52 protein-coding genes and 2 pseudogenes are annotated in these 52,230 nt (G+C 66.5%); 26 read left to right on the top strand and 28 right to left on the bottom strand.

The genetic code is table 11. The annotated features are described in order from the left end of the window. From A5736_RS26550 to A5736_RS07480, 4 genes are all read left to right on the top strand, one after another. The coding region (locus A5736_RS26550; RefSeq protein WP_217695740.1) for a hypothetical protein at positions 1-192 on the top strand (192 nt) is incomplete at its 5' end. A 76-nt stretch (positions 193-268) separates the two neighbouring features. Then, entirely contained in the window at positions 269-718 is a 450-nt protein-coding gene (locus A5736_RS07490) for an oxidoreductase (protein ID WP_139333189.1), read from the top strand. Positions 719-726: 8 nt separating this feature from the next. Continuing rightward, entirely contained in the window at positions 727-2,223 is a 1,497-nt protein-coding gene (locus A5736_RS07485; RefSeq protein ID WP_076245395.1) for a molybdopterin-dependent oxidoreductase, read from the top strand. Between the two features lies 1 nt (position 2,224). Further along, positions 2,225-2,566, top strand: coding sequence for a hypothetical protein (locus A5736_RS07480; protein WP_076245393.1), 342 nt, complete (start codon positions 2,225-2,227; stop codon positions 2,564-2,566). On the opposite strand, the gene A5736_RS07475 is transcribed toward A5736_RS07480, so the two are convergent. Together A5736_RS07475 and A5736_RS07470 are read right to left on the bottom strand one after the other, a co-directional pair. After that, positions 2,514-2,876 carry a hypothetical protein gene (locus A5736_RS07475; RefSeq protein WP_076124126.1) on the bottom strand — a complete coding sequence of 121 codons (363 nt, stop codon included), beginning with the start codon at positions 2,874-2,876 and terminating at the stop codon, positions 2,514-2,516. The two genes, A5736_RS07480 and A5736_RS07475, sit on opposite strands and share 53 nt — an antisense overlap. 23 nt (positions 2,877-2,899) lie before the next feature. Continuing rightward, the gene (locus tag A5736_RS07470; protein WP_076245391.1) at positions 2,900-3,946 is read right to left on the bottom strand and encodes a hypothetical protein; all 1,047 of its coding nucleotides are present in this window, start codon (positions 3,944-3,946) and stop codon (positions 2,900-2,902) included. Positions 3,947-4,101: 155 nt separating this feature from the next. Between A5736_RS07470 and A5736_RS07465 the strand changes: the two genes are divergently transcribed. Both A5736_RS07465 and A5736_RS07460 read left to right on the top strand, forming a co-directional pair. Next, on the top strand, positions 4,102-4,662 hold the full coding sequence (locus A5736_RS07465) for a hemerythrin domain-containing protein (RefSeq protein WP_076124121.1): 561 nt from the start codon (positions 4,102-4,104) through the stop codon (positions 4,660-4,662). 115 nt (positions 4,663-4,777) lie between these two features. After that, positions 4,778-5,452 carry a UdgX family uracil-DNA binding protein gene (locus A5736_RS07460; protein WP_076124119.1) on the top strand — a complete coding sequence of 225 codons (675 nt, stop codon included), beginning with the start codon at positions 4,778-4,780 and terminating at the stop codon, positions 5,450-5,452. On the opposite strand, the gene A5736_RS07455 is transcribed toward A5736_RS07460, so the two are convergent. The 6 genes from A5736_RS07455 to A5736_RS07430 all read right to left on the bottom strand — a co-directional run bounded on the left by A5736_RS07455 (position 5,402) and on the right by A5736_RS07430 (position 14,124). Next, a complete protein-coding gene (locus tag A5736_RS07455) occupies positions 5,402-8,356 on the bottom strand; it encodes an FAD-binding and (Fe-S)-binding domain-containing protein (RefSeq protein ID WP_076245390.1) in 2,955 nt (984 codons plus the stop codon). The two genes, A5736_RS07460 and A5736_RS07455, sit on opposite strands and share 51 nt — an antisense overlap. Before the next feature lie 3 nt (positions 8,357-8,359). Then, positions 8,360-10,153, bottom strand: coding sequence for a thiamine pyrophosphate-requiring protein (locus tag A5736_RS07450; RefSeq protein WP_076124114.1), 1,794 nt, complete (start codon positions 10,151-10,153; stop codon positions 8,360-8,362). A 60-nt stretch (positions 10,154-10,213) separates the two neighbouring features. Further along, positions 10,214-11,266, bottom strand: a complete 1,053-nt coding sequence (locus tag A5736_RS07445) for an SDR family oxidoreductase (RefSeq protein ID WP_076124111.1) — start codon at positions 11,264-11,266, stop codon at positions 10,214-10,216. A 92-nt stretch (positions 11,267-11,358) separates the two neighbouring features. Beyond that, positions 11,359-12,414 carry a DNA topoisomerase IB gene (locus tag A5736_RS07440; protein WP_076124109.1) on the bottom strand — a complete coding sequence of 352 codons (1,056 nt, stop codon included), beginning with the start codon at positions 12,412-12,414 and terminating at the stop codon, positions 11,359-11,361. A gap of 137 nt (positions 12,415-12,551) precedes the next feature. Then, on the bottom strand, positions 12,552-12,998 hold the full coding sequence (locus tag A5736_RS07435) for a heme-binding protein (protein WP_076124107.1): 447 nt from the start codon (positions 12,996-12,998) through the stop codon (positions 12,552-12,554). A gap of 322 nt (positions 12,999-13,320) precedes the next feature. After that, complete coding sequence (locus tag A5736_RS07430) at positions 13,321-14,124, bottom strand: SDR family oxidoreductase (protein WP_076124105.1); 804 nt, start codon at positions 14,122-14,124, stop codon at positions 13,321-13,323. 328 nt (positions 14,125-14,452) lie between these two features. Between A5736_RS07430 and A5736_RS07425 the strand changes: the two genes are divergently transcribed. Continuing rightward, positions 14,453-14,689 carry a CsbD family protein gene (locus A5736_RS07425; RefSeq protein ID WP_076124102.1) on the top strand — a complete coding sequence of 79 codons (237 nt, stop codon included), beginning with the start codon at positions 14,453-14,455 and terminating at the stop codon, positions 14,687-14,689. A 128-nt stretch (positions 14,690-14,817) separates the two neighbouring features. Further along, entirely contained in the window at positions 14,818-15,099 is a 282-nt protein-coding gene (locus A5736_RS07420) for a DUF3349 domain-containing protein (RefSeq protein WP_076245402.1), read from the top strand. On the opposite strand, the gene A5736_RS07415 is transcribed toward A5736_RS07420, so the two are convergent. From A5736_RS07415 to A5736_RS07405, 3 genes are all read right to left on the bottom strand, one after another. Then, the gene (locus A5736_RS07415) at positions 15,086-15,850 is read right to left on the bottom strand and encodes an endonuclease/exonuclease/phosphatase family protein (protein ID WP_076245388.1); all 765 of its coding nucleotides are present in this window, start codon (positions 15,848-15,850) and stop codon (positions 15,086-15,088) included. The genes A5736_RS07420 and A5736_RS07415 overlap by 14 nt on opposite strands. Before the next feature lie 61 nt (positions 15,851-15,911). Continuing rightward, entirely contained in the window at positions 15,912-16,685 is a 774-nt protein-coding gene (locus A5736_RS07410; RefSeq protein ID WP_076245386.1) for a PIG-L deacetylase family protein, read from the bottom strand. 8 nt (positions 16,686-16,693) lie between these two features. Further along, a complete protein-coding gene (locus A5736_RS07405; protein WP_076124094.1) occupies positions 16,694-17,671 on the bottom strand; it encodes an acyl-CoA dehydrogenase in 978 nt (325 codons plus the stop codon). A 131-nt stretch (positions 17,672-17,802) separates the two neighbouring features. Between A5736_RS07405 and A5736_RS07400 the strand changes: the two genes are divergently transcribed. Beyond that, the gene (locus tag A5736_RS07400; RefSeq protein ID WP_076124092.1) at positions 17,803-18,393 is read left to right on the top strand and encodes a nucleotidyltransferase; all 591 of its coding nucleotides are present in this window, start codon (positions 17,803-17,805) and stop codon (positions 18,391-18,393) included. Positions 18,394-18,426: 33 nt separating this feature from the next. Here the strand turns inward: A5736_RS07400 and A5736_RS07395 are convergent, their stop codons facing one another. Continuing rightward, the gene (locus tag A5736_RS07395; RefSeq protein ID WP_076124089.1) at positions 18,427-18,684 is read right to left on the bottom strand and encodes a Rho termination factor; all 258 of its coding nucleotides are present in this window, start codon (positions 18,682-18,684) and stop codon (positions 18,427-18,429) included. 15 nt (positions 18,685-18,699) lie between these two features. Beyond that, positions 18,700-20,823 carry a catalase gene (locus A5736_RS07390; protein WP_076245385.1) on the bottom strand — a complete coding sequence of 708 codons (2,124 nt, stop codon included), beginning with the start codon at positions 20,821-20,823 and terminating at the stop codon, positions 18,700-18,702. 151 nt (positions 20,824-20,974) lie between these two features. Here A5736_RS07390 and A5736_RS07385 point away from each other — a divergent pair, with 151 nt between their 5' ends. Genes A5736_RS07385 through A5736_RS07375 form a run of 3 tightly spaced genes read left to right on the top strand, consistent with a single transcriptional unit; the run spans position 20,975 to position 24,660 of the window. Beyond that, positions 20,975-22,012: a chemotaxis protein CheB gene (locus A5736_RS07385; protein ID WP_076124083.1), complete on the top strand. Its 1,038-nt coding sequence runs from the start codon at positions 20,975-20,977 to the stop codon at positions 22,010-22,012. Further along, positions 21,996-22,763 (top strand): STAS domain-containing protein, encoded by a 768-nt coding sequence (locus A5736_RS07380; RefSeq protein WP_369805059.1) that lies wholly within the window; start codon positions 21,996-21,998, stop codon positions 22,761-22,763. The genes A5736_RS07385 and A5736_RS07380 overlap by 17 nt, the downstream gene beginning before the upstream one ends. A gap of 55 nt (positions 22,764-22,818) precedes the next feature. After that, the gene (locus A5736_RS07375) at positions 22,819-24,660 is read left to right on the top strand and encodes a CheR family methyltransferase (protein WP_076245383.1); all 1,842 of its coding nucleotides are present in this window, start codon (positions 22,819-22,821) and stop codon (positions 24,658-24,660) included. Between the two features lie 25 nt (positions 24,661-24,685). Here the strand turns inward: A5736_RS07375 and A5736_RS07370 are convergent, their stop codons facing one another. After that, positions 24,686-25,564: a chemotaxis protein CheB gene (locus A5736_RS07370; protein WP_076245381.1), complete on the bottom strand. Its 879-nt coding sequence runs from the start codon at positions 25,562-25,564 to the stop codon at positions 24,686-24,688. Between the two features lie 231 nt (positions 25,565-25,795). On the opposite strand from A5736_RS07370, the gene A5736_RS07365 reads away from it, so the two are divergent. From A5736_RS07365 to A5736_RS07350, 4 genes are all read left to right on the top strand, one after another. Then, a complete protein-coding gene (locus tag A5736_RS07365) occupies positions 25,796-26,989 on the top strand; it encodes a glycosyltransferase (RefSeq protein WP_076245380.1) in 1,194 nt (397 codons plus the stop codon). A gap of 54 nt (positions 26,990-27,043) precedes the next feature. Further along, positions 27,044-28,192 carry a helix-turn-helix transcriptional regulator gene (locus A5736_RS07360; protein ID WP_076245378.1) on the top strand — a complete coding sequence of 383 codons (1,149 nt, stop codon included), beginning with the start codon at positions 27,044-27,046 and terminating at the stop codon, positions 28,190-28,192. A gap of 187 nt (positions 28,193-28,379) precedes the next feature. Then, positions 28,380-28,784: an STAS domain-containing protein gene (locus A5736_RS07355; RefSeq protein ID WP_076124066.1), complete on the top strand. Its 405-nt coding sequence runs from the start codon at positions 28,380-28,382 to the stop codon at positions 28,782-28,784. Between the two features lie 77 nt (positions 28,785-28,861). Further along, positions 28,862-29,320 carry an SRPBCC family protein gene (locus tag A5736_RS07350; protein ID WP_076124212.1) on the top strand — a complete coding sequence of 153 codons (459 nt, stop codon included), beginning with the start codon at positions 28,862-28,864 and terminating at the stop codon, positions 29,318-29,320. Positions 29,321-29,357: 37 nt separating this feature from the next. Here A5736_RS07350 and A5736_RS07345 read toward each other — a convergent pair whose 3' ends face one another. Then, entirely contained in the window at positions 29,358-29,699 is a 342-nt protein-coding gene (locus tag A5736_RS07345; protein ID WP_076245376.1) for a hypothetical protein, read from the bottom strand. Positions 29,700-29,709: 10 nt separating this feature from the next. Next, positions 29,710-31,059 (bottom strand): NAD(P)/FAD-dependent oxidoreductase, encoded by a 1,350-nt coding sequence (locus A5736_RS07340; protein ID WP_083667241.1) that lies wholly within the window; start codon positions 31,057-31,059, stop codon positions 29,710-29,712. A gap of 178 nt (positions 31,060-31,237) precedes the next feature. On the opposite strand from A5736_RS07340, the gene A5736_RS07335 reads away from it, so the two are divergent. After that, positions 31,238-32,227 carry an alpha/beta fold hydrolase gene (locus tag A5736_RS07335; protein WP_076245375.1) on the top strand — a complete coding sequence of 330 codons (990 nt, stop codon included), beginning with the start codon at positions 31,238-31,240 and terminating at the stop codon, positions 32,225-32,227. Here A5736_RS07335 and A5736_RS07330 read toward each other — a convergent pair. Then, a complete protein-coding gene (locus A5736_RS07330; RefSeq protein WP_076245373.1) occupies positions 32,222-33,571 on the bottom strand; it encodes a flavin monoamine oxidase family protein in 1,350 nt (449 codons plus the stop codon). The genes A5736_RS07335 and A5736_RS07330 overlap by 6 nt on opposite strands. Before the next feature lie 122 nt (positions 33,572-33,693). On the opposite strand from A5736_RS07330, the gene A5736_RS07325 reads away from it, so the two are divergent. Beyond that, positions 33,694-34,266 (top strand): hypothetical protein, encoded by a 573-nt coding sequence (locus tag A5736_RS07325; protein WP_175611220.1) that lies wholly within the window; start codon positions 33,694-33,696, stop codon positions 34,264-34,266. Positions 34,267-34,324: 58 nt separating this feature from the next. On the opposite strand, the gene A5736_RS07320 is transcribed toward A5736_RS07325, so the two are convergent. Continuing rightward, positions 34,325-35,440 (bottom strand): hypothetical protein, encoded by a 1,116-nt coding sequence (locus A5736_RS07320; RefSeq protein WP_076245370.1) that lies wholly within the window; start codon positions 35,438-35,440, stop codon positions 34,325-34,327. Further along, complete coding sequence (locus A5736_RS07315) at positions 35,440-36,600, bottom strand: phosphotransferase family protein (protein ID WP_076124208.1); 1,161 nt, start codon at positions 36,598-36,600, stop codon at positions 35,440-35,442. Before A5736_RS07315 ends, A5736_RS07320 begins: the two co-directional genes overlap by 1 nt. A 62-nt stretch (positions 36,601-36,662) precedes the next feature. On the opposite strand from A5736_RS07315, the gene A5736_RS07310 reads away from it, so the two are divergent. Next, on the top strand, positions 36,663-37,265 hold the full coding sequence (locus A5736_RS07310; protein WP_076116884.1) for a TetR/AcrR family transcriptional regulator: 603 nt from the start codon (positions 36,663-36,665) through the stop codon (positions 37,263-37,265). Next, the gene (locus A5736_RS07305) at positions 37,262-38,140 is read left to right on the top strand and encodes an SDR family NAD(P)-dependent oxidoreductase (protein WP_076245369.1); all 879 of its coding nucleotides are present in this window, start codon (positions 37,262-37,264) and stop codon (positions 38,138-38,140) included. Before A5736_RS07310 ends, A5736_RS07305 begins: the two co-directional genes overlap by 4 nt. Here A5736_RS07305 and A5736_RS07300 read toward each other — a convergent pair. Continuing rightward, positions 38,137-39,546 (bottom strand): 13E12 repeat family protein, encoded by a 1,410-nt coding sequence (locus tag A5736_RS07300; protein WP_076245367.1) that lies wholly within the window; start codon positions 39,544-39,546, stop codon positions 38,137-38,139. The genes A5736_RS07305 and A5736_RS07300 overlap by 4 nt on opposite strands. A 152-nt stretch (positions 39,547-39,698) precedes the next feature. Between A5736_RS07300 and A5736_RS07295 the strand changes: the two genes are divergently transcribed. The 5 genes from A5736_RS07295 to A5736_RS07275 are packed head-to-tail and all read left to right on the top strand — an operon-like array spanning position 39,699 to position 43,897. Beyond that, positions 39,699-40,649 (top strand): DUF4129 domain-containing protein, encoded by a 951-nt coding sequence (locus A5736_RS07295; RefSeq protein WP_254848310.1) that lies wholly within the window; start codon positions 39,699-39,701, stop codon positions 40,647-40,649. Beyond that, the gene (locus A5736_RS07290; RefSeq protein ID WP_076245364.1) at positions 40,646-41,128 is read left to right on the top strand and encodes a hypothetical protein; all 483 of its coding nucleotides are present in this window, start codon (positions 40,646-40,648) and stop codon (positions 41,126-41,128) included. The genes A5736_RS07295 and A5736_RS07290 overlap by 4 nt, the downstream gene beginning before the upstream one ends. A gap of 30 nt (positions 41,129-41,158) precedes the next feature. Continuing rightward, a complete protein-coding gene (locus A5736_RS07285; protein ID WP_076245362.1) occupies positions 41,159-42,130 on the top strand; it encodes a MoxR family ATPase in 972 nt (323 codons plus the stop codon). Positions 42,131-42,176: 46 nt separating this feature from the next. After that, positions 42,177-43,439: a DUF58 domain-containing protein gene (locus A5736_RS07280; protein ID WP_076245360.1), complete on the top strand. Its 1,263-nt coding sequence runs from the start codon at positions 42,177-42,179 to the stop codon at positions 43,437-43,439. Positions 43,440-43,492: 53 nt separating this feature from the next. Then, on the top strand, positions 43,493-43,897 hold the full coding sequence (locus A5736_RS07275) for a hypothetical protein (RefSeq protein WP_076245359.1): 405 nt from the start codon (positions 43,493-43,495) through the stop codon (positions 43,895-43,897). Here A5736_RS07275 and nuoN read toward each other — a convergent pair. From nuoN to A5736_RS07235, 8 genes and pseudogenes are all read right to left on the bottom strand, one after another. Then, positions 43,894-45,513 (bottom strand): NADH-quinone oxidoreductase subunit NuoN, encoded by a 1,620-nt coding sequence (gene nuoN / locus A5736_RS07270; RefSeq protein WP_076245357.1) that lies wholly within the window; start codon positions 45,511-45,513, stop codon positions 43,894-43,896. The genes A5736_RS07275 and nuoN overlap by 4 nt on opposite strands. After that, positions 45,510-47,096: an NADH-quinone oxidoreductase subunit M gene (locus tag A5736_RS07265; RefSeq protein WP_076245399.1), complete on the bottom strand. Its 1,587-nt coding sequence runs from the start codon at positions 47,094-47,096 to the stop codon at positions 45,510-45,512. The genes nuoN and A5736_RS07265 overlap by 4 nt, the downstream gene beginning before the upstream one ends. Further along, a complete protein-coding gene (gene nuoL / locus A5736_RS07260; protein ID WP_076245356.1) occupies positions 47,093-48,994 on the bottom strand; it encodes an NADH-quinone oxidoreductase subunit L in 1,902 nt (633 codons plus the stop codon). Before nuoL ends, A5736_RS07265 begins: the two co-directional genes overlap by 4 nt. 10 nt (positions 48,995-49,004) lie before the next feature. Continuing rightward, the gene (gene nuoK / locus A5736_RS07255) at positions 49,005-49,304 is read right to left on the bottom strand and encodes an NADH-quinone oxidoreductase subunit NuoK (RefSeq protein WP_076245354.1); all 300 of its coding nucleotides are present in this window, start codon (positions 49,302-49,304) and stop codon (positions 49,005-49,007) included. Continuing rightward, positions 49,301-50,089, bottom strand: a complete 789-nt coding sequence (locus tag A5736_RS07250; RefSeq protein ID WP_139333186.1) for an NADH-quinone oxidoreductase subunit J — start codon at positions 50,087-50,089, stop codon at positions 49,301-49,303. Before A5736_RS07250 ends, nuoK begins: the two co-directional genes overlap by 4 nt. A 44-nt stretch (positions 50,090-50,133) precedes the next feature. Then, positions 50,134-50,805, bottom strand: a complete 672-nt coding sequence (gene nuoI, locus A5736_RS07245; RefSeq protein ID WP_371328367.1) for an NADH-quinone oxidoreductase subunit NuoI — start codon at positions 50,803-50,805, stop codon at positions 50,134-50,136. Next, positions 50,687-51,928, bottom strand: coding sequence for an NADH-quinone oxidoreductase subunit NuoH (gene nuoH, locus A5736_RS07240; RefSeq protein WP_076245353.1), 1,242 nt, complete (start codon positions 51,926-51,928; stop codon positions 50,687-50,689). The genes nuoI and nuoH overlap by 119 nt, the downstream gene beginning before the upstream one ends. After that, a pseudogene (locus tag A5736_RS07235) lies at positions 51,925-52,104 on the bottom strand (hypothetical protein); the annotation flags it as partial. The pseudogene A5736_RS07235 and the gene nuoH, both read right to left, overlap by 4 nt. Between A5736_RS07235 and A5736_RS26710 the strand changes: the two are divergent. Beyond that, positions 52,100-52,230, top strand: a pseudogene (locus tag A5736_RS26710) (hypothetical protein); the annotation flags it as partial. The pseudogenes A5736_RS07235 and A5736_RS26710 sit on opposite strands and share 5 nt — an antisense overlap.

The following is a 52,230-nucleotide window of genomic DNA, read 5'->3' as shown; positions in this document are numbered from 1 at the left end:
CAGCTGTCTGGCCATGTCTCGACAAGAAGGCCCACGATTCGCGCATACCCCGCCGCCGCCTTCCCCCTGTCGGTGAAATGCCCACCGTCGCAACGGCTCTCCGTGTCAGTGCGCAACCATGCCACCGCAACCCGGATCCTGTCACTTTCCAAGCAGCCCAGCGCGTTTCGCCGGCTGCGCGGCGCTGTTTGAGCCGGCGGCGGCGGGGTATGCGCGAATCGTGGGCCTTCTTGTCGAGACATGGCCAGAAAGTTGGCATCAAAGCCGGATGTTTCGAGTGCTCAGCCTGGGCGGATATGTCGCGTTTGATTTGCCCAGGGCCGTAACGGGCTTGGGCGCGTTGTTGCTGGTTGGCATCGCTGCGACGCACATCTATGTGTGGACCAGCCAAGACGCGCTGCCGCCTTATTTTCAGGCATACGCCGCCATGGTGATCGTGCTGTGCCTGATGTTTGCCGGCAGCCTCGGGTACGCGCGGAATCCTCGTGTGGCACAGGCAGGTTGGTATTTGGGCAGCTTGCTCGCGTTCGCGGTTCTCGCCGTCGACGTCGGCACTCGGATGGCAAGCCTGCCCGGTCTGGTTGCCGTCACCGGAAGGTGGGACTTCGCGCCGGCGACGCTTACGCTCGCCTTCGCGGGCGCCTTCATCGCATTGCACGGATCGGTGCTGCTGGGCATCAACGTCGCCTATCCGCGACGGCAGCACTGGGAGGACTGAGCGGGCACATGACCGACACCGTGCTCGACTACCCGGCGTGGCTACGCATCGATCATTGGCTCAACGTCCTGTTTCTGACGTTACTGCTGCGCAGCGGCATCGAGATCCTGTCCACCCATCCCAAGCTGTACTGGCGCGACGACAGCAAGCCCGGGACCGAATGGGCGCGCTTCACCACCAAGCAAATGCCGACCGACAAGCTCTACGACACCCTCGACGAGGAGGAGGACTACAGCTCGCTGATCGCGCTGCCCGGCCATAAAAAGCTCGGGATGGGCCGCCATTGGCACTTCGTCTCGGTGATCGGGTGGATTTTGGTGGGGCTTTCGTACTACATCCTGCTGTTCGCCACCGGCCAATGGCACCGGTACTGGCCGTACTCGTGGTCGATCTTCGGGGAGGCGTGGAACGACGTCGTCGCCTATGTGACGTTCAACCTGCCGTCGTTGCTGCCCGGCGAACCCCTGGACGCCATCCAGAAACTCACCTACGCCGGTGTCATCTTCCTGCTGGCGCCGTTCCAGATCCTCACCGGCGCGGCGCAATCGCCGGCCATCGAGGCTCGATTCCCCTGGTTCGTGCGGCTCCTCGGCGGACGGCAATGGGCGCGCAGTCTGCACTTCATCGGATTGGTCGCGTTCCTGATCTTCATCGCGGTCCACCTGTCGATGATCTTTTTCTGGGGCTGGGGTCAACTCAACGCCGCGATGATCTTCGGCTCGGTACGCAATCTCACGTTGGCGGTCGTGTTGTCGTTCGTGATCATCGGCGTGATCGTCGCCATCCACATCGCGGCGACGGTCTGGAGTCTGCGTAACCCCGTCCAGGTTCGCCGGATCCTCGGTGCGGTGGTGACGCGCGCTCGGCTCATCCTGTTGCGCCCGCTGGACTCGCGACAGAACTACCCGGAACGGATGCTCTCGGAGGAGCACCGAGTCAACGGCAAGCCGCCGTGTTCACCCGCCTACAAGGTGATGGCGGTGCACAACTTCGTGGACTGGCGGCTGCGGGTCGGCGGCCTCGTCGAACGGCCGGTGACGTTGGACCTGGCCGCGTTGCGCGCGCTTGCCGAGCCGGAAGGTCAACGCGTGCTGCACAACTGCGTGCAGGGCTGGTCGAGTATCGGTGAGTGGAAGGGGATTTCGCTGGCCTCGGTCGCCGATCTGGTGCGGCCGCTTCCGCAGGCGCGATACGTGTGTTGTCTGACGATGCAGGACACCGGCCGCGACGAGCCAAGCGCCGAGGGGGAGGGGCAGTTCTACGAGGTGATAGACCTGGAGCTGGCCTACAAGCCGCAAACCATCCTGGCGTATGAGATGAACGGAAAGCCGTTGCCCATCAAGCACGGTGCGCCCTTGCGGTTACGGGTGGAGACCCAGGTGGGCTTCAAGATGGCGAAATGGATCTACCAGATTGAGTTCATCGACGATCATCGCGGCATCGGCTACGGTTTGGGCGGCTGGCGCGAAGACAACGTCCATTACGACAAGGACGTGGAGATCTGACATGAGCGCGCCTACGGAAAACGCGGCCGACGACGTTCCACCCAATAACGTGCGCCCCGAGCTGTTCGCGCTGGATCCCGCTTCTCGCGAGCGAGTGCTCGAACAAGTAGCGGCCAAGGGCGGTTACTGCGAATCCTGCGGCGAGAAGAACTTCGACGTCGGCCACGCCTTCTATCTCGGCTTCCTATTTCTCGATGAGGACTCCGATGCCTATATGGTCGCGCTGACCTGTCAGAACCCCGGTTGCGCCAAACCGCGGACCGGAATTGTCTTGCCCGAGAAGGACTTTCTCAGCGAGAGCGACGACGGAAGCGCTTGGCCGTTGCGGGCGCGGCCTCGGTGAAATTGGGCTGAGCGAGGCGGAATCGATCGATCAGATGCGATAGCGCTCGCAGCTCGTCGCACAAGGCCCGGAATCTGCGCTCGTCGGCGTCGTCGAGCCGGCCCAGCGAGCTATAGTGCACCAGCCGACGCAGCCGGCCCGCCAGCACTGTGCCCCACCTGATGCTGAAGTCGTAGCGCTGTCCTTCGCTTATCGCCGCTTCGTCGTCCTTTTTGCCGAGTTCCTTGAGCGCCTTGATCTGTCCGCTGATCAATTCGACGTCATCGTCGATCTCGACCGCCGTGCGAGTGGGGTTTTGTGTTGCGCTCATCGGTATCTCCTCTACTCACCTACTCACAGATGCGGTTTGGCGACGCTGACCACATACGGCGCATCGGCCAGTGTGAGGTATACGCGGTGGGGCCCGATCGCCATGCCCGAGAGGCGCGCCGACTGGACCGCGCCGCTGGGCAGATGGGCCCGGTAGTCGATGACGCGGATCACGTGAATCTTCCCGTCCGGGAAACCGGTGAAGCTCGCCGTCTCGAGAACCACCACCTCGTGGTCGGTGGCGGCATAGATCCGGCTGTCGTCGGTGCCGAGTTCGCGGATCGTCGACGGCAGCTTGGCACTGGCGAGCACATCCAGCCCATTCTCGCCGTGGCGCGCGTCGATCGCATAAAGCGTGCTGTCGTTGCTACCTGCGACATAGGTGCGTTCGGCGTTGGCACCGTCGCCCGCCGAGACCGTGGCGTCCATGTGCAGCGAACCCTGCTCCTCGGGGGGTGACGAGGGGCCCTCGTAGTAGCGGATTCCCGAAGGGCCATAGAGGTGGTAGTCGATCTCGCGCCCACGGTTGGCGCCGTCGATGGTGTCCGCGGGATCGCCGGTGACGCCGGCAGTCGCTAGCTTGCGGAAGCCATACTGCTCCACCGGCGTCACCGACTTCCCGTCTGCCGACAGGGCAAGCAACACCCGCATGCCCGCGTCTTCGGCGAGGTAGGCCGGGGCCGGTCCGGCGTCGAAATCGTTGACTTGGCGCAGACTTTCAAGATCGACCTCGGCGACCCGGCCGCGCTCCGGTTGCGGCACGAATACCATGCGGTCGTCTTTCTGACTGATCTGGAGATTGCGCCCCACCGCCATCGGCATGGACAACCGCGTCTTGGCGTCGTGGTCGTGGGCGCCCCCCGTGACCTCGGCGACCCGGTTGTCGTCGGTGAGCGCGACCATGGCGTGCGTCCGATACGACCACACCGGCTGGTGCAGCATGGCGCCCACCGACCACAGCAGGACCTCGGGAGCGCTCTCCAGTGTTGTTCCCGGGGCCGCACAACCGGTCGCGACCAGCGCCGCGCCGCCGACGGCCAAGCGTCGGAGCAGGCACCTGCGATCGCCCATGTCGATGAAATACCCCGCCTCCGCGCCCCTACACCCGATGACCTGGGAAACGTTTGGTGCAAGTGCTGCCGGGTAGCCGCTGAAAAGCGCGCAAACAGCCCGCGCGCCCAACACAGCGCGACATGACGCGACAAGACAATCAAGGGGAGGACATCATGGCTCCGAACGCCATTACGTCGCCCACCGATGTGGTCGACTTTCTCATCAGCCAGCACGAGCAGATCACGTCGCTCTTCGCCAAAACCCTTGCGGCGTCCGGCGAGGCGCGGGAAAAGGCGTTCGTCGAACTCCGGCAACTGCTCGCCGTCCACGAAACCGCCGAGGAGGAAATCGTTCACCCCCGGGCGAAACGAAAGATCGCCGATGGGGAGTCGGTGGTTGGCGAGCGGCTGGAGGAAGAGCACGAAGCCAAGACGGTGCTGCAGAAGCTGGAAAAGCTCGACGTGGACAGCGAGGAATTCACCCGCGAGCTCACCGAGCTCCGCGACGCCGTCCTCGATCACGCGCACCATGAGGAGAACGACGAGTTCGCCAAGCTGGGCGAGGAATTGAGCAGTCGCGAGCTCGAAAGCATGGGCCGCGCCGCCAAGCTCGCCGAGGCGATCGCACCCACCCGGCCGCACGCCGGGGTCGAGTCGCAGGCGGCCAACTTGGTAGCGGGTCCGTTCGCGGCAATGCTGGACCGGGCCCGCGACGCCATCGTCGGTAAGGGCTAGTCGGTAAGGGCTAGTCGGCAAGGGCTAGCGGGGAGTTTTCGGGCGGTACCGCAGGGGTATGCCCAGGGGCATGACGTCCCTGGGCTACTCCCGCTGAGGCGCTTGAGGCCACCCCATGACCACCACGAAGCGCACGACGAAGACGACGAGCGCGGCGCGCTATTTGCCCGAGGACCGTCGCCTCGACTCGTTGAAGTCGGCGGCCGAACATTGCCGAGGCTGCACGCTTTTTCAGGACGCGACCCAAACGGTCTTCGGTCACGGGCCCCCCGGAGCGCCGATCATGTTGGTCGGTGAGCAACCGGGCGACCAGGAGGACCGCGCGGGTTTGCCGTTCGTCGGTCCGGCGGGGCGATTGCTCGCCCGGGCGCTCGACGAGGCCGACATCGATGCGGGGATGACCTACCAGACCAACGCGGTGAAACATTTCAAGTTCACCCGCAAGGACGGCAAGCGGCGGATACACCAGAAACCCAGTCGCACCGAGGTTGTCGCGTGCCGACCGTGGCTTATCGCGGAGATAGAGGCGCTGGGTCCCCAGATAATCCTGTGTCTCGGGGCGACCGCCGCGCAGGCACTGATGGGACCGTCGTTTCGAGTCTCCACCGAGCGCGGCCACGTGGTGGCACTCCCATCGGAGGGTGACCTGGAGTTCGACCCCGAACCGAGCGTGGTTGCGACCGTGCACCCGTCGGCGGTGCTGCGTGATCGCAGCGACCGGCGCGATGAGGCGTATCGACTATTCGTTGACGATTTGCGTAGCGCGCGGGCCGCTCTCGTGAGCGGCTAGCGCCGCGGCGATGACCTGCGCGAGGTGCATCGGCTTATGGTCAGGGGAGAGTTCGCGAATCTGGGTGCGGCAACTGAACCCGTCGGCCAGCACCAGTGCTTCGGGATCGGCTTCGCGCAGCGCGGGCATCAGTTTGTCTTCGGCGCACGCTACCGACACGTCGTAGTGGCCTTTTTCGAAGCCGAAATTGCCCGCTAGACCGCAACATCCGGCGTCGAGCACGTCGGTGTCCACTCCGGCGTCGACGAGCAGCTGCTTGTCGTGGCTGTAACCCAATATCGCGTGCTGATGGCAGTGCTGCTGAACCACCGCCTGGGCGCCGATCTGGGGTGGCTCCCAGTCCGGCGCCTTGCGGGCCAACAGCTCACCGAGAGTATAGGTTTGCTTGGCCAGCCGGTGCGCATCCTCGTCGCCGAAAAGGAGTTCGGGGAGGTCGGAGCGGAACACCGCGGCGCAGCTGGGTTCCAGCACCACCACCGGCGTGCTCGTCCGCAGCGCCGGGCGCAGCGCCGTAAGGGTCCGGCGCAGAACGCGTTTGGCGACCTTCAGCTGACCCGTCGAGATCCAGGTCAGGCCGCAGCACACGGCTCGCTGCGGAACGTCGACGGCGAAGCCCGCCGATTCCAGCACCGCGACGGCGGCCTGTCCGACCTCGGGTTCGAAGTTGTTGACGAAGCTGTCCGGCCAGAGCACCACCCGTCCGCGTGGCGGCTCACCGGCGTCCCGTCGGCGGCGGGAGAACCAACGGGTGAACCTCTCGTCGGCGAAGCGCGGCAGCTCGCGATGCGGGTCGATTCCGCCGGCCTTCTTGACCAGCGTCGAGAGCCCGCGCGCGTGTGTCACGGCGTTGAGCGGGCCGGGCGCGGTCGCGGCCAGCCGGGCCCACAGCGGGATCCAGCCCATCGAGTAGTGCGCCATCGGCCGCAGCCGACGCCGGTAGTGATGGAACAGGAACTCCGCCTTGTAGGTGGCCATGTCGACGTCGACCGGACAGTCGCTGCGACAACCCTTGCAGGCCAGGCATAGATCGAGCGCGTCGTGCACCGCGGTGGAGCGCCAGCCGTCGGTGATGACTCCCCTTCCCGCTGCGCCCCCGCCGTCCATGCCCTGCACCATCTCGAACAGCAGCCGGGCCCGGCCCCGGGTGGAGTGCTCCTCCTCCTGGGTCGCGCGGTAGCTGGGGCACATCACGCCCGATTCGTGGCCGCGGCACTTGCCGACGCCCACGCAGCGCGCGGCGGCGCGCGAGAAGCGGTGGTCGTCGTCCGGGTAGGCGAACATGACATCCGGCTCGGCGGGGCGGTAATCGACGCCGAAGCGCAGGTTTTCGTCGAGTTTGTACGGGTGCACGACCTTGCCCGGGTTCATCCGGTTGTCCGGATCGAACAGGGCCTTGGTCTGCTCGAACGCGGTCACCACGCGCTCGCCGAACATCATCGGCAACAGCTCGCCGCGCGATTGGCCGTCGCCGTGTTCGCCCGACAGCGAGCCGCCGTATTTCACGACCAGCCGCGCCGAATCTTCCACGAAGGAACGGTATTTGGCGATGCCCGCCGCGGTGCGCAACACGAAGGGGATGCGGGTGTGCACGCAGCCCTGGCCGAAATGGCCGTACAGCGAGGCGGTTGCGTAGTCGTAGCGCTCGAGCAGCTCGCGGAAATCCCGCAGGTAATCACCCAGCCGGTCCGGCGGCACCGCGGCGTCTTCCCATCCCTCGTGGGTCTCGGGTTCGTTGGGCGGATACGCGGTGGCACCCAGCCCGGCCTCCCGGGCGGCCCAGACTTCCTTCTTGCGGGTCGGGTCGTCGAGGACGGTGACGCCCTTGTGCGGCACCTTGTGCAAAGCGTCGATCATCGACTTGGCCTTGCGGTCGGCATCGTCCTGGTTGTCACCGTTGATCTGCACCATCAGCCAGGCGTTGCCGTCGGGCAGCTGGCGCAGCGCCTGCTCGGCCAGCTTCTGTGAGTGCTCGAGTTCGACCAGCCGATGATCCAGGCCCTCCAGGGCCGCCGGGCCATGCTCGAGCACGGCCGGGACCGCGTCGGCGGCCGAGGCGACGTCGTCGAAGCCCATGACCACCAGCGCGTCGGCCGGCGGTATGCGAACCAGCTGCAGCTCCGCCCGCAGTACCGTGACCAGGGTGCTCTCCGAGCCGACCAGTGCCTTGGCGACGTGAAAGCCGTTCTCCGGCAACAACGAATCCAGGTTGTACCCCGAAACCCGCCTCGGGATTTTGGGATAGCACGACCGGATGTCGTCGGCATATCTTTCGGCGAGCGCCTTGAGTCCGCGATAGATCTCCGCGCGCCGGCCGCCCGCATCGAGTATCCGGTTGTACTCGTCGTCGTCCGTCTGACCAACCCACATCCGGAGCCCGTCGTAGGTCACCACCTCGAGGCGGCGCACCGAATCGACCATCTTGCCGTACTCCTGGGCGGTGGAACCGCAGGAGTTGTTGCCGATCATGCCGCCGATCGCGCAGCTGACATGGGTGGACGGTTTGGGGCCCACCATCCACCCCGATGACTCCAGCTGGTCGTTCAGCACATCGAGCTTGATGCCCGGCTCCACCACCGCGATTCCCGCCTCGGTGTCCACGGAGCCGATCCGGGTGCAGTACTTGGTCCAGTCGATGACCACCGCCGCGTTACAGCATTGCCCGGCCAGGCTGGTGCCGCCGCCACGGGACAACACGGGCAGGTTGTGGCGGCGGCACACGTCGATGGTCTTAGCTCCGGCCTCCACCGTGCGCGGCACCACCACGCCGATGGGCACCTGCCGGTAATTGGACGCATCGGTGGAGTAGGCCGCACGCGAGCCGGGATCGAACCGGATTTCCCCGTCAACCTCGGCGCGGAGGTCGGCGGCCACCGCTTCGAACAGCGTCGGCGTGCGGCTCTTCACGGGTCAACTCTTCTTGTGCGGCAGGAACTCTTGAGCCTTGGCTTTGAGGCCCACCTTAACGAAGCCCTTGCGGTCTTCGTCACCACCGAGCACCGCGGCGCTGGCCGCCTTGAACTGTTCCCAGGTGGCGTGCGGCGGGATCGGCGGCATGTCGGGGTCGGTAAAGACGTCCAGCACGGTCGGACGGTCGGCCGAGAGCGCCTCCCGCCACGCGTCGCCGAGTTCCTCGGGGTCCTTGACGGACAACGCGTTGAGACCGAGGCTGGCCGCAAACGCCGCGAAATCGACATCGGGAAGCGCTTGGGACTCAACGAATTTCGGTGCGCCGGCCATGGCACGCATTTCCCAGGTGACCTGGTTGAGGTCATTGTTGTGCAGGACCGCGACGATCAGGCGTGGATCGTCCCACTCGTGCCAGTACCGTTTGATCGTGATCAGTTCGGCCATTCCGTTCATCTGCATGGCGCCGTCCCCGGCGAACGCGATGACCGGCCGGTCTGGGTGAGCGAATTTCGCGCCGATCGCGTACGGGACACCGGGGCCCATTGTGGCGAGGTTGCCCGAGAGCGAACCCCGCATGTTCCCGCGGAACCTCAGGTTTCGCGCATACCAGTTGGCCGCGGAGCCGGAATCGGCTGAGACGATGACGTTGTCGGGCAGCTGCGGGGAGAGCTCCGAGAAAAGCCGCAGCGGGTTGATCGGGTGTGCGCCGACCTTGGCCTCCATGTCCATGGTTTCCCACCACCGGGTCACGTTCGCCTCGATGCCCTCGCGCCAGGACCGGTCCTCCTTGCGCCGCAGCTTGGGAATCAGCGCCCGCAGTGCGGACTTCGCGTCGGCGACGATGTTGATCGAATACGGGTAGCGCATCCCGATCATCCGGCCGTCGACGTCGATCTGCACCGCTTTGGCTTGCCCGAACTGGGGCATGAATTGGGTGTAAGGGAAGCTGGATCCCACGGTCAGCAACGCATCGCAGTCGCGCATGAGCTCGTAGCTGGGGCGGGTGCCGAGCAATCCGATAGCCCCTGTGACCCAAGGTAAGTCGTCGGGAAGCACATCCTTGCCCAGTAGCGCCTTGGCCGCGCCGGCGCCGAGTAGCTCGGCTACTTCGACGAGCTCGTCCCGCGCCTCGCGCGCGCCCTGGCCAACCAGCATGGCGACCTTCGTGCCCTCGTTGAGAACCTCGGCCGCGCGTGTGATGGCCTCGTCGTCGGGGGAGATGGCCGGCCATTCGATGCCCAAACTCGAGGGCACCATCTTGAAGGCGTGGCTGGGTGGCGAATATTCGAGTTCCTGCACATCGGCCGGGATGATCAGCGCGGTCGTGGTGCGCTCGGTCAGCGCGACCCGGATGGCGCGGTCCAGGACGTTGGGCAATTGTTCTGGCACGGTGACCATTTGGACGTAGTCGCTGGCGACGTCTTTGTACAGGCTGAGCAGGTCGACCTCCTGTTGGTAGGACCCGCCCATGGCGCTGCGGTTGGTCTGCCCGACGATGGCGACCACCGGAACGTGGTCGAGTTTGGCGTCGTAGAGGCCGTTGAGCAGATGGATCGCGCCGGGCCCCGACGTGGCCATGCACACGCCGACACGGCCGGTGAACTTCGCGTACCCGACTGCTTCGAAAGCGCTCATCTCCTCGTGGCGCGACTGGATGAACATCGGCTTGTTGTCGGCTCGGCCCCACGCGGCGAGGATTCCGTTGATGCCGTCCCCTGGATAGGCGAAGACGTGCTCAACACCCCACGCCCGCAACCGTTCCAACAGGTAGTCGCCGACCTCTTGCTTGGACATAGTTTCCCTCCTAGCCCTCCTAGACAGCAGAGTTCAGATTTCGGACCCGCGTATGCCCGGTTACCGACGCCATCGTCGTAACCGGCGCACCGCCGCCCCGGCCGCGGCGGCAAACGCCGCCGTTGCGGTACCGCCGAGGAGGCCGTGGTGTTGGGAACCCCACAGTTGGAAACTGCGGTTGGTGGATGTGTCGTCGAAAATGCCGTGTGCGCCGTAGTCCCGGCCTTCGCTGCCGTCCGCGGGCTCCCACAGGTTGGCTGGCTGGTCGGCCGGTCGGGGATCCTCCGTCTGCTGCGAGTCGAAGCCGGTGCGGGCGAGGTAGCGATCCAGCAGGCCCGGCGCTATCGCGTTGGCGGCCAGGGTTCCGACGGTGCTGCCGCCCACCCAATACTCGCGTCGTTGCGGATGGTCCGCGGCGTAGAGCACGGCTTGCGCGGGGATTTCGGGCTGATAGATCGGCGGAACCGGCTGCGCCTGCTTGGGTAAGCGCGACAGCACCCAGGAGAACTGCGGGGTGTTGACCGCCGGCATCTGAACCATGGTGACGCGGACGTTGCTGTGTTCATGCAGCAGCTCGCATCGCAGCGCCTCGTTGAAGCCCTGTGTCGCGTGCTTGGCACCGCAGTAGGCGCTTTGCAGCGGGATGCCGCGATAGGCAAGCGCGGACCCGACCTGCACAATGGTGCCGGCGTCGCGGGGCCTCATCCGCTTCAATGCGGCCATGGTGCAGTACACGAAGCCCAGGTAGGTCACCTCGGTCACGCGCCGGAACTCCGCGGGCGTGATTTCCCAGAACGGGGCAAAAACCGAAGTGAATGCGACGTTCACCCAGACGTCGATGGGCCCGAAGGTCCGCTCGACCTCCTCGGCGGCGGCCTCGCACTGCTCCGGGTCGGCGACGTCGGTGGGTATCACGCACGCTTTGCCGCCGGCGGCTTCGACGTCGCGGGCCGCGGCGCTCAGTCCCTTCTCGCCGCGGGCTACCAGGCCGACGTGCGCGCCCCGCGCTCCGAATGCCGTGGCGGTGGCGCGCCCGATCCCCCCGCTGGCGCCAGTCACCACGACGGTCTGATTCGCGGTCCGGTTCGAGCGCGCGGCTTTAACACTCCCCACGGATCACGTCATACCCGGATTTTTCGTCGTTATGCGTCGCCGACCCGATTTTTTACGACAACGGTTGTGGAATCGCGTGGCGGCTCGCCAGCTCACGCGCTCTTGGGCAGGGCCGCCAAACCAGATGCGCTGTCGCCCTTGGCTACTCGGCGAATCAGCGCGCGGGTGGCCCGCTCCAGGATTTCCTGGACCGCCTCGGGTCGGCGGGCGCGAGCGGCGCGGCCGGCAGCCGCGGCGATGGTCTGCCCCTGCCGGTAGCCGGTGACGACGCGCGGATCTACATAGGAGCCGCGGGCCACCGCCGGCGTATTGCCCAGTTCCTCGGCGACCTCCCGCATGACCGCGGCCTCGACGCGCTTGGCCACCCGCTGCGAGACGGCAGGGTCAGCGTCGGCGAACGCCGCGGCGGCCAGTACCGTCCCATGCCAGGTCCGCAGATCCTTGACGGTGTATTCGTCGCCGACGAGCTCCTTGAACCGGGCGTTGAGGTCGTCGGCGCGCACGTCTATCCATCCGGATGCGCTACGGCACACCAGCAATCGCTCGGTTCGCTCGGTGCGGCGCGTCAGTGCCCGCACCGCACGGACCACCGCGGGGTCCTCGATTTCCAGGGTTCGCCGCACCCCGCTTTTGGCGGGGTAGTCGAATTCGACCGCCTCGCGACGCACCGTCACGTGCTCGCACAACAGGGTGGCGATCCCGTAGGACTCGTGCTCCTCGGCGTACTGCTCGCCGCCGGCCCGAAAGTAGCCACGATCAAGCAGGCGCAGGGCGAGAGCCAGCACCCGCTCACGCGTCAGCCCCCGACCCGCGAGGTCCGCGGCCACACGCTCGCGCCAGGCCGGCAACTGCGTGGACAGTTCCAGGACGCGGTCGAACTTCTCCTCGGCACGTTCCTGCTGCCAGGCCGTGTGGTAGAGATACTGGCGGCGGCCGGCGGCGTCGGTGCCCACGGCCTGTATATGGCCGTTGGGGTGCGGTGAGATCCACACTTTCTTCCACGCCGGCGGGATCACGAGGTCTTTGATCCGCTGCAGGGTGCGCTCGTCAGTCAGCGGCTCGCCATCCGTCCCGAAGTAGGCGAAACCCTTGCCGCGGCGCTTACGCGTAATCCCCGGCTTACTGAGCTCGCTGCGACGCAGCCGCATCCTGGCCTCCAGTCGCCGTCCAGTCCCGTTGTCTGGCTGGACAATTACCCACCCGGCGAGCTGTTCACACGGGGTCGGTTTAGCGGTGACGCAGAACGACCCGCCACAGGGGTGGTGGCGGGTCGTTTCTGGGAGCGTCAGCCGGCCATGAACTCCTGATAGGCCGACTCCAGATTCGGCGGTAGCGCCGTCACGCTGCACTGGCGCTCGGTGTCGCCGATCGGTGCCAGGATGCCGCGCAGGTCGTAGTACTCCTGCGGGTGCGCGGTGAAGTAGTTGCGCAGGTTGGATGCGGCCTGCGCGCGTGGCTGCCCGTAAGCGGCCATGACCACCTGGTTAGCGCCCGGATGCCCGGCCAGGTATTGCTGGGCCGAGTCCGTGACCGAGGAGACCGTGGCGTTGACGCCGGCGGGGCTGCAGTCGGGCGCTGCGGCCGCCGACGGTGCGGCGGCGATACTTGCGGCCATGCTCGCGGCCACGCCCCCGAGCAGACAGCCGGCGCTGATACCGGCCGCTCTGCGGCGCGCGACCAGGCGCGTGACCCGGCGCGTGACCCGGCGCGTGAGATTACTGCTGATTTTCATGATCGGTGATCGTCCTTCGAATTCTCGCGTTGATTTCTCGTTGCTTCGATTTCTCGTTGCTTCGATTTCTCGTTGCTTCGCGCGGGGCTCCCGAGGCCCGAAATCCAAAGTAGCCGAAGCGAGTAGGCCCGATGTCGACGCACAATCAACGCCGATCGCTTCCTTTCACCCGGCTGTGTGATTAGACGGATCAGACGGACAAATTGATGCTGATGTGCTAAGCGAATGGCCAAACTCTCAGACAAACCGCGGTCTTCTTAGCGGATCGTGATCTCGATCGTAATAAAGCTGTGACCCGAATCGGCTGTAGTGTTTTGCTCCGCTAGGCGTTGACCGAACCCTTCGCCGCGCCATCCGTTGCCATCGTGTCCAGCCACGTTTCGATGTCGGGGCCGAGAACCATCGCGTGGTTCGGTGCCAGCAACGCGCCGCCGGCCAGGGCCGTCAGGGCCGGTTGCACGGTGCGCACGGGACGGTCATCGCCCTGCGATGCGAGCAGTTTCGACGTGAGTTCGGGAAGTCGGATGTCTTGCGGGCCGGTGATGGTTCGCGGTGCGCGGGTTTGACCCAGAGCGGCCTCGACCAGCACATCGGCGACGGTGTCGGCGGCGATGGGTTGTATCAGCCAGTCCTCGACCAGCACCTCGTCGTCCTCGCAGCTCACGGCCGCTGGGTGGGTGGCGAACTCGTGGTACTGCGTGGACTTCACGATCGTCGCCGGCACTGGACCGTCCAGCACGATCTCCTTGGCCGCGCGTTTGGCCACGTAGTAGGGGGACGCATCGAGCGTGGGGTCGTCGATGCCGGCAAGCGTCAACGCCACCAGCCGCTGGACTCCTTGCAAGGCGCACGCACCGATCAGGTTGTGCGACGCGGTCGCCAGGGCGTCGATGATGTCGCCGTCATCGCCATCCGGCACCGGATCGGACACGTCGATGACGACGTCGACTCCCTCAAGCGCCTCGGCCAGACCGCACCCGGAGATCAGGTCGACGCCGTGGGCGCGGGCGAGCTCGATCACCGCGACACCGCGGCCTTTCAGCCTGGCGGTGACGCGGGACCCGGCCGTGCCGGTCGCTCCGATGACGGCGACGTTGGTCGTTTCACACCCCCTTCGTTGGCTCACGGCTTGTACCCCGGATTAGGGCATTCAAACAGGGCTCCGCGGATAAATTTCGCCGCTTGTCCGCCGGAGTGCTAGCCGCGCAACTTGATTCGTTGGGGGACTCCAGTGACTCGTGACACCTGCGGGTCGACCAGGCGAAATTGTTCGCGATGCGGTGGGCGCGTTTGGCGGGCCGCGGCGCGGGAAGCCGATATACGCGGACGCGTTGATTAGCCCGGCAGCTAACGCACCGAGGAGCCAAAGAAGGCCGCGGTGCGTGCCAGCTGATCAGGCCGATCCGCATCCAGATGGGCGCAAGCTCAGCAACCACCGAAAGGGAGGTCGAAACATGGGCGATCACAAGAGCGGAGCACAAGAAGCCGTCAAGGGCGCCGTTGAAGGCGTTAAGGGTAAGGCGAAAGAGGTTGGCGGAACCCTGGCCGGCCGCGACGACGTCGTCGAAGAGGGTCAGGCGCAGCAAGACAAGGCCGACGCCCAGCGCGATGCGGGCAAGAAGGAAGCCGAAGCCGAATCCGCCCGCGCCGGCGCAAAGGCCGCCGAGGAACGGCAAAAGGAAAACCAGTAGTTTCGAACGAACGAGAGGCCCGGTTCCGTTGGGGGACCGGGCCTCTTCGTTTTGTGGACTTTCGTTTCGTGAACGGCTGCGCTCAAACGGCTGCGTTTCAAACGGTTTTGCCGGGCTATCCCGGCAAAATGAGCATGGGCGACCGGGTGGCGCGCATTGTCGCTTTTCTGCGTGCCGGTTACCCGAGCGGGACGCCGGCCGTGGGTTATGTGCCGCTGCTGGCCCTGCTGCCGCGACGAGCATCGGACGACGAGATCCGGTCTGTCATAAGTAAATTCGCGCCAGAACCGCGACCCGTCGGTAGCGCCGATTTCCGGGTCGATGTCGGGGTGGAGATCACCAGGGTCACCAACGAGATGCCGTTACCGGACGACATCGACCGCGTTCAACGCGGACTCACCGCGATCTGAGGTCGACCACCAGTGGGCGATGGTCGGATATCGGCATCAGCTCCGCCTCGGCGGCATCGGCCCGCAAGCGATTGTCGTCGGTAAGGATGTGGTCGAGCTGGCGGCCGGGCGCATCCGCGGGAAAGGTCGGGGCCACCGCCAACGTCCGCATTCCCGACCAACGCCGGACTGCCTGGGGCGTCATGTTCAGGTCTCCCATCAGCAGCCGCGGACCGGGAAAGCCGCGCAGGTCGCGGATCAGCCGGCGCAGCTGACGCCGATTCCAGCCGGGTACGAAAGGCAAGTGCGTGTTGGCCACCGTCAGAGCGCCCCGCGGGGTGCGCAGCCGTGCGATGACCGCCGCCCGCGGTTCTTCATCGACGATCATCACCCGCCTGGGTCCCGGCAGGTACATGGGAAAGCGCATCGGAATCCGCGGCAGGCGCAGCACCTGCCAGCTGTCCACCGGATACCTTGACAGCAGGGCGATTCCGTATGCCGCGGTCCCGGGTTGTTCGCGGCCCGTGGCGGCCATCCAGGTCGCCCCAGGGGTGCCCGAGATAGCGGCGACAAACCGGTGCTCCACCGCTCCCATCGCTTGGGCCGCCACCGCGGTGAGGTCGGCCCGCTCCGAGCGCGGCTGCTCGAAGTCGACCTCCTGCAACGCCAACACGTCGGGATCAAGCCGGCGCACGCAGTCGCGTAGCCGTTGCGGATCAACGCCATCGCCGACCGTGCGACCATGCAGGATGTTGAAGGTCGCTACGCGCATAGGTCCTTGATGCTGTCACCGGCACATCGGTCCCTGGTGCCGTCACTTGCACATCGCGCGTTCATCGGAACACCAGTTCCCCGACCGCCAGGAGCCGCGCGAGGACGAATGCCGGCAATACGGGTGCCGAGTCTGCGTTTCCCGCCTGGAGTTGGCTGCGAAAGCAATGCGCCGCAAGGCGTTTACGGCTGAGAGCCCACGCGGGCACGGGCACCGAATATGCCCGGTTCCACGGCACCGCAGGATCGGCGGGGTTAGCCCAGTGCCACATCCAGACCGGATACTCCAGCAGCGTGGCACCCGTGCGCGCACACGCCGCCGCGGCAGCGCGCCCGGCTGCCTCGTGGTCGGGGTGGCCGTCGCCGCGCCACGTGGCGGCACACCATGTCCCGGGTCGGGCATCGAGGAGGATGTTGACCAGCGTCTCGGTGAGCCCGCCCTCGTGGTCGGCGATACGGCCGTCGGGCAGGCCCAGTGATATCGGCGGAGGGAGCCCCAAAATGCCCGTTGCCCTGCGTAATTCGTATTTCTGTATCGCTGCCAGACGGAGCCGTTCGGACCGCGACGCGTCGGGCCGGACTGCGCCGCCGTCGCTGACCGACACCACCTGGACGTCGGTGCCCGAGGCGGCCAATTGCGCGATGGTTGCGCCCAGGCCGAGCGTCTCATCGTCGGGATGGGGTGCGACGACGATAAGGCCGGGGCATTCGGTCAGATCCAGTGGCGGCGGGGCACCCCGGTCGAGGGCAGCCAGCCAGATTGGCACCGGGGTGCCGCCGCGGGTCAGCGGCCTGGCGGCAAACCGCGTGCAATTGCTTGTCGCAATGGTCGTCACGGTCGCTCTCACGTGGTCCTCACCTGGTCGTCGGTCGTTCCCCAGCGGTGGTCGCCGGCGAGTCGTCCGAGCTCGGCAAGATCTCGCTCGGCGTGACTCTGTCGGATATAGATGCTCAAATCGGCCACCCGTTGGGCGTGCCGGCCGTCCTGACACAGCGGGCCCGGTCCCAGGGCGCGCCCGGTGCGGGTGATGGCTTCGTCGGCCGCGTGTTCGACGATGCTTCGCACGCGGCGGGCCAGCAGTTGTGCGGTGCCGGCCCGGTCGAATGGGTCGTCGTCGATCTGGGCTGCCGCGGTGGCCAGCATTGCGTCGCCGGCGGCCAGTGCGGCGTCCACCGCACCCAGATGGGCCAGTGAGTAGGCGTCAGCCGATTTGCTTCCGGCGCAACGGTATAGCGGTTCGGCGACCCGGCGCGCGCCGCCGAGCCAGCACGCGGCCACGCCGATCGCGGCGTGCCAGAAGCCGGGGCGGTTCTGGTAGTCACCGGGGTCGCCCACCGCGACGGCGTGGGCGTTGGTGAACTGGACCGGCCGGGTGTCGCTGCCGGCCATCCCGGCGTTCCACCACGTGCTGGGCAGCGCTTTGACGGCATGGTCGAGGACCGCTACCGCGAACAGTCCCCGCCTTCCGTCGTCGAGGCGCGCGGTCACGAGCGCATTGGTGCAGAACCCTGCTCCCTGGCACCACACCTTGGTGCCGTTCAGCGTGAACGCCCCGCGGCTGATCTTGGTGGCCGTCAGCACCGCGTCGGGGGATTCGGCCGCCCAGACGGCCCATAGCTGGCCCGATTCCGGTGGCTTGCCGCCCAATTCGTCCAATATTGCGACGGCGTCGACGTGGGTCTCGGCGATCCGGGCCGCCGCGATGTCCTCTTCGGCGAGGCCCGCCAGGCCTTGCCAGCGCTCAGCGGTACGGCCCGACGCGGGCAGCGGCAACTCGAGTCGTCCCGACTCCAGCCAGTGCTGCACGAGGCCCGCAGTCACGCGCGGTCACCCGACGCCGATCTTTGCACTGACATACCTGGTCGATTGCCCATTTGGCCGACGCTTAAACGACGCTTAAACGGCGCTTAGACGGGTTGCGGACGCTGGCCGGCGGGTATCACCTATCCACGATGAACCCCATTCAGACGGATGCCGTTCAGACTGGCGCACACGTGTCCGCCGACTGTGCGCGGTTGCGCGAGGCGCTGCGTGGCGCGGCGTCGGCACTCAAAGAGAATGGGCCGCGTTTCGCGCTGGCGGGCAGCTACGCGCTATGGGCATACGGCGCACCCGAACCCAGCCACGATGTGGATCTGGTGGTCGCCGAGGCCGATGCGGCGGCCGCCGTCGCGACCTTGAACGACGCCGGATTCGCCGTCGAACACCCGCCGGAGGACTGGCTGTTCAAGGCCCGCACCGGAGGCACGGTCGTGGATGTGTTGCACCGGGTGAACGGCGTGCCGGTGGATCGGGCCACCCTGGACTGCGCCGAGCAGCGCGACGTGTTGGCGATATCGATGCCGGTGCTGCCGCCGACCCTGGTGGTTATCCAGAAGTTGCGCGCGCTCAACGAGCACCACTGCGATTTCGCGAAGCTGCTGCCGGCCGTGCGGGCGATCCGCGAACGGCTGGACTGGGATCGCATCAGATCACGGACCGCCGACAACGACTACGCGGTCGCATTCTTGGTGCTGGCCGAGCGGCTGGGGCTCACCGACTAGATTCGACTAGATCTCAGCGACTCAGCCGCGGACTCAGTGGTTACGCAGCTTGGCGACCAGTTTGTCCTTCGTCAGGCCCGAATACCCCGACATACCAAGCTCTTTGGCCCGCTTCTTCAATTCCGGTACCGTCCAGTCGGCGTAGGACCCGGACTTGCCGCCCTTGCGGCCCACCGACGACTTGCCCCGGCTGGCGGCCGCGTTGGAGATCCGCGCGGCTTTCTCTTTGGAGTCGCCCTGTTTGCGTAGCTCCTGGTACATCTTTTCGTTCTTGATCGACGATCTGGGCACGATAAACCTCCTGTGCTATGCGGGGACGGGGTCCGTCTGTCGTTGCCAGCAGCGGTGTTGGGCCAGGGCTGCGGCGAATTCGTCGACGAACTCCTCGGGAAATTCGTCGGCGGCCGCCGTGGTGGTCACGACGGCTTGATCGCTCACGACGCTGTTGTCATCCGCGGGGTTGTCATCGGCGAGCCGGTTCTCAATGTTCGCCGCGCGGAGCAGGTCGATGCCGGCGCCGAACGCACCCACCGGCTTGAGGTGCTTGTATGCCTCGACCACGAAGTGCACGGCGTACCCGTCGTTGGCGAGGGTCGACACCGAGCGCGGTCCGCAGGCCACCACGACGGCGTCGTACAGGACGGACGCCATGGTGGTGAAAGCGCGGTCGACGGGAAGTTCGCCGCCCGATCCGCCCTCCAAAGTTCCGCCGGCAACCGGGGCCAGCACTTCAACCATCGCGCCGCGCTGCTGCATGAGCTCCTTAAAGCGCTGCGTCCCGACGACGTCCACGCCGTCGGCGGCCAGCACCGCGATCTTGCGCGAGGCGATCGTGTCGGGAACGTCGGTGAGCTGGGACAGCGCCGGCGACTCCGGCACGTCGTCGACCTGCTGGCGCTCCGGCTCGGGGAGCCCGAGCTTGGCCGCGACCTGCCCCGCCAGCTCGTGATCGATGTGGGCGAGTTGGCCCACCACCGCCGACCGGATGTCGGGGACCTCGACCTTGCCGAGTTCAAAGGCGAACGCGGCGACGATGTGTTCGGCCTCGACCGCCGACATGCTCTTCCAGAACATTCGCGCCTGACTGTAGTGATTTTCAAAAGACTTGGCGCGCTTGCGCATCGCGGCGCCGTCCATTCGCTGGGTGTAGTGCCGGAAGACGTCGTCATTGGCCAGCGCGGGACACCCGCTACCCAAGGTGTTCTTGTAGTAGCTCGATCGGCCCTGTGGGATCCTGTGCTGACCGTAGCCGTCCTGCTGGTTATTGAGCACCTCGGCTACCGGCCGATTGACCGGCAGTTGCGCAAAATTGGGACCGCCGAGACGGATCAGCTGGGTGTCGAGGTAGGAGAAGTTGCGGAACTGCAACAACGGATCGTTGGTGAAGTCGATCCCCGGTACCACGTTCGCGGTGTGAAACGCCACCTGTTCGGTTTCGGCGAAAAAGTTGTCCGGGTTGCGGTTCAGCACCATCTTCCCCACGGGGCGAACCGGAACCTGTTCCTCGGGAATGATTTTCGTGGCGTCGAGAAGGTCGAAGTCGAACTTGAACTCGTCGGCCTCGGCCACGAGCTGCACACCGAGTTCCCATTCCGGGTACTGGCCCGACTCGATGGCCTCCCACAGGTCGCGGCGGTTGTAATCGGGGTCTTTGCCGGCGACCTTCTGACATTCATCCCAGATCAATGAGTGCACGCCGAGCCGCGGCTTCCAATGGAACTTCACGAAAGTGCCTTCACCGCTGGCGTTTACCAGCCGGAACGTGTGCACTCCGAAGCCCTGCATCATCCGGTAGCTGCGCGGTAGCGCCCGGTCCGACATCAGCCACATGATCGTGTGCAGCGTTTCGGGCTGCAGCGAGACGAAGTCCCACAACGTGTCGTGCGCCGACTGCGCCTGCGGAATCTCGTTGTGCGGCTCGGGTTTGACGGCGTGCACGAAGTCGGGAAACTTGATCCCATCCTGGATGAAGAAGACCGGAAAGTTGTTTCCGACAAGATCGTAATTGCCTTGTGCTGTATAGAATTTGGTGGCAAAGCCGCGCACGTCGCGGACGGTGTCGGCCGAACCGCGCGACCCGGCCACCGTCGAGAAGCGGACGAAGACCGGGGTCTGGGTTCCGGGTGTGGCCAGAAATTTCGCCGCGGTGTACTCGGCCAGCCAGTCGTCGTACGGTTCGAAGAAGCCGTACGCGCCGGCGCCCCGCGCGTGCACCACTCGCTCCGGTATGCGCTCGTGGTCGAAGTGGGTGATCTTCTCCCGGGCGTGGAAATCCTCCAGCAGCGTCGGTCCCCGCTCGCCGACCGTCAGCGAGTCATCGGTGTCGTCGACGCGGACACCCTGCTGGGTGGTCAGGTATCCGGTATCGCGACGGAAGCGGGACGGTTCCAGATCGCGCTGCTTCGGATCGGACATGTGGTCGCTGCCCATGGGTTCCCTCCTGCCTCACGGCTACATCACGGCGCGGGCTATCCGGTTTTGGGTACCACTGATCAACCGGCGCAAACGGTGGCCCGCGCATCTGTCCACGCATCTATCCACCGGCTCCGCGGTTGCCTACCCTTGAGGGGGGTAGTCGAGAGTGGTGATACAGGCGACCGAGGTAAACGGCGACCTCAATGGCGTCAGTGGCGTAGTGGCGATCGGTGCATCGGCGGGGGGTGTCGAAGCACTGTCGAATCTGGCCGCCGGACTGCCGACCGATCTGCCCTACGCGTACTTGATGGCTTTGCACATTCCCCCCGGTGCACCGAGCATCCTCGCGCGCATCATCGACCGCAGTGGGCCGCTGCCCGCCGCGACGGCCGAGGACGGGGCGTGCCTGCAATCGGGACACATCTATGTCGCGCGCCCGGATCGCCATCTGCTGGTCGCCGACCATCGCGTGGTGCTGTCGCAGGGACCGACCGAGAACGGACATCGGCCGGCGATCAACGCATTGTTCCGCTCGGTTGCATTGGCGTTCGGTCCCCGTGTCGTCGGGATCCTCATGTCTGGTGTGCTCGACGACGGTGTACTGGGGCTGGCAGCGATCCGCTCGCGCGGCGGCAAGACGATCGGCCAGTCGCTCGACGACGCACTTTTTCCGGCGCTGCCGGCCAAGGCGCGCGAAGCGGGCGTGCTGGACCACCTGGCGGCGGCGGCCGACATGGGCGAAATGCTCAAAAAGCTTTCGCAGCTTGAGATCAAGGAGCCGAACATGGAGCCCGACGCTCGGATGGAGCTCGAGAACCGCATCGCCATGACGCGCCGATTCTCCACCAACTTCGATACCCAGGAACTGGGTCCGGCATCGGGGTACACGTGCCCGGACTGCAACGGGTCGTTGGTTTCGATCGGCGAGGGTCACTTCCGCTGCCGCGTGGGTCACGCATGGACACCCGACTCGCTGCTGACCGCCCGCGACAACGAAGTCGAGAACGCGCTGTGGGTCGCCCTGCGCAGCTTGCAGGAAAAGGCGAGGCTGGCCAGGCAACTCGCCGACAACGTCGGGCACGGACCGCTCTACGCGCGGTATACCGCGCTGGCCGCGGAAACCGAAGGTGCCCTGACGGTCCTCGGCCAGCGGCTATCGGCCAGCGCCCCCCGGTCGGGTGATGTCGGTGACGCCGCGGGCTGAATTCACCGAGCCCATCAGGGTTGACGTGGAACGCTGCGACGACGTGGCCTACGTGACGGTCACCGGCGTGTTGGACGGCGCTACCTACCGTGGCTTGCGCGACGCCATCATCAAGGCCGCGCTCGACGAGCCCCGCGCCGTGATCGTCGACGTCAACAACTTATGGGTGCCATCCGGATCCGCGTGGTCGGTATTCACCAGTGCTCGCTGGCACGTCAGTGTCTGGCCGGATGTGCCGATCCTGGTGGTGTGCGAATCGCGGCGATCGGTGCGGGCCATCACCGCCACGGGCGTGTCGCGGTATGTCCCCGTGCACCCGACCCGGCAGTCGGCGCTGGACGCCGTCCGCGATCGGTCGTTACCCGTGCGGCGGCGGGCGCGCACCCAGCTTCCCGACAGCAGGATCAGTGTCGGCCTTGCCCGCGCGATGGTTACCGATTGGCTCACCAAGTGGGACAAGCGTGAGCTGATTCCGGCGGCGGCCACGGTAGCGACAGTCTTCGTCGAAAACGTCCTCGCCCACACCGACAGCGCGCCGGTCCTGATCGTCGAGTCCCACAAGGACAGCGTCACGGTCGCCGTCGAGGACGGCAGTGACCGGCAGGCGGCCCGGCACGAGGATCCCGATCGAGGCGCCGATATCGTGTCCGGGCTGGCGATCGTTTCCGCGCTGTGTCGTGCCTGGCGAAGCACACCGACGGCGTCGGGCAAGACGGTATGGGCCGTCGTCGGTCGCGAAAATAAGTTCTGACGTCGCGAGTAGTGTTCTAGTCCTCCGGCAGACGCTCTCTTCGAAACGGGACCGAATGGACGGCACCACTGACGAAGCCTTCGAGGCCTTGTTGCGCTACATGCGCGATTCCCGCGGCTTCGACTTCACCGGCTACAAGCGGACCTCGCTGATGCGGCGCGTCCGTCACCGGATGGATCAGGCCGGATACACCTCGTTCGAGGAATACCTCGACGTTTTGCAGGCCAGCTCGGACGAATTCGCCTCGCTGTTCAACACCATCCTCATCAACGTCACCGCGTTCTTCCGGGATCCGGAGGCGTGGGAATTCATCAGCGCCGAGGTCATCCCGCGGATGATGGCCGAGCGCGGCCCCGACGACCCGATTCGGGTGTGGAGCGCGGGATGCGCGTCCGGGCAGGAGGCCTACACGTTGGCGATGCTACTGGCGGAAGCGCTGGGTCCCGACGCGTTCCGGCAGCGGGTCAAGATCTACGCCACGGACATCGACGAGGAGGCGCTCGCCGAGGCGCGCACTGCCTCCTACGACTCCAGGGCCGTCGAGTCGGTGCCGCAGGATCTGTTGGCGCGCTATTTCGAGCAGCTCAACGGCCGCTACATATTTCACAAAGATTTGCGCCGCGCGGTGATATTCGGTCGCAACGACCTCGTCAAGGACGCGCCGATCTCCCGCGTCGACTTGCTGGTATGCCGTAATACCCTGATGTACCTCAATGCGGAGACACAACGAAACGTCTTGGGGCGCCTACATTTTGCGCTGGGACCACAGGGCACGCTCTTTCTCGGCCACGCCGAGATGCTGCTGAGCCACGGTGACCGGTTTACCCCGCTGGACCTGAAGAACCGGATCTTTCGCAAGGCAGCGGGGACCCACAACGGGCTAGAACGCTACGATCCGGCCGCGGCATTCTACGACCGGCACGGCGAGCTACCGGGCCTGACCACGGTGCGCGACTTGGCGTTTCGGGCCAGCCCGGTTGCGCAGATCGTGGTCACCGGCGAAGACACCGTGGCGATGATCAACCAGCAGGCGGAGAGCATCTTCGGCCTGTCGGCTCGGGACATCGGCCGGCTGCTGCGCGACCTGGAAGTGTCGTATCGTCCGGTCGAGCTGCGGGCCTACCTGGAGCAGGCCAAGGTGGAGCGGCGTTCGGCGCGGATCCCCGACGTCAAATGGCAACGGCCAGGCGCCGAAACGGTGTGGTTCGAGATCCATATCAACCCGCTCGTCGACGCCGAAAACGGCCTGCTCGGGGTTTCCATCGTGTTCTTCGACGTCACCGCGACGCGCGCGCTGCTGGACAAGGTCGTGCAGACCAACCGCCAGCTCGAGGCGGCCTACGAAGAGCTGCAATCCACCAACGAGGAGCTCGAGACGACCAACGAGGAATTGCAGTCCACCGTCGAGGAGCTCGAGACCACCAACGAGGAATTGCAGTCCACCAACGAAGAACTCGAGACGATGAACGAGGAGTTGCAGTCCACGAACGACGAACTGCACACCATCAACGAAACGCTGCGCGAACGCAGCGTGGAACTCGACGACGCCAAGAACTTCCTGGATTCGCTGATCAACTCCGTCCAGCTGGGAATGGTCGTGGTGGACCGGGAAATGAGGGTGGTCGTGTGGAACCGCGGGTGCGAGGACCTCTGGGGTCTGCGCGCCGACGAGACGACGGGGTCGAAATTGACAGGGCTGGACATCGGCTTGCCCATCGACACGGTGCGTCCGCTGATCGGCAACGCGTTTGTCGACTCCGATACCTCCAGCCAGACGGTGGTGGACGCGATCAACCGGCGCGGCCGCCCCGCGCAAGTACGCGTCACCTGCACGCCATTTCGATCAGCCGGGGGAGACGTCGGCGGGGCGCTGCTACTGATGGAGGTTGTGGGGTAGCCGCGCGGGACCGTCAGTGCCCGCGTCAGCGCCCCCACTCCGCCGCCGCGCGTGAGGCGGCCTGGTGCGCCAGTTGTGCGCGGCGCAACGACTCTTGGGCCCTGCGTCGCGCGATGGCCACAGTCTCCGCGCTGGGGCCGACGCCGGCGGACAGCTCCTCGCGTCTGCGCCGGAGTTCCATCGCACGCAGCCGGGCGGTTTCGGCGCGGGCGGCCGCGCTGTTGGGGGTCTGGCGTGTCTCGCTGCTGGGCGTCGGGTCGCTCTCTTGACTCGTTTCGGCAGCGTGGTCGACCCTGTCGGAGCCGCTACCCGAGCCACCTCGCCGGGGCAGCGGTGCGCCTCCGACGACGTCGGCCAGGACTGCACCGATCTCATGGATCGGTAGCACCAGGTCGGCGCCGGCTTCAGCCGCGGCCATCGGCATCGAGGGGTAGTCGGCGGTGTCGGGGCTCTGCGCGATCACGATGGCGCCGACTCGCTTCATCGCCGCCGTGCCCTCCGCCCCGTCGCGGCCGGAGCCCGACAACACCACGGCTAACCCCCGCGCACCATACGAGCGGGCCACCGAGGTCAGCAGCGCGTCGAAGGGCCGGTCGCCGCGCTCCCGCACTTTGTGCAGGCGGCAGGAACCGTCGGCCTCCAGCTCCATGTGCATTTCCGGCGGGCACACGATCACCTGCCCCGGTTCGAGCGGCTCGCCGTCGGACGCCCAGTCCACCCGATGCTCGGTTGACCTGGCCAGGATCGTGGGCAGCACACTGGCAGACCCGCCGAGATGCTGTTGCACGACGACCGCGGCGGGAAACTCGGGCGGCAGATCATGGAGCACCACGGACAACGCATCCAGGCCGCCAGCTGAGGCCAGCAGAACCACCAGCTCAACAGCCGTGGCTTGGGTCGCCATCTATCCAGTGTCCACCCATTAGCGGTCTACAGCAGTCCCGGCGGCGAAGCGCCCCTTCGGCCCCTTTTCCAGCCTGCGTTGTATCCACAATCCGAAGCGTGCGGGACAACAGACGAAGCACCAGGGACGCCGAGTTTCGTCGACAGCGGGTGCTGGGTACGGATTTATTGCGCGTGTGTTGGCGGGTCAACGGCGCCCGAAGGGATCCCCGAGCCCGGAAGGGAGTCTGCGGTGAAGATCGCGATCGTCGGAGGCGACGACTTCATCGGTGACGACACGAGGCGGCTGTGTACCGCGCTTGCGGCCCAGGGGGAGCACGCCACGGCCTACCTTCGGCAAGCGGATCGACCCACGGGAGAAGTCGGCGCCGATTGGGGCTATCGGGCCGTCGGGCTGAGGGTGGGCCCCGCGAGCGTGGGCAAAGATGCCGCCCTATTGCCATTCGTCGGTGAGTGGGCGGCCACACTCGAGCGGCTGTGGTCCGCGGATCGACCGGACATCGTGCACGCGTACGGATGGCTGGGCGGGCTGGCGGCTCAGCTGGCCGCACGGCGACAAAACCTACCGACCGTTCAGACGTTCGGGCCCCTGGTGTCGTGTCCGCAATCCGCCGGGGGCAAGCGCAAGGTAGCTCGGGTCACCGAGCGCGAACGTATCGAGCCGCTCTTGGCGCGCAATGCGAACTGGGTGACCGTCGAGAGCAGCGCCGACGTCTCCGCGCTGGCCAGGGTGCGGCATGGTCGGGCGCGGGTGTCCGTCCTGACGAGCGGCGTCGACGTCGAGCAGTACACCTCGGTGGGTCCGGTGCTGGGCCGCACCACCCTGCATCGTGTCCTATGTATGGCGCCGAACCCGTTGCCGGGCAACGGCTTCGACATCGCGATTGGCGCGATGCCAAGGGTTCCGGATACCGAGCTTGTCGTCGCGGAGACAGATATCACCGACCGTGTCACCGACCGTACCCACACCAAGGCGCGCAACGGTCTGAAACGTCTTGCCGCAGAATTGGGCGTGGCCGACCGGGTGCGCTTCGTCGGTACCGTGTCCGGTGCCGAGCTATCGATGATGGTGCGATCCGCCGATGTTCTCGCGTGCACACCTCGGCAGCCACCGCGGGCAGCGCCCGCGTTAGCGGCCATGGCCAGCGGGGTGGCGGTGGTCGCCTTGCCGGTCGGTGTCCTGGCCGACGTGGTCGTTGATTCAGTAACCGGGTTGATGTTGGACCACCCCAACGACTTGGCTGCGACGTTGAGAAGCCTTTTGGCACAAGAGTTTCGGTGCCAGAGTATGGGTGCGGCGGGTCGCTGCAGAGTATTGTCGCGCTTCACCTGGGACCGGGTCGCGCTCGACGCGCTGAACATATACCGGCAGCTCGGTTCCAAACAGTCGCCGACCCGATCGTTGCAGCCGACAGCCGTTCGGTGACGCGATGGGCGCTGCGCGGAGTAGTCTTTGTTAGGCCCGATGCCGAGCCATACAATGACGAGCATCACCGAAAACGTAGCCTCCGGCCCCGTCCCGGGCTCAGCCGGTGAGTTCAGCGCGGTTCACGTCGACCTGCACAACGCAGATCATGCCGGTCCGGCCCTCGCCCATGACGCGGATCCCGGCGCCATGCACGCCCCGGCTGCCGTCAGGTACGAGCAATTCCGCACCGGCGATCCCGTTGCGGCGACTCGATTCTTCGCCGACGCCTACAAACCCGGTTGGCTGATTACGGGCCTCGCTCGGGGTTCGACCGTCGCCCATCGGCGGTGCGAAGCGGCTGAACTGACTTTCGACGAGGTGATGATTAAGGGTCGGATGGCGTGCAAGATTCCACTCGCCGACTCCGTTCTCGTGATCCAGCCCCGCGCGGGATCTTTGTCGGTGACGGGTGGTCCACTGCCGATCGCGGACTCTCCGCTGCTGATAGCCCACGGCATGTCCTGCGTGGTGCACGTGAACGGCGCCCGCTTCGACGTTGTCACCGTCGGCGCCGACGCGCTGCGCAAGGTCGCCGCCGACCGCCTTGCTCCGGTACCGCAGCACATTCGCTTCCTCAGCTCGCGCCCACGCTCGGGCGCCGCCGTGCGCGCGTGGCATCGAGCGCTGGATTACGTGATAGCCACCCTTGCTTCGTCGGATACCGTGCACCAACCGTTGATCGCCGGGGGGGCGGCGCCCCTACTGGCCACGGCGCTGCTCGAATGCTACCCGTCGAACGTCACCCTGCAGCAGGATCTGCTGAGTGACCCCGCGGTGCCGGAAACGCTGAAAGACGCGGTGAAATTCATCCATCGCCACGCCGCCGGTGACGTCGGCGTCGGCGATGTGGCGGCCGCCGTCCATCTGACGCCCCGAGCGGTGCAATACCTCTTCCGGCAGCGGCTCGACACCACCCCGACGGAGTATCTGCGTCGCGTTCGGCTGCATCGCGCGCACCAGGACTTGATGAACGGCGACCGTTCTGGGACCACCGTTACCGAGGTTGCGCAGCGATGGGGTTTTGCCCACACGGGCCGGTTCGCGGTGCTCTATCGGCAGACCTATGGCCAGAGCCCACATACGACACTCAACAATGAGCTGACTGCAAGCCGAAAAACGAAGCGGATCAGCGGACCCGAGCCAGGAAACGAAGGCTCCTAGGCTGCTCGGGCAGGCCGAACAAACCCGGAATAGCCTGTGCGGCAGGGTGTTCGCACCCGGCCGTCGAATTGCGCGGCCTGGTTCGGCATCGCTCGGTGCGGCTGCGGGCGTACGCTTTACCTCAGGTTGAGTCCACAGCCCCCGTTCACCCGGGGCTATCGTCACCACCCTAGATGGGCGCAATCACATGGCTGCCTTTGTCTTCTCCGCACCGGATCTCCACAGACCAGAGCTGATCGACTGTGCCGGGGCACAACTGTGTGTTCAAGAGCGGGGCCCGGCGACGGTCGTACGCGTCGGCGGCGAAATCGACGCGTCGAACGCGGACTTGGTATCCCGGGCGATCCGCCGCATTGAGCGGCCGGACGTTCCTCTGATCCTTGATTTGCGTCTCCTCGAGTTTCTCGATGTAGCCGGCCTTCGCGCGCTGATCATCCTCAATCACGAAAACCAAGAAGCCAGGTTGCGGTGCGACATGGTCGGCGGTCCGACGCTGCGTCGGCTCACCCGAGTCGTGGCCGACCACGGCTTGCCTCTCGTCGATTCGGTTCCCGAAGCCCTGCAGCTCGTCGAAGAATCGCAGCACACTTGAACGAAAAACCCTCGTAAGCAAAGCTTTACGCCAGACCCCCTCGCCAGCACGGGTCGAATGGCGTCTAGCATGTGGTCATGGTCGAGATTCATTTGGAGCGGACGATCGCCGCGCCGGTGGACCAGGTCTTCGACTGGTTGGCCGACCCGGCCAACCTGGCGGCCGCTCCGCTGGTCCTCAAGGCCGGTTACGCGAAGGACTCCGCGGCGCCCGGCGCGGGTGCGGTGCGCGAGGTGGTCGGGCTTGGCACGTGGTTTCGCGAAGAAATCACGGCCTACGATCGGCCGCACAGCTACTCCTACCTCATCGTCCGGTCCTTCCCGCCGTTCGACCACGAGGGCGGGACCCTGACGTTCACGCCTTCGGGCGCGTCTTCGGGCACGTCTTCGGGTGGCGGCACTGACGTCGACTGGCTGACCAACTACACCCATCCGGCGGTGGCCGGCGGCAAGGTGCTCGAGGCGATCAGCCTTCGGCTGCTGCGTTCCAGCTTCCTTGCGATCCTCAACGCCTGCGCGAGGGCCCTGGAGCGTTAGCCCGCGAATTCTGCTGTGGCACTCGCCGACTCGGCCATTAGTGATGCGGGTTGACCGAGTCGGCTAACTCCCCTCCGATGACGAAGGTGACGACGATCAGCGCCACGGCGATCGTCGGCCATACCCACATGACCCGGCCGCGGTTGGCCGCGACGGCGACGCCCGCGATCGCGACTATCGCGCCGATCGCGATACCACCCCACGTCACGGGGTAGACCCAATCGAGCGCCGCGGTGTTGCAGTTGTCTCCACACGCGTCGGTCGCCATTGCGAAAAAGAACGAGATAAGTAGGGAAAGCGACGCCGTCGTTGCCGCGACCGTCAACATGATCACAGTCGCCACGACGTCGGCCGTAGAACGCCCCTTCGGAGCCGTCACGTTTCCACCTTTACCCGACCCTTACCCGACGCATCAATTGGCCGGCGGCGTAGCGGCCGCTGAGCACGGCGCCGGTCACGGTCGCCGGATTGTCGACGCCGACGGCCTCGCCCGCAAGATAGAGCCGGTCGTCGATCGGCTGCTGCAGCTGCCGCCGGTCGTCGAGGCCGGAGCCGGGTGCGTGGAATGAATAGGCGCCGCGGGCGTAGGGATCGGTGGTCCACGTCGACGTCGCGACCTCGACGGGCGCGATGTCGTCGCCGAACAGCTGCCGCGCAATGGGCAGCGCGCCGGCCATGAGATCCCTCGGGGAGGACGACTCCACCGCGCGGCCGCGGTCACCGGCGTTGAACGCCAACACAATCGGACCCGAGGTGCCCGGCAAGGTGAACCATTGCGACCACGCGCCGGGCTCGTGTCCGAGGTACAGGTAGAAGGCGTTCTCCGCGTCCCAGGTGCGCCGGCTGAAGCGGAAGTAGCTCTTGGACAGCACGCCGAAGCCGAGCGCGTCAATCGCGTGGGCGTGTCCGTCCGGAAGGGGCGGATCGAAGGCGATGGCACCGGATTTCAGCACACCGAGCGGAACCGTCACGATCGCGGCGGGTCCCTCGAAGGAGCGGTCTTTCGTGCGCACCACGACGGACCTGTCTCGTCGCGCGATCGCGGTTACCGGGCTATTCAGCACGATCTGCAGCCCCTCGGCCAGGAGCCGCGGCAGGGCGTCGTAGCCGGTTGTGATCACGTCCTGGTCGCCGCCGCAGTAATCGCCCTTGTCAAATGCCTTGGCGGACAGCTGATCCGCGCCGGCCGCGTACTCGTCCTCGATCTCGGTGGCGACGAAAAATGCCAACTGGGCGCGGTCGGACTCGGAAAGTTCGGCGTCGGTGGCAGCGGCGTGGACCGCGGCGCCGAGACTGCCGCCGTCGACGTCGTCGCGGGCCTGGTCGACGAACGTGCGCCAGCGCCGTGGGTGGTAGTCCAGCGACGGCAGCCGCGGGTCGACCGCGAGCTTCGTCCACCCGTGATAGTCGGTCGGAACATGCCGTGCTTGCGCCCGCCGTGCCAGGTCCGTCAGCGGGTTGTTCGTCGTGCCGTGGATCCAGGACGCGCCCATCTCGAGCGGAGCGCCCCAATCGCGGTTGGTGTACACCCTGCCGCCGATGCGATCGCGGGCTTCGATCAGGCGCACCGGCCACCCCGCGTCGGCGAGGCTGCGTGCGGCGGATAAACCCGCCATCCCCGCGCCGACGATGAGGACCGATCTGGTGTCCGGTGGCGATGGGGGATCCGACGCGCAGGCGGCCACCAGCGTCCCCCCGACCACGCTCGTCGTGGCCGCGAAAAACTCCCGACGCGACATCGGGGACACGTTGGTCAGCGTCTCACACCCGGCCGGAATAAGCTGGATGATTGTTGGACGGGCGTCCGAAATTTCCGGGATGCATTTGGCCGATTCCGGCCAGTCCGTCGTTGATTCCACGTAAACTCGGTCACATCCAGGGTGCGGCAACGGGGCCGTGTTCGAGGGGGGAGCAGCGATGAGTGCTCGACAAGCGACAAGCACGATTCACCGGCTGCCTGATGCACTGCCCCCGAGCCGCACTCTGACGGTCCGCGGGGCCGACGGCACCCCGCTGCACACGGAGGTCTTCGGGCCGGCCGACGGCTATCCGATTGTTCTGACGCACGGGATCACCTGCGCGATCCGCGCGTGGACATATCAGATCGCCGACCTCGCCTCCGACTACCGGGTGATTGCCTTCGACCATCGCGGCCACGGCCGCAGCGGTGTCCCCAAGGGTAAGGGGCGCGGCGGCTATAGCCTCGAACACCTTGCGTCCGACCTGAATTCGGTGCTGGAGGCGACGTTGGCGCCGCACGAGCGTGCGGTGCTGGCGGGGCACTCGATGGGTGGCATCACCATCGCCGCCTGGTCGGCGCACTACCGCGACAGGGTTCGCCAGCGTGCCGACGCGGTCGCGCTGATCAACACCACCACCGGGGACCTGGTGCGCGAAGTGAAGCTGATGTCGGTCCCCAGGGAACTGCGTGGATTTTCGGAGGCCCGCGTCATGGCCGCGCGCGGATTGATCGGCGCGTTCGGCGGGTTTCCGGTGCCCACCGCGGCCCGGTTCGCGAGTCGCTACCTGGTTGCGATGCTGGCGGTCGGCAGGGACGCCGACCCGAGCGCTGCGCGGCTCATCTACGAGCTGTTCGCTCGGACATCACCGGCGGGGCGCGGCGGCTGCGCGAAGATGCTCGTGGATGCCCTGGGTTCGCGCTACCTCGAGTTGGACGGTTTGACGGTGCCGACGTTGGTCATCGGCAGCGAACGCGATCGTCTGACGCCGATCGGTCAGTCCCGCAGGATCGCGCGCACCGCGCCCAACGTCGTCGGACTTGTCGAGCTGCCGGGCGGACACTGCTCGATGCTGGAACACCCTCACGAGGTGAACGGACAGCTGCGAACACTGGCCGAATCCGTGACCCACAGGCTGCCGGCCCGCGAGGTACAGCTCAGCTCATAACAGGAGGGCGGCGATCTCCGCGGCCGCCCGCTGGCCCGACCGGACGGCGCCGTCGAGATACCCCGTCCACTCGTCCGCGGTCTCGGTGCCGGCCCAGTGAATGGGACCGACGGGCTCGCGCAACCACGGACCGTATCGCGTCCACGACCCGGGTGGCACGGCCGCAGTGGGGCCGCCGGGTGCGAAATCCTCTGCGCCCCAACGGTGATCGACATAGTCGAGCGGTTTGAGCGCCTCTTCCCCGAACAGGCTGGCGAAGCAGCGCAACGCATCTCGGCGGCGTTGGTCGGTGGGTAGCGAGTCGAATGCGCGGGCGTCGACGAACCCCATCAAGATGCCGGGCCCGTCGGCGTGCGGGCTGACGTCGAAAGTGATGAACACCGGGCCCTTGTCGGACAGCGCCTGGCCCGAGAAGCCGTCGTCCCGCCAGAACGGCGTGGAGTAGGCCGCGTAAGCCTTGCTGAGCCGGCCCTGCGGCCAATTCTTGGCCAGCTCGGTGTACTCGGGCGGCAGCGGGGGAGCGAATTCGATAGATGCGCGATGGGCCGGGGGGATGGCGACGATGACGAACCCGGCCTCGGTCTGGCCGCGATCGGAGGACACCGTCACGCCCGCACCGTGTCTTTCGATCCGGCGCACCGGCGCGTTGAGCATTACCCGGTCGCCCAGTTCGGCGGCCGCCGCCTCGGCGATCTGCTGGGTGCCGCCCGGGAAACGATCCTGCTGCGCACCGTTTTCGACGTCGAGCAGCCGGTCCAGGCCGCCGGCGGCGTGCGTGTAGCGGGCGGCGTGCAACATCGATACGTCGTCAGGTTCGCACCCCCACGTCACCCGCGCCATGATGGCGAGCAGGTCGCGGGACGAGGCGGTGGCGCGCATCGCGCGCAGCCACTCGCCGAGCGAGAGGTCGTCGAGCTCGCGGGCGCGGCGCGCGTCCCACGGTGCTGCCAGCGGGATGCTGCGCGCAATTCTGTCGAATTGCCAACGCAGCCTGCCGATGTCGATCAGCCCGGTCAGTGAGAGCTTGGGGATGGTGCCGCGGTACGAACGCGCCCAGCCGCGCCAGTGGATCACGTTCTTGCCAGCGTGGTGTGTCGGCGCGGTCGCGACGTCGAGCTCGGCCGCCAGCGCCAGTACCGCGTCCTGGGTCGGGCCGACGAACGTGCCGCCCAGATCGGCGGGCAATCCCGCGACGCTGCCGGTGAACGAACGGCCGCCGACCCGGTCGCGGCCCTCGAAGACCAGCACATCATGACCCTGCCGCGCCAGCTCTCGCGCCGCGGTCAACCCGGCAAAGCCAGCCCCTACCACGACGACGTCGACAATCCGGGGAGGGTCGGTCACGGACTCTAGTCAACCGCATTTTGACGCGTTCGTAGCATAATTCTGGATTGCCCGGTCTTTCCGGGTCGTCGTCCGGGGTGACGACAACGGTTGAGCAGGTGCATTAAAAGCCGTGAAATGACTTGACGTTGGCTTTTGACATGGTCGCGGACATGGTTGCTGAGTGGGAGTTATCCGAACCGGTGCGTACGGACGCCGGGATGTTCGCGATCTGGCAACCGGAGCGCTTCGGCGCCATCACGGACTTCGAAAGCTGGGAGGACGAGGTATCCGAGGATGCGGCGCTGCTGCGGCACATCGACGCGGGCGCGTTCGTGCCGATCTACATCGGGGGCGACGGGGCGTTCCAGTTCGCGGTGCGGGGTGGTCAGACCCGGCCCGGGTTGACCGACCGCGAGCAGCGATATCGCCTGGTCTCCTCCGAGCCGTACTTGTTCGTCAGCCGGGGCTCTGCGCGCTTGGGCGGGCTGGAGGCTGTCGGGTGGGACGACGGTGACTTCGTGGCGCTCCCGCTGCCCCCCGGCCGCTACGCGGTTCACGTGCACCTGATCGAGTGGAATGCGGAGCCGGGCGCGGCCGGTCCCGACGGGAAACCCACCGCCAACGCGCTGCCGGACTTCGTCATCGAAATCTCGAACCCGGTCGGCGCCGAACGCTTCCGGACCAGTTTGCAAACTTTCGAGCGGCCCAGCTAGGCGGGCTTAGCCGAAAGACTTAGCCGAAAGACCTAGCCGAAAGACCTAGCCGAAACGCCTAGGGCGCCACCGTTAACCAGTCCTTGAAGCCCGACGGGTCGTGGCGGCCCAGCGCGCCGTGCTCGTAGAGGCCCCAGCCTTCGACCGGTTCGCCGTCGCCGTCGCGGCACAGCGCACGCCCGACATGGTCGATCACGCCAAAGCCGGAGCGCCCGATGATCGCCGGGTCGGTCATGTCGTACGTCAGGCGTTCGACGAACTTTTCGCCTTTCCACATGCCGTGCAGCCAGTCCGAATCGCCGCCGTATCCGCCGCCCACGTGGATGGGCACCGGCAGCTTGGACTCCACGTCGAAGTGGACAGGGGTGCCGTCGGGGGCGGTCGCGTCGATGGTGGCGCCGGTCGGGATGCGGGTACCGGAGCGGTAGTGAATCTTGACCCGCGGCCAGCCCAGCTGTTCGACCCTGCCGTCGCGCCACACCCGGGTGCAGTCGTTGAGCGAACGGAACCCGTCGGGCTCCTCCTGGATGATCAGCACGATCGCGAACTCGTCGAAGGCCATCGGCACGTAGAGCCACCACATGCCCTCGAATGGCGGGTCGGCGGGCCGGCCTGCCGGCTCGGGTTCGCCAATCGGCCGGATGCCCCAGGACCGATCGCGGCTGCCGAGCCAGGTCGCGGAGTCGACGGCGATCTCCTGCCCGTCGATGGCGACGCGGCCGCTCCAGGAGCCGAGCTGGGCGAAGCGCTGCGCGTCCAGGGTCACCCGGTTGCCGGACCGCATCAGGTGCGGCTGTTCCTGGACGACGTCGAACAGGCCTTCCCAGGTGAGATCGGCTGCGATTCCTTCGGTTTCGTCGAGGACCAGCCGGAGTTTGTGCAGCGGCTCGATCACCTCGATCCGGTAGCCGTTGACGTTCTGGTTGAGCCGGTCCTGGTCAATGGCGTCGGACAGGTGCACCGCGGTCTGCGTGTCGCCACGCCTGACGAGAAAGAACGCGTCCTTGACCCCGAGGTTGGGGTAGTAGCCGATGCCGCTGATCACGAAGATGTCCCCGGTGCGGTCGTGGGCGTTGAAGTAGGAACGGTCGTAGAAGTTGCGGTCCGAGGAACCCGGCCATGCGATCGGTTGTGGAATTTGATGTACCGGGAACTCGTCAAGCGGGCCAAGCATTACTGATCCTCTCCCTTTAAACCTTCACCGATTAGACCCTCGCCGATTAAACGGCGCATCAATCCGGCGTGATAGAACAGCGATTCGACGTCGTCGGGTTTTTCGGTTTCGCCGAAGTGCACGCGTCGCGCGCCGGTGCGCATGAAAACGACGGCCCACATCACCCCCGAGTAGACGTAGAACCAATGCAGGTCGCCCACGTCGACGCCGGTGAGTCGCTGATAGGTGGCACGGACGTCGTCCTCACGCATCACCTCGGGCAGGCCCGGCAGCGTCGCCAGACCGGCGAGCTCTTGAAACACCATGTGCGCGAATATCATCCAGGCAACGTCGAGCTCCCGTGGCCCCAGCGCGACCATTTCCCAGTCCAGCACCGCGACCGGGGCAAAGTCGCGGTACAGCACGTTGCCCACCCGCGCGTCGCCCCACAGCAGCACGGGCTCTCGCGCGTCCACCTCGTGCGGCCAGTTGTCCTCGAGCCACTCGAAAGTCCGCTCCAGCAGCGGCGATCGGCCGATGTCGGGCACCGCGAAGTCGTACCAGGACCGCACCCAATTGAAGTGCCCGCGCAGGGCGGTATCGCCACCTTGAGAGAGAAACTCAAATGTCTTCTGGGCGTTTGGGATTGCGTGCAACTTGGCCAGCACGCCCACCGTGGCGTCCTGCAGTTCGCGCTGGCGCTCGGCGGGCGCATCGGCGAACCAATTGCCGCCGAAGGTGTAGGGCATGACGTCCGGTGGGACCTCGCCGTCGACGTAGTCCATGAGGAAGAAGGGTGTGCCCAGAACCTCTCCGGTGGGCTCGAGCCAGCGCACCCGGGGGACCGGGACATCGGTGAGTTCGCCGACCTTGCGAATGACTTCGAATTGGTGGTCCAGGCGATAGGTCGGAAAGACCTGGACGTCCTCGGCGCTGGGCGCCACCCGCGCCACGAGTTTTTGCTCGATCGGCTGCCCGTCCTGTTGCCAGCGGGCAGAGAGAATGATGGTTTCCGACGACATGCCCGTGGCGTCAACGCCGCTTTCGACCGTCACCTCGGGTTTCGCCCCGTCGGGCAGCACGGTCGACAGCCACTGCGCCATCACCGCGGGCAGCGTGGTGACGTCGCGGCTGGATCGCTGAAGTCGGTCGACTTTGTCCAGCACGGGTTCATTCGACACGGGTGCTTCCATTCTTCGAGACTTCTGCTGATACTCGCAATTACGATACGGTAGGTAGCGTTATGAAAGCAGACCCGTCCTACCTTGACAAGGCCCCGGGCGCCGGCCGGCCCCGGGACCCGCGCATCGACTCGGCGATCCTGTCGGCGACCGCGGAACTGCTTGTGGAGATCGGCTATTCGAACCTCAGCCTGGCCGCGGTGGCCGAGCGCGCAGGCACCACGAAATCGGCGCTGTATCGCCGGTGGTCGAGCAAGGCAGAGCTGGTGCACGAGGCGGCTTTTCCGACGGCACCGACCGCGCTGGAGTCCCCGGCCGGTGACATCGCCGCCGACGTCCGGATGATGATCGCGGCGACCCGCGATGTGTTCACCACGCCGGTGGTGCGGGCCGCGTTGCCCGGGTTGGTGGCCGACATGACGGCCGATCCCGATCTCAACGCGAGGGTGATGTCGCGATTCACCGACCTGTTCATCGCGGTCCGGGTGCGCCTTCGCGAGGCCGTCGACCGCGGCGAGGCGCACTCCGAGGTGGATCCGGATCGGTTGATCGAGCTGATTGGGGGAGCGACGATGCTGCGGATGCTGTTACGCCCGGACGAAAAACTGGACGATGCGTGGGTGGATCAAACGACCGCGATCGTCGTGCACGGGGTAACGGGATGACGGGCCGGCTTGCGGGCCGGGCCGCGATCGTCACCGGCGGCAGCCGCGGCCTGGGCCGGGCGATCGCGCTGGCGCTCGCGGCCGACGGCGCGGCGGTGGCCGTCGCCGGGCGCACCGAGCAGGTGTGGGACGACCGGTTGCCGGGAACCATCGGTGAGACCGTCGCCGAGGTCGAGGCGGCCGGCGGACACGCGGTGGCCGTGCGTGCCGATCTGACCGACCGCGACGACATCGCCCGGTTGGTGGATGCGGCACGAGAAGCACTGGGCCCCATCACAATTCTGGTCAACAACGCCGCCTTCACCGCGCCCGGCCGTCCGCCCGGGGGACGAGGGCGCCCCAAGCCGCCGGCCCAGTCCGCAAAGCCCGCATCTGCCGGCGCAAAGCCCGACTGGCCGGGTTTCGTCAGCACACCCCTGCACGCGTTTCGGCGGCACTTCGAGATCGCAGTCTTTGCCGCCTACGAGCTGATGCAGTTGGTGTGCCCGGACATGATCGACGCGGGTGGCGGCTCGATCGTCAACATCACGTCGGTCGCGTCCCGGATGCCCGGCGACGGCCCCTACGCCGACCGCAGCGGCGGAGTCCTGCCGGGTTACGGCGGGTCCAAGGCGGCGCTCGAGCACCTCACCCAGTGCGCGGCGTTCGATCTTGCCGACCACAACATCGCGGTCAACGCGTTAGCGCCGTCGAAGCCGATACTTACGCCGGGCCTGGCGTACTACGCTCGCGAGTTTGTTGATACCGCCCCGGCGGATGAATTCGCCCGGGCCGCAGTGCAGTTGGCGCTGGTGGACCCGCGCGAGGTTACCGGGCGCACGATCGGCCACAGCGAGGTCCTGGACGGCAGCTTCCGTCCGTTCACATTCGGCTAACCGTCGTCCTCCTCGGGCGGGTCGGGATCGCCGCGGAGAAGTTCGTCGGGGTGGTGAGCATGATTGATTTCGGGCGGCCCGCTGCCGTCCGTCCAGCCAAGTCGCCCGTTTTCGGTTACTACGGTGTGCCATTCGCCCCGGCTTGCCTTGCCGTGGTCGCAACCGCAAGCGAAAAACAGCTTGTCCGCATCCGTGCGGCCATCCGCCATCCAGTCGGGTGCGTGGTGAACCTCGCAGCGATAGCCCGGTTCCAGGCAGTTGGGGTGGGTGCAGCCGCGGTCGCGCGCGTAGCAGATCAGCCTCTGGTCGGCGGTGGCGATCCGCTTTTGGCGGCCCAGATACAGCGGCCGGCCGGTGTGCTCGTCGAACACGGCCAGATAGTGAATTGCTTTGGTGGCCAGGCGGATCAGGTCCGGCATGGGCAGCCTGGAACCGCCGCCGGTTCGCGCGGGTGCGGGCATCGGGACCGATGCGTTGGACGCCGCGTGTGCAGCCCGGTCGAGTTCGGCCAGGGTGGTGGTAGCGATCACCGTGACGGGATGGCCACGGTGCTGGCCGAGCCCACCGGATGAGATCGCCGTCGCCATACCCAACTTGAACGCGTCGTGGCAGCGCTGCGCGGGTGTGCGCTCGTCGCGCGCATCGGCATCGTTGGCGGGCTCGTGCGGGCTGTCCGGGCCGTCCGGTTGATGGCGGCCGGGCCGCACCGCCGCGTCGACGGCTTCGAAGTACGCACGGGCCTCGGGGTCGAGCCAGCCCTGCAGCCGGGACATGCCGTCGGGTCCCTGCGCGCCCAGCTGCAGCCCGCGGCGGCGGGCGCGGTCGGCGTCGGTGAAAAGGCCGTCGGGATTGAGGTAGTCGGCGATGCGCTGCCCCAGCTTCGTGATCACGCCGGCATCGAGCTTGTTCGCGTGTTGGACCAACGTGCGTTCGGCATCTGCCGCGTCGCTGGGCGAAACGCGGGCCGGCAGCACGTCGATCGCGCGGCATACCGCGCGGATGTGGTCCTCGCCGACCGCGCCGGCTTCGATCGCGTCTGCCAACTCCGGTAACTCGGGCGCCAGCCGCGGCCCGGTAAGCGAGCGCCGCGGTCGAATCCTCGCCGCCAGTTTGAAGCGGCGAGTGATTTCTTGCGGTGTGATGCGCAGCCGGGCCCAGAGCGCGTCGCGCACCGCGGGCATGAATCCGGTCCCATCCGGCGGGTCGGCGATCTCGCCGAAGAAGCGATACATCAGCCCGCGGTTGACGCGCTCCTGGGTTTCCAGCCGTTCCGCTACGTCGACGCGGAAGTTGTTCCCTACCAGATCCGAGGGGGTCTCGCGCAGCACTAGGTGGGCGGCGTCGATCGCATCGAGGGCGGCGCTGATCCGCTCGCGTGCCTGCTCGTCGCTCATCCGGACACCCATGGGCGCAATTCTATCGAACCTGTGTTCGAATCCACGCACGTTCATGCAGCTAGCTCGCGTTTTGTGGATGAAACGCTGACTGTGGATAACCTGGCGTTACGCGGGCCTGACGTGCAAGCATCGACTTGCAGGTATGAGGAAAGCGTGTGCCAATGCCCGACAAGCCGACGGGGCGCGTTGTTGCGCTGATCGTGCTGCTGATCGTTGTCGCCGCAGCCCTGCGCGGATATCTCCCGGCACGCGAAGGCGCGGCGCACACCGAATCGGGCCCCAACCGGGTGGCGTTCGTTTTCGTCGTTGCGGCTCTGAGCGTGACGCTCGCGCTGGTCGCGTTCGCGGTCATCGCGCGATTGCGGGATCCACGCGCGATTGCGCCCTACAACCGGGACCTGTCCGAAATGCTCGGCACCGGCAGGGGCCGGCCGAACTGGCGCGTGGTGCTGATCGGACTCGCCGTGATCGTGGCATGGTTGCTTATCGCGACGCTGGTGTCCCGAGCGCTTCCGCACGGCGTGGCTCCGCCCCCACAGACCCCGGCACCCAGCGCACCCCCGACGGCGCAAGTCAATCCGCAGCCGCCCCCGCCGCAGCGCCCGCAACACGACAACGGGGACATGTACGGAATCCTCCTGGCCACCACCGTCCCGATGCTGTTGATCGTCGTCGCGGGCTCGGCCATCATGTCCCGGCGGCGGTGGAGGGCGTCCAAACCGGGCACGGTCTCCGATGACCACACCGACGACTACGTGGAGCCGGCGTCGGCACCGAAACCTTCGGAATCGCTTGTGCGAGCGGCCGAACTCGGGCTCGCCGAGATTGGTGACCTCAATCGCGAACCGCGCGAGGCCATCATCGCGTGCTACGCCGCGATGGAAAGCGAGCTCGCGAATGTTCCCGGGGCCGCCCCTCAGGATTTCGACACCCCGACCGAGGTACTGGGCCGAGCCGTCGAACACCATGCGCTGCACGCGGATAACGCGGTGCAGCTGGTGAACCTGTTCGAAGAAGCACGATTCAGTCCGCACGTGATGAACGAGGGACATCGTGACATAGCGGTACAGGTGCTGCGGCTGGTCCTTGCCGAGTTGCGGAGCCCGGTATGAAAAGGCTTATTTCCCTGGGTGTTTGCCTGATCGTCGGCGTTGAGCTGCTGGCGCTGATCGTGCACGATCGCCGCTTCGTGCTGGTGGCCTCCGGTGTCGCCCTGGCGTTGATCCTGCTCAGCGTCCGTCGTGTTCTGGCGCATGGGACGCGATCCACGGCCGAGGCGGATGCCGACGATCTGGGGGATTCGTTGCGCCGGTGGCTTGTCACCACCGAGACAACGATCCGCTGGTCGGAGTCCACCCGATCCGACTGGGACAGGCATCTGCGCCCGATGCTTGCGCGGCGGTATGAAATGGCAACGGGCCAAAGGCAAGCCAAAGATCCGGTGGGTTTTCACTCGACGGGCCAAATGCTGTTCGGTGACGAATTGTGGGAATGGGTGAATCCCAACAATGTCGTGCGCGGCGGTGACCACCGGCCCGGTCCCGGCCGCGCGGCGTTCGAAGAGATTCTCCGGAAACTGGAAGAGGTATGACCCGGATATGACAGCCGATATGACACTGATATGACGACCATGCCGGCCGCGACGACCACCGCGAATTGCGAGGCGGTGCTCGATGAAATCGAACGCGTGGTGGTGGGAAAGCGCGCCGCTCTCACGCTGATCCTCACCGCGGTGCTCGCGCGCGGCCACGTGCTCATCGAAGACCTGCCGGGCCTCGGCAAGACGCTGATCGCCAGGTCCTTTGCCGCGGCGCTGGGGCTGCGATTCACCCGGGTGCAGTTCACGCCGGATCTGCTGCCCGCCGACCTGCTGGGCTCGACGATCTACGACATGCAGTCGGGGCGCTTCGCGTTCCGCGCCGGGCCCATCTTCACCAATCTGTTGCTCGCCGACGAGATCAACCGCACGCCGCCGAAGACCCAGGCGGCCCTGCTGGAGGCGATGGCCGAAGGCCAGGTAAGCATCGACGGCGAAACTCATAAGCTGCCAACGCCATTCATCGTCCTGGCAACCGACAATCCGATCGAGTACGAAGGCACCTATCCGTTACCTGAGGCGCAGCTTGATCGGTTCGCGATCCGGCTGGAACTGCGATACCTCTCCGAGCGTGACGAAACCTCGATGCTGCGCCGACGGCTGGAGCGCGGTTCGGCCGAGCCGATCGTCAGTCAAGTTGTGGACGCGCCCGATCTGCTGGCGATGCGCGAATCGGTCGAGCAGGTGACGGTGCACGAGGACGTCTTGCATTACGTGGTCTCCCTGGCCAACGCCACCCGGCACCACCCGCAGGTCGCCGTCGGCGCCAGCCCCCGCGCGGAACTCGACCTGGTTCAACTCGCGCGCGCCCGTGCGCTGTTGCTCGGCCGGGACTATGTGATCCCCGAGGACGTCAAGGCGCTGGCCACCGCCGCGGTCGCGCACCGCATCACGCTGCGGCCGGAGATGTGGGTGAGGAAGGTGCAGGGCGTCGACATCATCGAAGAACTGCTGCGGCGATTGCCGGTGCCCCGGGCGCGAGGGGGCACCGGATGAGCACGACCGGATAAGCCCGACTGGATTAGAGACTGGATAAGCCGAAGTGACCGAAGGCCGTGAAGTCCAGTTTCGCTGGCGTCCATCGCAATTGACGCGGGCGATCGCGACGTGCGCCTTGGTTGCGCTGGCGGCCGCCGTGATCGGGGCGCATTGGCAGCTGATTGCGTTCGCGGCGCCGTTGCTGGGCGTGCTGTGCTCGATCAGCTGGCAGCGCCCGGTCCCGACGCTCCACGTGCACGGCGAGCCCGACGTGCAGCGATGTTTCGAGAACGAGCAGGCTCGAGTCACCGTTTGGGTAACACAGGGAGGTGACGGTGCGTCTGCGGTCGAGCTCACGGTGGTCGGCGTCGAAGGCATGCAGCTCGAAGTTCTGGACATGGATTCCCGCGACGCGAAAACGGTTACGGCTACCGCGCAACGCTGGGGGCGCTACCCCGTTCGGGCCCGCGTCGACGTGATCGCGCGCGGCGGGCTGCTCGCGGGATCGGCCACCGTCGACGCCGCCGACGTCTTGGTGTTTCCGCTGACGCCACCGCAGTCGACGCCGATCCCGCAGACCGAGTTGCTCGACCGCCTGGGCGCCCACCTCACCCGGCATATCGGACCGGGCGTCGAATACGCCGACATTCGTGCCTACGTGCCGGGCGATCAGCTGAGGGCGGTGAACTGGCCGGTGAGCGCGCGCCGCGGGCAGCTGCATGTGACCGAGCGTTTGACCGACCGCGCCGCCGACGTGGTGGTGCTCATCGACACCTACCGCCAGCCGGCGGGCCCGGCAACCGAAGCCACCGAGCGGACGGTTCGGGGGGCGGCGCAGGTGGTGCAGACGGCGTTGCGACATGGCGATCGCGCGGGAATCGTCGCGCTGGGCGGCAACCGCCCGCGCTGGCTTGGCGCCGACATCGGCCAGCGCCAGTTCTATCGGGTGCTCGATACCGTGCTGGGCGCGGGTGAGCGATTCGAAAACACCACTGGCACACTGGCGCCGCGCGCCGCCGTTCCCGCGGGAGCGATCGTCATCGCATTCTCCACGCTGCTGGACACCGAATTCGCCCTGGCGCTGATCGACCTGCGGAGACGGGGCCATGTCGTGGTCGCCGTCGACATCCTCGATAGCTCCCCGTTTCAAGACGAGCAGGATGCCCTGGTGGATCGGATGTGGGCGCTCCAGCGCTCCGCCATGTATCGCGACATGGCCACCCTCGGCGTCGACATTGTCTCCTGGCGAGGGGATCGCAGCTTGGATCAATCGATGGGTGTACTGCCGGACCGGCGCCGCCGGGTTCGGGGACGGCTGCGGGTGTAGCGGTGACACGCCCAGCCTTAACTATCACCGCCTCAACGGTTTTCGGCCTGCTGATGGTAGGTCTGGTCGCGGTGGGATCCCATGGGCCGGCGGGTGTGGCCGGGGTGTTGGCGCTGGTTGCCGTGGGGGTGGGAATAGTCGTTCGACCCGCGGCCACGGTCGCGGTCCTGCTGGCGGTGGCGGCGATCGTGCTATCCGACCCGCCGCAGCTGCTGACCGCGCTGTCGGGCTTGTGCGCGGCGGCCTATCTGGTGTGCCGCTACGCGGGCGGCACGTCCACCCGTGTCGTGTTGGGCAGCTGGTCGACAATTGTTGCCGCCGCGGGGTTTACCCTCGCCGGGATCGTCGCGACGTCGTTCCCGCTGCAGCTGCCGTGGTTACCGCTGGCGGCGCCGTTGGGGGTACTGGCGATCTACGTGTTGGCCACCCGGCCGTTTCTGGGTATAACTCGAGACTAACCGGCGCCCGCGGCGAAGTGCAGCAGCTGCGCCGCGTGATCGGCCAGATCGAGCAACGGCTGCGGGAAGATCCCCAAGACCACTGTTACCGCCGCACATACCGCGATCGCGGCCTTGCTCAGGATGCCCGGGGTTACCACTCGCGGCGTGTCGTCGGTCGGTTCGGTGAAGAACATTGACACGATCACCCGCACATAGAAGTAGGCGGCGATCCCGCTCGCGATCACACCGATGACCACCAGGGGTATCGCGCCGCCCTGGGCGGCGGCCTTGAACACCGCGAGCTTGCTGACGAATCCACTGGTCAGCGGAATGCCCGCAAAGGCCAACAGAAACATCGAAAGCATCACTCCCACAATGGGTGAGCGCTGTCCGAGCCCGGCCCAGTGCGAGAGGTCGGCATCCTCGACACCGTCCGCGCTGCGGATCAGGCCGACGATGGCGAACGCACCGACGGTGCTGAAGCTGTAGGCGACGAGGTAGAACAACGTGGCGGAGAGACCCGCGTGGTTGTCGGCGATGACGCCGGTGAGGATGAACCCGACGTGCGCGACCGACGAATAGGCGAGCATCCGCTTGACGTCCGTCTGGTTCACCGCGGTGATCGTGCCGACCGCCATGGTCAGGATCGAGATCGCCCACAGCACCGGCCGCCACTGATCGTGCAGCGGGGGCAACGCGACGTAGACCACCCGGAGCAGCGCGCCGAACGCCGCGACCTTGGTCGCCGCGGCCATGAAGCCGGTGATCGGGGTGGGCGCGCCCTGGTAGACGTCGGGAATCCAGGAGTGGAACGGGACCGCGCCGACCTTGAACAGCAACCCGACCGAGAGCAGGGCGACGCCGACCAACGCCATCGAGCTATCGCCATGCGCCGCAAGAGCTTCGCGGATGCCGGGCAGCGTGAGCGTGCCCGTCGCGCCGTAGAGCAGCGCCACGCCGTAGAGGAAGAATGCCGAGGAGAAGGCGCCCAGCAGGAAGTACTTCATCGAGGCTTCCTGGGACAGTAGCCGGCGATGACGGGCCAGCCCGCACATCAGGTACAGCGGCAGCGACAGCACCTCGAGCGCGACGAACATTGTCAGTAGGTCGTTGGAGGCGGGGAAGACCATCATGCCGCCGACGGAGAGCATCAGCAGCGGGAAGAGTTCCGTCTGGGTGGCGCCGGCCCGCTCGGCCTCGCGCTCGGTTTCGCTTCCGGGCACCGCGGACGCCTGCGGGGCAAAGGAATCCAGGCCCCCCGAATTCAAGCCCCCCGCGACGGCCACCTTGCTTTCCGACGCAACGTTTTTCGACGTGACGGCGCTGCGTTCGGCGATGAAGATCACCGCCATCACCGCAACCAGCGCGATGGTGCCCTGCAGGTACAGGGTGGGTCGATCGATGGCCATCGCTCCCAGCACGGCGGCGTGGCCGGATGGCGCGACGGCGCGGCCGACGACGATGACCGCGACGAAGGCCGCGACCAACCCGCCCAGGGCCAGCGTCACCTGGGCGCCGTAGCGAATCCGCCTGGGCAAGAACGCCTCCGCCAGCACACCGGCCACCGCGACGCCGAAAACGATGAACATCGGGCACAGCAGAAAGTACTCGACACTGGGAGTGGGGAGGGTCATCGGTGCGGTCCTTCGGCTGTCCGGGGTCCGGCACCGGGTGGCACCGTCGGTGCGGGATCGTGCTGTCCGATGGTGGTCATGGTGTTCTCGACCGCGGGATTGATGACGTCCAGGACCGGCTTGGGGTAGACGCCGAGAACGATCAGCAGCGCGATCAACGGTGCCACGACGATCATTTCGCGTGGCGCCAGATCGCGGATCCGTTCGTTGTCGCGCGCCACCGGTCCGGTCATCATGCGCTGATAAAGCCAGAGCATGTAGATGGCCGAGAGGACCAGCGCGGTGACCCCGAACGCCGCCGCCAGCCAGTACCGGTTGAAAGTTCCCAGCAGGACCAGGAATTCGCTGATGAACGGGGCCAGCCCGGGCAGCGACAGGGTGGCCATGGCCGACACCAGGAACGTGCCGGCCAGGATCGGGGCCACCTTCTGCACGCCGCCGTAGTCGGCGATGGCCCGGCTGCCGTGCCGCGATATCAGGAAGCCCGCGATCAAGAACACCGCCGCGGTGGACAATCCGTGGTTGAGCATGTACAGCGTCGAGCCGCTCTGGCCCTGGCTGGTCATCACGAAGATGCCCAGGATGATGAAGCCGAAGTGCGAGATCGAAGTGTAGGCGATCAGGCGCATGATGTCGGCCTGACCGATCGCCACAACCGCGCCGTAGACCACTCCGATGACGGCCAGCACGATGATCAGCGGGCGGAAGTACGTTGAGGCGCTGGGGAACAGCTGCAGGCAGTAGCGCAGCATGCCGAAAGTGCCGACTTTGTCCATCACCGCCATCATCAGCACCGCGGTCGCCGGTGTGGCCTCGACCGCGGCGTCGGGAAGCCAGCGGTGGAACGGCCACAGCGGGGCCTTGATCGCGAACGCGAACATGAAGCCCAGGAACAGCGCCTTGATCACCGCCGGGTCCGCGGTGTAACGGCCGGACACGAAGCCGGCCACGATGTCACGGAAGTCGAACGAGCCCGAACCGTGCTGCGCGGTCACCACATACAGCCCGATGACGGCCGCGAGCATGATCAGGCCGCCGAACAGGTTGTACAGCAAGAACTTCACCGCGGCGCGGGACCGTCCGGGGCCCTGACCGAAGCCACCGATCAGGAAGTACATCGGGATGAGCATGGCCTCGAAGAACACGTAGAACAGCAAGACATCCAGCGCGATGACCGAGATCAACACCATCGACTCAATGGCGAGCGTCAGGGCGACATAGGCATGCACGCCGCGGGTGCGCTCGCCGCCATCGTTCCAGCCGGCCACCAGCAGCAGGGGAATGAGCACCGTGGTCAGCAGCACCAGTACCACCGCGATGCCATCCACGCCGAGGCTGTACCCGGCGCCGAAGGCCGGTATCCAGCGGTGGCTTTCAACGAACTGGTAAGGCGCGCCACCCGCCTTGAAACCCATCGCGATGATGACCGACACCGCCAGCGTCGCGACGCTGACGACCAGGCCGGTCCACTTGGCGAGCCGCCGCAATCCGGGAGGCATCAGGATGATCAGCACCGCACCCGCCAGCGGCACCAGCCACAGCACGCTCAGCCACGGCACGTTGGGTAAGAAAGGCCCGCTCACCACAGCCGCACCGCCAGGATCAGCGCCGCCACCAGCACGGCGCCCGTCAGCATCGACAACGCGTAGTTGCGGGCGAAGCCGGTTTGCAGTCCCCGCAGGCGATTTGAGGTCGCGCTGATGAGGGCCGCCAGCGCGTTGACCGAGCCGTCCACGCCCGCGTTGTCGACCTCGACCAGCGCCGAAGTCAGTTGCGCGCCAGGGCGCATGAACACCTCCTCGTTGAAGGCATCGCCATAGAGATCGGCGCGCGCGGCGGCGGTGAGGGCCGAGACCCGGACGGGCGCCACGCGCGGGATGGGTGCCCGGGCGTACATCCGGTAGGCCACCGCGATACCGACGGCGACCACACCCAACGCCAAAGCGGTGCTGACCCAGACCGGGATGGCGTGGGTCACTTCCTCGTGCGCCCCGACCACCGGCTGCAGCCAGTGCTGCAGGGTGCCGCCGATGGCGAACAGCCCGCCCGAGAACACCGACCCGACCGCGAGCAGAATCATTGGCCACGTCATCACGGCCGGCGCCTCGTGCGGATGCGCGCCTGGCGCCCAACGCTTTTCACCGAAGAAGGTCATCAGCATGACCCGCGTCATGTAGAACGCGGTGATGCCGGCGCCAAGCAGCGCGGCCCCGCCCAGCAGGTAACCCTGGGCGCCCCCGGCGCCCAGGGCCGCCTCGATGATCGCGTCCTTGGAGAAGAAGCCCGCGAACGGCGGAACCCCGATGATGGCCAGATATCCCAGCCCGAACGTGGCGAACGTGACCGGCAGCGCGGCGCGCAGGCCGCCGTAGCGGCGCATGTCCTGCTCTTCGTGCATCGCGTGGATCACCGCGCCGGAGCCGAGGAACAACCCGGCCTTGAAGAAACCATGGGTGAGCAAATGCATGATCGCGAAGGCGTATCCGGCCGGGCCCAAGCCGGCGGCCAGGACCATGTACCCGATCTGGCTGATCGTCGATGCGGCCAGCGCGCGTTTGATGTCGTCCTTGGCGCAGCCGATGATCGCGCCGAACAACAGGGTCACCGCGCCGACGATGACGACCGCCAGCTGCGCGTCGGGCGCCAGGTTGTACAGCGGATTGGACCGCACGATGAGGTACACCCCGGCGGTCACCATGGTGGCCGCGTGGATCAGCGCGGACACGGGTGTGGGGCCCTCCATCGCGTCCCCCAGCCAGGCCTGCAGCGGCACCTGCGCGGACTTGGCGCACGCGCCGAGAAGCAGCAGCAGGCCCATCGCCGTCAGCGCGCCTCGGCCGGCCCCCGGTGCGCCGGCGAATACTCCGGCGTACGACAGCGTGCCGAAAGTGCTGAACATCAAGAACATTCCCAAGGCCAGACCGGCATCACCGACCCGGTTCATGACGAACGCCTTCTTGGCCGCCGTGGCCGCCGACGGCTTGTGATACCAGAACCCGATCAACAGGTAGGACGCCAGGCCGACGCCTTCCCATCCGACGTAGAGCAGAACGTAGTTGTCCGCGACCACCAGGAGCAGCATCGATGCCAGGAACAGGTTGAGGTAGCCGAAGAACCGGCGGCGATCCGGGTCCTCGGCCATGTAGCCGACCGAATAGATGTGGATCAGCGACCCGACGCCGGAGATCAGCAGCACGAAACACATGGACAGCTGATCGATCTGCAGCCCGAAGTCAACCTGGAGCTGCCCGACCGGAATCCAGCTGAACACCTTCTGATGGATGACGCGGTCGGCCTCGCTTCGGCCGACCATGTCGGCGAGCAGCGTCAGGCCCACCCCGAACGCCGCGAGCGCGGCGACGCAGCCCAGCAGGTGGCCCCACGCGTCGGTGCGCCTGCCGCCGAACAGCAAGATCGCGGCGCCGGCCAGTGGCAGCGCCACGATCAGCCAGGTGAAGTGTGTCCCCAAAGAATTAATCACGGTGGCGTTCTTAGCCTTTGAGTAGGTTCGCGTCGTCGACCGACGCTGATTTGCGGGCACGGAAAATCGTCATGATGATGGCCAGGCCGATGACGACTTCGCAGGCGGCCACCACCATCGTGAAGAACGCGATCATCTGGCCGTCCAGGTGGCCGTGCATCCGCGCGAAGGTGACGAACGCGAGGTTGACGGCGTTGAGCATCAACTCGACGCACATGAACATCACGATGGCGTTGCGCCGCATCAGCACGCCGGATGCCCCGATGGTGAACAGCAACGCCGAAAGATAAAGGTAGTTGGCCGGATTCATGACTTACCGCCTGCCGCGGGAGAGGGGGCGTCCTCGGCCTCGGCGAGCTCCGTGCCGTCCGCGCCGCGGCGGCGCAGCATGCGCGACACCGACAGTGGCGAGTACGAGCCGTCCGGCAGCATCGCGGCCACGTCGACCGCGTTGTGACGTGCGTACACGCCCGGGTTGGGCATCGGGGTGGGGTGCCCGCCGCCGCGGAAGCGTTCCTGTGACAGCTCCCGTTGCGTCTTGCGTCGCTCGAAACGCTCGCGGTGGGCCAGCACCATCGCCCCGACCGCGGCGGTGATCAGCAACGCGCTGGTCAACTCGAAGGCCCATAGGTATCGCGAAAAGATCAGCGCCGCCAGCCCTTCGACGTTTCCGTTGGCGTTGGCGGTGGTCAGCCCGGTGAATCCGCCGACGGCGACGTTGCCGATGGCGGCGATCAGCAAGACGCCGAACCCGACACCCGTTATCACCGCCGCGACGCGCTGCCCGCGCAGCGTCTCCTTCAGCGATTCCGCGGAGTCGACGCCGATCAGCATCAGCACGAACAGGAACAGCATCATCACCGCGCCGGTGTAGACCACGACTTGAACGACACCCAAGAACAGCGCGTCCTGGACCATGTAGAACACCGCAAGGATGATCATCGTCATCGCTAGGAACATCGCCGAGTACACGGCGTTGACCGACAGCACTACTCCCAGCGCGCCGAGCACCGCCAGCGCACCCAACACCCAGAACGTCACCGCTTCACCCGTGGAGGTGCGGGTGATGGTGTCTTGCGCCAAATTCTGCGCCAGATTTGAAGCCAGGTTAGAAGCCAGATTCGTGGCCAGCACCGCGTTCACCGGCTATCTCCGCCGTTGTCGTTGTGGCCGTTGTGGTTCTGGCGCAAGCCATTCGGGCCCACATTGCCCTGGTAGTAATCCTTGTCGGTAGCACCGTCGGCTCTGGGGTGCGGCGGCGCGGTCATCTCGGGCAGCAGCGGCGCGAGGAGCCGGTCCTTCTCGTAGATCAGGTCGGCGCGGTTGTCGTCGGCCATCTCGTAGTCGTTGGTCATGGTCAGTGCCCGGGTCGGGCAGGCCTCGATGCACAGGCCGCAGCCGATGCAGCGCAGATAGTTGATCTGATACACCCGGCCGTAGCGTTCCCCCGGCGAGAATCGGGCCTCGTCGGTGTTGTCCGCGCCCTCGACGTAGATGGCGTCGGCCGGGCACGCCCAGGCGCACAACTCGCAGCCGATGCACTTCTCCAGCCCGTCCGGATACCGGTTGAGTTGATGACGGCCGTGGTAGCGCGGAGCCACCGGGCCCGGCTTCTCCGGGTACTCCTCGGTGACCCTCTTTTTGAACATCGAGCCAAACGTCACGCCGAAGCCGGCGACGGCATCCAAGAATTTAGCCACGTACTTTCTCCTTGCTCGGCAGCGGCGGCGTCGGGAAAGCCGGTGCGGTGCCGACGCTTTCCGAACTTTCGCGGCGCTGCTTGCGCTGCTGACGGTCCAGCACGCGCGCACTCCGGGCGCTGAATGGCCTTTGCAGCGACAGCACCAACAACGCGGCGACGACAATGCTGCTGACCACCAACACCGGCGTCCAGTGCTGGAAGCCCTGGTTGCTCGCCGACCGGATCACCGCGGCGATCATCACCCACACCAGCGAGACGGGGATGAGCAACTTCCAGCCCAGCCCCATGAACTGGTCGTAGCGCAGCCGGGGCAGCGAGGCCCGCAGCCACATGTAGATGAACATGAAGGTCCACAACTTGGCGACGTACCACAGCACGGGCCACCAACCGGTGTTCGCGCCAGGCCACATGTTGAACGGCCAGGGAGCGTGCCAGCCACCGAGGAACATGACTGTGGCGAGCGACGAAACCGTCATCATGTTGACGTACTCGGCCAGCATGAACATCGCGAACTTCAGCGACGAGTATTCGGTGTGAAATCCGGCGACGAGTTCACCCTCGGCCTCGGGCAAATCGAATGGGGCGCGGTTGGTTTCGCCCACCATGGAGATCAGGTAGATCACGAACGACGGCAGCAGCAGGAAGATGTACCAGACCCGGTCCTGGGCGGCCACGATCTCCGAGGTCGACATCGAGCCGGCGTACAGGAACACTGCCGCGAACGACAGGCCCATCGCGACCTCATACGAGATGACCTGGGCGGTGGACCGTACCCCGCCGAGCAGCGGGTAGGTGGAACCCGACGCCCAGCCGCCCAGCACGATGCCGTACACGCCGATCGCCGAGAGCCCCAGGATGAACAGCACCGCCACGGGCAGGTCGGTGAGCTGCAACGGCGTGCGGTGGCCGAACACCGACACCTCCGGCCCGAACGGGATGAACGCGAAGGCCGTGAACGCGGGGATCACCGAAAAGACCGGCGCCGCAAAGTAGACGAACTTGTCGATGCCGCCGGGGGTGATGCTTTCCTTGAGTGCCAGCTTGATTCCGTCGGCCAGGCTCTGCAGGGTGCCCCACGGCCCCGCCCGGTTGGGGCCGGGCCGCAGCTGCATCCAGCCGAGAATCTTGCGTTCGAGCAGGATCGCGACGAGCACGTTCAACATCAGGAAGACGAAGATGGCCAGCGCCTTGCCGAGCACGAGCCACCATGGGTCGTGCCCGAAGCCGGTCATGCGCCCACTCCGATTTTCACGCCGATTTTCGCGCCGATTTTTACAACGGCGCCCAGGGTTACCCCCAACTGCTGGTGCACGGCCGAGCCCGGAGAGTTCAGCGGCAGCCACACCACCCGGTCGGGCATGTCGGTGACGTTGAGCGGCAGCGTGATTGACCCGCGCGGCGTGCTGACGGGCTGGCGGATGCTGCTGGACAGCGGCCGGCTGCAGGACGGGGAGCCACATCTGGCGGGGACGGCGCGCGCACCCGTCGTGCGGCTTTCGGCCGATACCGCGGCCGAGATCGGCGCCGCTGACGG

This window comes from Mycobacterium sp. SP-6446, from assembly GCF_001954045.1.
Lineage (GTDB): Bacteria > Actinomycetota > Actinomycetes > Mycobacteriales > Mycobacteriaceae > Mycobacterium.
This window is presented reverse-complemented; position numbering and strand designations above follow the sequence as displayed.

Coding starts and splice junctions, on each gene's coding strand:
- A5736_RS07490 (WP_139333189.1), top strand. CDS start 269: ATGTTTCGAGTGCTCAGCCTGGGCGGATATGTCGCGTTTGATTTGCCC.
- A5736_RS07485 (WP_076245395.1), top strand. CDS start 727: ATGACCGACACCGTGCTCGACTACCCGGCGTGGCTACGCATCGATCAT.
- A5736_RS07480 (WP_076245393.1), top strand. CDS start 2,225: ATGAGCGCGCCTACGGAAAACGCGGCCGACGACGTTCCACCCAATAAC.
- A5736_RS07475 (WP_076124126.1), bottom strand. CDS start 2,876: ATGAGCGCAACACAAAACCCCACTCGCACGGCGGTCGAGATCGACGAT.
- A5736_RS07470 (WP_076245391.1), bottom strand. CDS start 3,946: ATGGGCGATCGCAGGTGCCTGCTCCGACGCTTGGCCGTCGGCGGCGCG.
- A5736_RS07465 (WP_076124121.1), top strand. CDS start 4,102: ATGGCTCCGAACGCCATTACGTCGCCCACCGATGTGGTCGACTTTCTC.
- A5736_RS07460 (WP_076124119.1), top strand. CDS start 4,778: ATGACCACCACGAAGCGCACGACGAAGACGACGAGCGCGGCGCGCTAT.
- A5736_RS07450 (WP_076124114.1), bottom strand. CDS start 10,153: ATGTCCAAGCAAGAGGTCGGCGACTACCTGTTGGAACGGTTGCGGGCG.
- A5736_RS07440 (WP_076124109.1), bottom strand. CDS start 12,414: ATGCGGCTGCGTCGCAGCGAGCTCAGTAAGCCGGGGATTACGCGTAAG.
- A5736_RS07435 (WP_076124107.1), bottom strand. CDS start 12,998: ATGAAAATCAGCAGTAATCTCACGCGCCGGGTCACGCGCCGGGTCACG.
- A5736_RS07425 (WP_076124102.1), top strand. CDS start 14,453: ATGGGCGATCACAAGAGCGGAGCACAAGAAGCCGTCAAGGGCGCCGTT.
- A5736_RS07420 (WP_076245402.1), top strand. CDS start 14,818: ATGAGCATGGGCGACCGGGTGGCGCGCATTGTCGCTTTTCTGCGTGCC.
- A5736_RS07415 (WP_076245388.1), bottom strand. CDS start 15,850: ATGCGCGTAGCGACCTTCAACATCCTGCATGGTCGCACGGTCGGCGAT.
- A5736_RS07400 (WP_076124092.1), top strand. CDS start 17,803: ATGAACCCCATTCAGACGGATGCCGTTCAGACTGGCGCACACGTGTCC.
- A5736_RS07390 (WP_076245385.1), bottom strand. CDS start 20,823: ATGGGCAGCGACCACATGTCCGATCCGAAGCAGCGCGATCTGGAACCG.
- A5736_RS07375 (WP_076245383.1), top strand. CDS start 22,819: ATGGACGGCACCACTGACGAAGCCTTCGAGGCCTTGTTGCGCTACATG.
- A5736_RS07370 (WP_076245381.1), bottom strand. CDS start 25,564: ATGGCGACCCAAGCCACGGCTGTTGAGCTGGTGGTTCTGCTGGCCTCA.
- A5736_RS07360 (WP_076245378.1), top strand. CDS start 27,044: ATGACGAGCATCACCGAAAACGTAGCCTCCGGCCCCGTCCCGGGCTCA.
- A5736_RS07355 (WP_076124066.1), top strand. CDS start 28,380: ATGGCTGCCTTTGTCTTCTCCGCACCGGATCTCCACAGACCAGAGCTG.
- A5736_RS07350 (WP_076124212.1), top strand. CDS start 28,862: ATGGTCGAGATTCATTTGGAGCGGACGATCGCCGCGCCGGTGGACCAG.
- A5736_RS07340 (WP_083667241.1), bottom strand. CDS start 31,059: ATGTCGCGTCGGGAGTTTTTCGCGGCCACGACGAGCGTGGTCGGGGGG.
- A5736_RS07335 (WP_076245375.1), top strand. CDS start 31,238: ATGAGTGCTCGACAAGCGACAAGCACGATTCACCGGCTGCCTGATGCA.
- A5736_RS07320 (WP_076245370.1), bottom strand. CDS start 35,440: ATGCTTGGCCCGCTTGACGAGTTCCCGGTACATCAAATTCCACAACCG.
- A5736_RS07310 (WP_076116884.1), top strand. CDS start 36,663: ATGAAAGCAGACCCGTCCTACCTTGACAAGGCCCCGGGCGCCGGCCGG.
- A5736_RS07305 (WP_076245369.1), top strand. CDS start 37,262: ATGACGGGCCGGCTTGCGGGCCGGGCCGCGATCGTCACCGGCGGCAGC.
- A5736_RS07300 (WP_076245367.1), bottom strand. CDS start 39,546: ATGGGTGTCCGGATGAGCGACGAGCAGGCACGCGAGCGGATCAGCGCC.
- A5736_RS07295 (WP_254848310.1), top strand. CDS start 39,699: ATGCCCGACAAGCCGACGGGGCGCGTTGTTGCGCTGATCGTGCTGCTG.
- A5736_RS07290 (WP_076245364.1), top strand. CDS start 40,646: ATGAAAAGGCTTATTTCCCTGGGTGTTTGCCTGATCGTCGGCGTTGAG.
- A5736_RS07285 (WP_076245362.1), top strand. CDS start 41,159: ATGACGACCATGCCGGCCGCGACGACCACCGCGAATTGCGAGGCGGTG.
- A5736_RS07275 (WP_076245359.1), top strand. CDS start 43,493: ATGGTAGGTCTGGTCGCGGTGGGATCCCATGGGCCGGCGGGTGTGGCC.
- nuoN (WP_076245357.1), bottom strand. CDS start 45,513: ATGACCCTCCCCACTCCCAGTGTCGAGTACTTTCTGCTGTGCCCGATG.
- nuoK (WP_076245354.1), bottom strand. CDS start 49,304: ATGAATCCGGCCAACTACCTTTATCTTTCGGCGTTGCTGTTCACCATC.
- nuoH (WP_076245353.1), bottom strand. CDS start 51,928: ATGACCGGCTTCGGGCACGACCCATGGTGGCTCGTGCTCGGCAAGGCG.